This window comes from Kitasatospora sp. NPDC051164 (assembly GCF_044455625.1).
Taxonomy (GTDB): domain Bacteria; phylum Actinomycetota; class Actinomycetes; order Streptomycetales; family Streptomycetaceae; genus Kitasatospora.
The window spans coordinates 113,105-170,775 of record NZ_JBITFB010000023.1; the positions used below are offsets into that span (position 1 = coordinate 113,105).

At 70.9% G+C, this 57,671-nt stretch carries 43 protein-coding genes and 1 tRNA gene (2 of these 44 running past the window's edge); 15 read left to right on the top strand and 29 right to left on the bottom strand.

Annotation, left to right across the window (positions count from 1 at the left end; translation table 11 throughout):
- The 3 genes from ACIBEC_RS30885 to pglW all read right to left on the bottom strand — a co-directional run.
- Positions 1-350: the beginning of a DUF6079 family protein gene (locus ACIBEC_RS30885; protein WP_360500572.1), read on the bottom strand. Its footprint begins 3,553 nt before the window's first position; the window shows 350 of its 3,903 coding nt (coding positions 1-350); its start codon is at positions 348-350; the stop codon falls past the left edge of the window.
- 57 nt (positions 351-407) lie between these two features.
- On the bottom strand, positions 408-4,091 hold the full coding sequence (gene pglX, locus ACIBEC_RS30890; RefSeq protein WP_360500570.1) for a BREX-2 system adenine-specific DNA-methyltransferase PglX: 3,684 nt from the start codon (positions 4,089-4,091) through the stop codon (positions 408-410).
- A gap of 137 nt (positions 4,092-4,228) precedes the next feature.
- The gene (gene pglW / locus ACIBEC_RS30895) at positions 4,229-8,602 is read right to left on the bottom strand and encodes a BREX system serine/threonine kinase PglW (RefSeq protein WP_360500567.1); all 4,374 of its coding nucleotides are present in this window, start codon (positions 8,600-8,602) and stop codon (positions 4,229-4,231) included.
- A 301-nt stretch (positions 8,603-8,903) separates the two neighbouring features.
- On the opposite strand from pglW, the gene ACIBEC_RS30900 reads away from it, so the two are divergent.
- On the top strand, positions 8,904-10,211 hold the full coding sequence (locus ACIBEC_RS30900; RefSeq protein WP_360500564.1) for a PQQ-binding-like beta-propeller repeat protein: 1,308 nt from the start codon (positions 8,904-8,906) through the stop codon (positions 10,209-10,211).
- A gap of 114 nt (positions 10,212-10,325) precedes the next feature.
- On the opposite strand, the gene argS is transcribed toward ACIBEC_RS30900, so the two are convergent.
- Together argS and ACIBEC_RS30910 are read right to left on the bottom strand one after the other, a co-directional pair.
- Positions 10,326-12,086, bottom strand: coding sequence for an arginine--tRNA ligase (gene argS / locus ACIBEC_RS30905; RefSeq protein ID WP_360500563.1), 1,761 nt, complete (start codon positions 12,084-12,086; stop codon positions 10,326-10,328).
- 155 nt (positions 12,087-12,241) lie between these two features.
- Entirely contained in the window at positions 12,242-12,625 is a 384-nt protein-coding gene (locus ACIBEC_RS30910) for a DUF4440 domain-containing protein (RefSeq protein WP_360500560.1), read from the bottom strand.
- Between the two features lie 312 nt (positions 12,626-12,937).
- Between ACIBEC_RS30910 and ACIBEC_RS30915 the strand changes: the two genes are divergently transcribed.
- The 7 genes from ACIBEC_RS30915 (at position 12,938) to ACIBEC_RS30945 (ending at position 19,620) form a co-directional block, all read left to right on the top strand.
- Complete coding sequence (locus ACIBEC_RS30915; protein WP_360500558.1) at positions 12,938-13,399, top strand: cupin domain-containing protein; 462 nt, start codon at positions 12,938-12,940, stop codon at positions 13,397-13,399.
- Between the two features lie 12 nt (positions 13,400-13,411).
- Positions 13,412-14,101, top strand: a complete 690-nt coding sequence (locus tag ACIBEC_RS30920) for a hypothetical protein (protein ID WP_360500555.1) — start codon at positions 13,412-13,414, stop codon at positions 14,099-14,101.
- A gap of 62 nt (positions 14,102-14,163) precedes the next feature.
- Positions 14,164-15,537 carry a hypothetical protein gene (locus ACIBEC_RS30925; protein ID WP_360500552.1) on the top strand — a complete coding sequence of 458 codons (1,374 nt, stop codon included), beginning with the start codon at positions 14,164-14,166 and terminating at the stop codon, positions 15,535-15,537.
- Positions 15,538-15,715: 178 nt separating this feature from the next.
- Complete coding sequence (locus ACIBEC_RS30930) at positions 15,716-16,945, top strand: IS110 family transposase (protein WP_360500549.1); 1,230 nt, start codon at positions 15,716-15,718, stop codon at positions 16,943-16,945.
- Between the two features lie 17 nt (positions 16,946-16,962).
- Entirely contained in the window at positions 16,963-17,160 is a 198-nt protein-coding gene (locus ACIBEC_RS30935) for a hypothetical protein (protein WP_360500547.1), read from the top strand.
- A 4-nt stretch (positions 17,161-17,164) separates the two neighbouring features.
- The gene (locus ACIBEC_RS30940) at positions 17,165-18,208 is read left to right on the top strand and encodes an Ldh family oxidoreductase (RefSeq protein WP_396289387.1); all 1,044 of its coding nucleotides are present in this window, start codon (positions 17,165-17,167) and stop codon (positions 18,206-18,208) included.
- Entirely contained in the window at positions 18,205-19,620 is a 1,416-nt protein-coding gene (locus ACIBEC_RS30945) for an AMP-binding protein (protein ID WP_360500541.1), read from the top strand. Before ACIBEC_RS30940 ends, ACIBEC_RS30945 begins: the two co-directional genes overlap by 4 nt.
- Here the strand turns inward: ACIBEC_RS30945 and ACIBEC_RS30950 are convergent.
- The 3 genes from ACIBEC_RS30950 to ACIBEC_RS30960 all read right to left on the bottom strand — a co-directional run bounded on the left by ACIBEC_RS30950 (position 19,611) and on the right by ACIBEC_RS30960 (position 23,307).
- Complete coding sequence (locus tag ACIBEC_RS30950; RefSeq protein WP_360500538.1) at positions 19,611-20,477, bottom strand: aldolase/citrate lyase family protein; 867 nt, start codon at positions 20,475-20,477, stop codon at positions 19,611-19,613. The two genes, ACIBEC_RS30945 and ACIBEC_RS30950, sit on opposite strands and share 10 nt — an antisense overlap.
- Before the next feature lie 57 nt (positions 20,478-20,534).
- Positions 20,535-22,247 (bottom strand): proline--tRNA ligase, encoded by a 1,713-nt coding sequence (locus ACIBEC_RS30955; protein ID WP_360500536.1) that lies wholly within the window; start codon positions 22,245-22,247, stop codon positions 20,535-20,537.
- A 328-nt stretch (positions 22,248-22,575) separates the two neighbouring features.
- Positions 22,576-23,307, bottom strand: a complete 732-nt coding sequence (locus ACIBEC_RS30960) for a methyltransferase domain-containing protein (RefSeq protein ID WP_360500534.1) — start codon at positions 23,305-23,307, stop codon at positions 22,576-22,578.
- A 322-nt stretch (positions 23,308-23,629) separates the two neighbouring features.
- On the opposite strand from ACIBEC_RS30960, the gene ACIBEC_RS30965 reads away from it, so the two are divergent.
- Positions 23,630-24,397 (top strand): GDSL-type esterase/lipase family protein, encoded by a 768-nt coding sequence (locus ACIBEC_RS30965; RefSeq protein ID WP_360500531.1) that lies wholly within the window; start codon positions 23,630-23,632, stop codon positions 24,395-24,397.
- Positions 24,398-24,836: 439 nt separating this feature from the next.
- Here ACIBEC_RS30965 and ACIBEC_RS30970 read toward each other — a convergent pair whose 3' ends face one another.
- From ACIBEC_RS30970 to ACIBEC_RS31005, 8 genes are all read right to left on the bottom strand, one after another.
- A complete protein-coding gene (locus ACIBEC_RS30970; RefSeq protein WP_360500529.1) occupies positions 24,837-25,367 on the bottom strand; it encodes a hypothetical protein in 531 nt (176 codons plus the stop codon).
- 621 nt (positions 25,368-25,988) lie between these two features.
- A tRNA-Pro gene (locus ACIBEC_RS30975) sits at positions 25,989-26,062 on the bottom strand.
- 137 nt (positions 26,063-26,199) lie between these two features.
- On the bottom strand, positions 26,200-27,489 hold the full coding sequence (locus ACIBEC_RS30980) for an MFS transporter (RefSeq protein WP_360500526.1): 1,290 nt from the start codon (positions 27,487-27,489) through the stop codon (positions 26,200-26,202).
- Positions 27,490-27,749: 260 nt separating this feature from the next.
- Positions 27,750-28,538 (bottom strand): DUF1684 domain-containing protein, encoded by a 789-nt coding sequence (locus tag ACIBEC_RS30985; protein WP_360500524.1) that lies wholly within the window; start codon positions 28,536-28,538, stop codon positions 27,750-27,752.
- A 229-nt stretch (positions 28,539-28,767) separates the two neighbouring features.
- Positions 28,768-29,637 (bottom strand): acyl-CoA thioesterase II, encoded by an 870-nt coding sequence (gene tesB / locus ACIBEC_RS30990; protein WP_360500521.1) that lies wholly within the window; start codon positions 29,635-29,637, stop codon positions 28,768-28,770.
- A gap of 216 nt (positions 29,638-29,853) precedes the next feature.
- Positions 29,854-30,465, bottom strand: coding sequence for an alpha-ketoglutarate-dependent dioxygenase AlkB (locus ACIBEC_RS30995; RefSeq protein WP_360500732.1), 612 nt, complete (start codon positions 30,463-30,465; stop codon positions 29,854-29,856).
- A gap of 182 nt (positions 30,466-30,647) precedes the next feature.
- Positions 30,648-31,016 carry a transglycosylase family protein gene (locus tag ACIBEC_RS31000; RefSeq protein ID WP_360500729.1) on the bottom strand — a complete coding sequence of 123 codons (369 nt, stop codon included), beginning with the start codon at positions 31,014-31,016 and terminating at the stop codon, positions 30,648-30,650.
- A 325-nt stretch (positions 31,017-31,341) separates the two neighbouring features.
- Positions 31,342-32,133 (bottom strand): transglycosylase family protein, encoded by a 792-nt coding sequence (locus tag ACIBEC_RS31005; RefSeq protein WP_360500518.1) that lies wholly within the window; start codon positions 32,131-32,133, stop codon positions 31,342-31,344.
- Between the two features lie 591 nt (positions 32,134-32,724).
- Here ACIBEC_RS31005 and ACIBEC_RS31010 point away from each other — a divergent pair.
- Both ACIBEC_RS31010 and ACIBEC_RS31015 read left to right on the top strand, forming a co-directional pair.
- Positions 32,725-33,564, top strand: coding sequence for a hypothetical protein (locus tag ACIBEC_RS31010; protein WP_360500515.1), 840 nt, complete (start codon positions 32,725-32,727; stop codon positions 33,562-33,564).
- A 298-nt stretch (positions 33,565-33,862) separates the two neighbouring features.
- Entirely contained in the window at positions 33,863-34,735 is an 873-nt protein-coding gene (locus ACIBEC_RS31015; protein ID WP_396289393.1) for a hypothetical protein, read from the top strand.
- Between the two features lie 123 nt (positions 34,736-34,858).
- Here ACIBEC_RS31015 and der read toward each other — a convergent pair whose 3' ends face one another.
- The 3 genes from der to ACIBEC_RS31030 all read right to left on the bottom strand — a co-directional run bounded on the left by der (position 34,859) and on the right by ACIBEC_RS31030 (position 38,581).
- Positions 34,859-36,313: a ribosome biogenesis GTPase Der gene (der, locus tag ACIBEC_RS31020; protein WP_360500512.1), complete on the bottom strand. Its 1,455-nt coding sequence runs from the start codon at positions 36,311-36,313 to the stop codon at positions 34,859-34,861.
- Between the two features lie 245 nt (positions 36,314-36,558).
- Positions 36,559-37,272, bottom strand: a complete 714-nt coding sequence (gene cmk / locus ACIBEC_RS31025) for a (d)CMP kinase (RefSeq protein ID WP_360500509.1) — start codon at positions 37,270-37,272, stop codon at positions 36,559-36,561.
- Between the two features lie 223 nt (positions 37,273-37,495).
- The gene (locus ACIBEC_RS31030; protein WP_360500506.1) at positions 37,496-38,581 is read right to left on the bottom strand and encodes a prephenate dehydrogenase; all 1,086 of its coding nucleotides are present in this window, start codon (positions 38,579-38,581) and stop codon (positions 37,496-37,498) included.
- 397 nt (positions 38,582-38,978) lie between these two features.
- Between ACIBEC_RS31030 and ACIBEC_RS31035 the strand changes: the two genes are divergently transcribed.
- The 3 genes from ACIBEC_RS31035 to ACIBEC_RS31045 all read left to right on the top strand — a co-directional run bounded on the left by ACIBEC_RS31035 (position 38,979) and on the right by ACIBEC_RS31045 (position 43,408).
- Entirely contained in the window at positions 38,979-41,312 is a 2,334-nt protein-coding gene (locus ACIBEC_RS31035; RefSeq protein WP_360500504.1) for a DUF4139 domain-containing protein, read from the top strand.
- 2 nt (positions 41,313-41,314) lie between these two features.
- On the top strand, positions 41,315-42,958 hold the full coding sequence (locus tag ACIBEC_RS31040; protein WP_360500502.1) for a mucoidy inhibitor MuiA family protein: 1,644 nt from the start codon (positions 41,315-41,317) through the stop codon (positions 42,956-42,958).
- 87 nt (positions 42,959-43,045) lie between these two features.
- Positions 43,046-43,408: a DUF952 domain-containing protein gene (locus tag ACIBEC_RS31045; RefSeq protein WP_360500499.1), complete on the top strand. Its 363-nt coding sequence runs from the start codon at positions 43,046-43,048 to the stop codon at positions 43,406-43,408.
- A 50-nt stretch (positions 43,409-43,458) separates the two neighbouring features.
- On the opposite strand, the gene ACIBEC_RS31050 is transcribed toward ACIBEC_RS31045, so the two are convergent.
- From ACIBEC_RS31050 to ACIBEC_RS31095, 10 genes are all read right to left on the bottom strand, one after another.
- Complete coding sequence (locus ACIBEC_RS31050) at positions 43,459-44,466, bottom strand: helix-turn-helix domain-containing protein (RefSeq protein ID WP_360500496.1); 1,008 nt, start codon at positions 44,464-44,466, stop codon at positions 43,459-43,461.
- A 322-nt stretch (positions 44,467-44,788) separates the two neighbouring features.
- Positions 44,789-46,066, bottom strand: coding sequence for a pseudouridine synthase (locus ACIBEC_RS31055; RefSeq protein ID WP_360500494.1), 1,278 nt, complete (start codon positions 46,064-46,066; stop codon positions 44,789-44,791).
- Between the two features lie 62 nt (positions 46,067-46,128).
- Complete coding sequence (locus ACIBEC_RS31060) at positions 46,129-46,716, bottom strand: SMC-Scp complex subunit ScpB (protein WP_396289408.1); 588 nt, start codon at positions 46,714-46,716, stop codon at positions 46,129-46,131.
- A gap of 293 nt (positions 46,717-47,009) precedes the next feature.
- A complete protein-coding gene (locus ACIBEC_RS31065; protein WP_360500491.1) occupies positions 47,010-47,912 on the bottom strand; it encodes a segregation/condensation protein A in 903 nt (300 codons plus the stop codon).
- Between the two features lie 694 nt (positions 47,913-48,606).
- Positions 48,607-49,224, bottom strand: a complete 618-nt coding sequence (locus ACIBEC_RS31070) for a hypothetical protein (protein WP_360500489.1) — start codon at positions 49,222-49,224, stop codon at positions 48,607-48,609.
- Positions 49,225-49,265: 41 nt separating this feature from the next.
- Complete coding sequence (locus ACIBEC_RS31075; protein WP_030245868.1) at positions 49,266-50,333, bottom strand: ParA family protein; 1,068 nt, start codon at positions 50,331-50,333, stop codon at positions 49,266-49,268.
- Positions 50,334-50,758: 425 nt separating this feature from the next.
- Positions 50,759-51,874 (bottom strand): alanine dehydrogenase, encoded by a 1,116-nt coding sequence (gene ald / locus ACIBEC_RS31080; protein WP_360500484.1) that lies wholly within the window; start codon positions 51,872-51,874, stop codon positions 50,759-50,761.
- 260 nt (positions 51,875-52,134) lie between these two features.
- Positions 52,135-54,237, bottom strand: a complete 2,103-nt coding sequence (locus ACIBEC_RS31085; protein ID WP_360500482.1) for a tetratricopeptide repeat protein — start codon at positions 54,235-54,237, stop codon at positions 52,135-52,137.
- Between the two features lie 235 nt (positions 54,238-54,472).
- On the bottom strand, positions 54,473-55,120 hold the full coding sequence (locus ACIBEC_RS31090; protein ID WP_360500479.1) for an NUDIX hydrolase: 648 nt from the start codon (positions 55,118-55,120) through the stop codon (positions 54,473-54,475).
- 106 nt (positions 55,121-55,226) lie between these two features.
- Complete coding sequence (locus ACIBEC_RS31095) at positions 55,227-56,864, bottom strand: CTP synthase (protein WP_360500477.1); 1,638 nt, start codon at positions 56,862-56,864, stop codon at positions 55,227-55,229.
- A gap of 761 nt (positions 56,865-57,625) precedes the next feature.
- Here ACIBEC_RS31095 and ACIBEC_RS31100 point away from each other — a divergent pair.
- Positions 57,626-57,671, top strand: the beginning of a protein-coding gene (locus ACIBEC_RS31100; protein ID WP_360500474.1) for a glycoside hydrolase family 15 protein. The gene runs 1,982 nt beyond the window's last position; only the first 46 of its 2,028 coding nucleotides appear in the window; it begins with the start codon at positions 57,626-57,628; the stop codon falls past the right edge of the window.

Below are 57,671 nucleotides of genomic sequence, written 5' to 3' on the forward strand. Positions count from 1 at the left end.
CGATCGCGCAGCCAGTCGTCGTGCTCAGCGATCACTTCCAGCAAACGCGGCTTCGAGCGCGCCGCGGGCTCGTTGTTGAGCACTGCGTGCAGCACAGACATGAAGTGGCTCTTACCGGAGCCGAAGGACCCATGCAGGTAAGCCGCATTCGAGGACCCGTCCCGCGCCGAGCTGCGGACGAGGGTCAGCGCCTGGCCGAAAGCCTTCTTCAGCTGGTCGGTGACGACGTACTCGTCGACCAGACGCTGGGTCTCCTCAAAGCCGCCGGACAGTTCCACCTTGAACTTGCCGGCGTGCACCGCATCGGGGATGTCCAGGACGTCCCGGAGGTAGAGCTCAGAGCTGGACATCGCGGGTCGCGGTTCCCTTCGTCATGGTCTTCTGATCGTCTGTGCGATGACGGAATATCACTTGGTCGCACCCTTGACACGCTGGAGCGCCGCTGGGCGCCACTCCCGAAGGGTGGTCGCGGTGATGTGGTGCTCGCGCTGCTCGGCGTCCAGCCACTCCTGGCAGTCAGCGGCGGGGTTGCCATCCCACTCAGCATCAAACTCGCCATGCCACTGCCGCAGCCAGGGCAGCAGCTCCTGCATCCCAGCGAGGAGCGGGACGAGCTGCTCACCCTGCCAGTTGTCCCGCTCTACGCGGTCGGCGACCAGGTTGATGAGGGCCTGTGCGCGGTCCCGATGATCCCAGCCTGCCCAGCCGAGGACAAGCTTTGGGTCAGCCTCGGGACCGGCGTCCGGGTAGGAGATGAAACGCTCCTTCGGCACGTCGAGCTTCCCCCGATTCGTCCAGTACGACTGCTTGCGAAAGTCCGTACTCGCGTACTTCGGCGGCACCGCAATGTCGAGCCGCTCGCCGGTCTGATCCTCCCTGCGCTGCTGCTCCCACACCCGCTCCCACTGCTCGCGCTTGCGCAAACCAGAGTCCTTGTGCCGCAGAGCGGCCAGATACGGAACGTGCTCGTCCGCGAGGACCTCACGCAGCACGTCGACAAGGCGGAAGTCGGGCTTACCAAGGTGGTCGCCAGCGTAAAGCTCCGCAACGGCGTGGAAATCGGGGTCATCGCCAAGTAGGTCCGCGAGCCGGGCAGGTGTGAGAGTGCGCGGCTGGCGCATCCCGTCGCGCGTATGGAACCACAGGTCCTTACGCTCGCAGCGGTCGAGCAGCCACGTACGCAGAGCATCGGCTTCCGCCTTCTCCCATCCCTGGGACAACCATCGGCGCTTGCATTCGGGTCGTTCGATGAGTGCGAGATCGCTACGCTGCTCAATGGTGTCGATCCGGCGCTGCACGATCTTGCGGTAGCTCTCGGGCCAGTGTGCTGGGATCTCCGTAATGGGCATGGAGCCATGGCGGGTGAACCACACGATCTCTGGGTCGTCGACTGCGGTCTTGCGCGCTAGCACGATCTCGAACGCACGCTCGCCAAGGGCGACTTCTGGGAGGTCATCGTGGTTGGTGATCGTGAGGTCCTTGACCTCCGCGTCGGTGAGCAGCCCATACGAGCCATAGACCTGCCAGTCCAACTCTTCCTGCAGCGCGATCATGCGGCGGCGCGTAGAGGCGTGAGCAGTTCGAGCGGCTTCAAGCGCAGCACGGGTCGGACTGCTGGATGCGACGGCTGCGGGCGCATACGTTGCGAGCGTCTGCGCGCATTGATCGAGATCGCGACCAAGAGCGACAGGGATGGTGGACGGCAAAGGGAAGTTTTGAAGCTTGGTGCCGGTGAACTCGTAAAAGCGCTCCCATGCCTGCGACTTGAATCCTTCGCCGCCGATCCCTTGGGAACCTTTGTCGTGACACACCTGCTTCAACCAGAAACACGCCGTCGATGAGTTCAGCACTCCGAGAAGCCCCAGGTGCTCCTCCTCGGTTGCCCCTTCCGGCAACTTGATCACCGGCGCAGTGCGGTTGAACAAGCGACCCTGCCTGTCAAGAGCGAAATGATTGTGTGTAGACACAAATGCAAAGCTGATCCCGTTTGCCGTGGATAGCTTGCTGGTGTAATTCTCCAGGTGGCAGTACCAGGGGTACCCATTTTCAATTACCGACTTGCCAAAGATCACGCGATGCGCAAGCAGTTCGCGATACGGCCAGAGACTTCTTGTCGCGATACGGCTATCTTCGGGCGCAAATGACGAATTATTCGAGTCCACGTAGGGATTTCTGACATACACGCCGGCGCCGATCGCGAAGTCGCGAACGGCATCTCCGACAACCAATTCGCGAACATCATTAAAATCGCCCAAGCGAGCAGCCGTCTCACCATTCGGCAGGAAGAATGCGTCGTCGGCACCAGTTGCCGTCGTCCTGCCGATACTCCGAACGTGCTCGCCCAGTCGGCCAGTTCCCGTCTCAATGGCCGCAAGCACTTCTGCTGCTCCACCACCAGAAAGCGACCATGGAGAGGAGGCCAAGGCGCCCCGAGCGAGGTCGACACAAGCCACCCAGTTCGACACGCTGCCAGGGGAATTAGCCTGGTCCACGATCGCGCGCCAGACCAGCCCATCTGCTGCTTCAGCAGGATGGCCTGGCTCCCCTCGCACCCCGAGCACCGCACGGATCGGATCGCTCCACCCATGGGTGGTATTCCGCCCGATCAGGATGACTGTGGGGGTGCCGTGCCCAGGAATGAATGCCCCCGAGGTGTCAATCACATGCGTGAGCTTCACCTGCACCCGAAAGAATTCTTCAATGAGCTTCTTACCGAACTCTCGCTTCATGAAAGAGTTCGCTGTGATCTGACCTGTGAAGCCGCGCTGATCGCGCGTGGCAAGCTCAAAGATCCGTTGCGCGAATGGCACTGACAGCGCGTACGTCCCCGAGCAGGCGTCGTAGATCCCCCGGTAGTTTTCGTTCTCCTGCTTGTCTTTGACGGTGATGTACGGCGGGTTGGCCACTACCACGTGATACGAGTGCTTTCCCAGCAAGTCGCCGCGTCGAACGAACTCGTTCACGTCCTCAGTGGCATACGCGAACGGGTTCTCCTCGATGCCGTCTTCCTCGACGCCCAGCGCCGAGAACAGGTCGTCTTCACTCTTGCCCTTGAGCTTGCGCCTTCCGACGCCACGCCCGTGTAGCAGTGAGTCGCCGACCGCGATGTTAATCGGGAAGCTGGGCGCCTGGTCCAGCCGCTTCAGCTCTGCCGCCTTCAATGCCGCGACGAGCAATCGGAACCGTGCAACGCTCACTGCAAACGGATTCTTGTCGCATCCGTGCACCGCTTCCAGTGCAGCTCGCACGTTCGCCCAGTCGTCGACGCCCGGCCCCGCCGCCTCCCGGTGCTTGGCCAACAGCCGCTGGAACATACCCAAGAGAAAGTGGCCGCTGCCGCACGCTGGGTCAATGGTTCGCAGGCCGCGGTGCTCGATTACTCGGGTCTCGCCCTCTCGGATGGTCATTTCGGGCCAGAGTCCGAACTCCTCGACCGCAGGCTCCAGCGTCAGGTCGAGGATGAACTCCTCCACGAACTCCGGCGTCTGCAGCAGCGCGTATGTCTTCCGCGCGTGCTCGCTGAGGTTCTGGTAGAGGTCACCTAGGAAGCGGGTGTCCCAGTCGTCGCTTTCGAAGAGGTGTGCCGCTTCGCCGTCTTCACCGCGCCGCCGCCAGAACGCCAACAGCCCCCGCGCAGCATCAAAGCTCGGCGTCAGCCCCCACAGCGGATTGTGGTTCCGGTCGAAGAGGCCGCCCGCCGTCTCGTTTGCCGCCGCCAGGTGGTTGAAGGCGGCGACAAGCCAGTCGCGGTCATTCTGCTCGGGGTTCTCGCGGAAGTGTGCCTCGTGGCGCTCCTCGGCGACCGCCAGCCGCTCTCCCGGGCCGGCGATCCAGGGCCACTCGATCAGCCCGTTGTCCTCGCAGAAGCGGACGAAGACCGTGCCGAGGACCCAGGCCACTGCGGCCTGGGTGATTCGCTCCTCGCGCCAGCTCTCGTAAGTCGCCGCGGTGCGCTCGGCAGTGCGCGCACGCTGGTACTCGTCCGTAAGCGTGGCCGCGAACTCGGGTACGTCCTGGCTGCGCTCCCGCAGGTCGTCCTCCAGGGCTGCCACCTGCCTACGCAGGTCCTTCAGCAGCTCGTTCTGGTCCACTCCCCGACCCGCCACAGCGCCCATCCTTCTACCGTCGTTCGCATTCGCCAGCCCTACGGGCCGTGCGTCCTCATCTTGCCAGCTCACCGCACCCGAACGAGTGGCTGTTCACCATCCACCCTGCCCGTGAGCGGGACTCACGCCACGCTCAGCTGCCGCAGGCCTTCGAGGAAGTCCCCGCGCAGCACCGCGCGCTCCGACTCGCCCAGCACCTCGACGATCACGCCGTCCAGCTGCGGAGTCTCCTGTGGTGCCTCAGACGGGCAGAGCAGCCAGAGCCCGTGCGGTGCGTTCTTCTCCCGCCGGGCGGCGTTCTGCAGTGAGACGAGCAGCTCGCGGCCGCCAGCGTCGTGGTAGCGGGCCACCAGGCCAGCGTCGTGGAGCAGCAGTACGGTCTGCGGCCCGAGCACCTCCAGCCGCTCGTGCAGTCGCTGCGCTACTCGCGTCCAGGCGCCGTTGACGTAGGAGCGAAGGCCGCGCGAGAGGTCGCCGGAGGCGGTGAATTTCGCGTCGATGGTCAGCACTCGAGCCCACTCGGTGCCCTGCTCGGCGGCGAGGGCACGGAATTCGGACAGGAACAGTTCGCCCAGGGCGAGCGGCTCCACGCCGTACGCCGTGGCGATGTCCTCGGCCGCTCCGGGCAGGTACCTGCCGCGCAGGGTCAACGCGAGAAACCCTCCCCGGCGCTTGGCGTCCTCCAGCTTGGCGCTGAGCAGCGCCTGGGGATCGCGGCCAGCGGCCGCTGAGGCAGCAGCCACACCCAGTGCACCCGAGAAAAGGTTGGTAGACGTCGCCGAGGTGGTCACCCCACGGGCACTTTCCGGGACGGGCGGGCGGAACCGCTCGACATCCCGGTCATACTCGAGGACGAAGCCGGCCTCCTTGAGCGCTTCCGTCATTTCCACTTGGGTCGGCTGGCCCAGGTGGAGGTCGGGGAAACGGAGCCGGACCTTGGCGAGCAGTTCGTCGACGGTGGCGCCACGGTCGCGCCGGATCCCGGCTGCGGCCTGGGAGACGGCGATGGCCCGGGCCAGCGAGAGGCCGCTGGGGTAGAGCTCGAGACGGGGGGAGTACAGCGCGTCCTGAGCTGCGGCGGAGGCGAGTGCGACCAGACGGGCGTCGGCGAGCGCGGCCATTCCGGCGGGAAGTGGCACGGATCGCAGTTCACGGATGACGACGGCGCGGTCCGGCAGCGGGTCGGCCGAGGCAAGGCGGTCCGCCTGCTGGCCGAGGGCCCGGGCGTAGTCGGCGAGGTCCGGCGCGCTGGGGTGGTTGGTTCCCGGCAGGGATTCACTGGCGACGAACATCCTGCCGCCTCGTCGGAGGACGGCCAGGCGCGGCTGATCGTCGTCCTCCTTGTCGTGTGGCCATGCCTCGGCATCGAGGGCGGCGCGCACCACTGCGAAGGTGAGTGCCTCCGCCCGGTCCGGGTCCTGCTCGCTGACTCCCTTGCGGATGCGCATTTCGGTGGCCAGCTCGTGGACGGTGACCACCCGGCCGGACGCTTCGACGAAGGCGGTGATCTCCTCGCGCAGGCCGGCAATGACCGGGTCGAGGATCCAGCCTTGGATGGCGGCGACGTGGCTGCGCGAGACGCTGGGCTGCTTGATGTCGAGTTTCTTGGCGATCTCCGTCTGGGAGCACCAGACGGGCAGCGGCGACGGCTCCCCGGTAACGGTTGGCAGGCCGAGGGTCAGCCGGATGACATCGCTACGGGTGGAGCCTCGGCGTGGGGGCCCCGGGTCGAGGTGGGTGGCGAGGTCGTCAATGCTGGCTCGAGCCACGAACTGTGCAGGCAGCCCGGACAGGGCGAGGACCGGTCCCGTGGGCGCTGCGCCCGTACTGCCCGACCGCTTCGGCGCTGAGGTGGTCGGCCGGAGCCTGGCCGACCATTGCTTGTGCCGACGGTTCAACTCCTTACGAATGACTGCACCGGCGCCGCGCGCCCGCGCGATCTGGTGCAGCGGCACGTTGAGCAGCTCTCCGACCGTAGCGGCGCCGAAGGAGTGAGCCACTGAGACCGCGCGTGGTGAGAGGCCGGCTGCGTTCAGTAGCGTCTCAAGCGCCGCCTGTTCGGCGAACCGGTCCCGGGTGGCCTCCAAGCCCTCGTCGTTGTCGGCGTCCTTGTCGGTGTCCTCCGAGCCGGCTGGAACGGCCGCGTCGGCCTTGGTGAACACCGCCTGCCAGGCGTCGCGCATCTGCCTCAGGGTGTCGAAGCGCCGGTCGGCGTCGCGGTGCAGGGCGCGCCGGAAGAACGCGGTGAGGCCTTCCGACAGTGCCGGTTCGAAGACATCCTCGGCGACGACCGGATATTCGTCCTCGGTGGTCCGGGGGTCGGTCATCTCGTCGCCCCAGCGGGGGCGTTCCCCCGAGGCCATCTCGTGAAGGGTCACGGCGGCGGCGTAGTGCTCGGCGTGGTCGTCGAAGACCGGTCGGCGTGGGGTGTCCAGGAACGGGTCGAGGTAGCCGCGGGTGCCGGCCTTCACGTCCCGGTCTGAGGCGTCCGCGAGGGAGAAGTCGAAGAGCATCAGCTGCCAGGAGCGGTCGGCGCGCTGCAGCACACCGAAGTTGTCCGGCTTGAGGTCGCGGTGCCGGATGCCCTTGCCGGCAAGCTGGTCCAGTGCGGTGAAGAGGTCGCTGCTGAACCGCTCCAGCTCGTGGTAGGTGAGTCGGCCGTCCCCACGCAGGCGGGTGCCGAGCGAGCGCTCGCCGGCGTACTCCAGGTCCAAAACGGTCCGGTGGTGAACCTCGCGCGGACCGTCGAGCAACCGCACCACGAAGCCTCCGCCGACCGCGCGCAGTGCTGTCGCTTCGGCTCGGAGGCGTTCAGCGCGGGACTCGTCGAGAGCTACCTTCAGGACACGCTGATCGACCTTGACCTGGCCCTCGAAGTCTTCCATTTCTCGGCGCACCAGCAGTGCGCGAGCGGTAGCCCCGGTGCCGAGGACACGTTCGACCGTCCACTCCCCATCGACCATCTGGCCCGGCACCGCGGACAGCGGGTCCACGCCCACGGGCGTCGACGCCTCGGCGGTGACAGCCTGCTCGATCCGGTCGAGCTCGTCGAGGAAGCGATCGACCGAGTCCAGCCGATCGGCCACATCCGTCCTGGTGGCTTTGAAGACCAGACTGTCCAGCTCTTCCGAGACCGTGTCCGATACCGCGGACGGATGCAGACCGCCGTCCGCGGCCAGGCGTTCGATAAGGGCGCTGCGCCGTTCGGCCGGCGGTTCGCCGGTAAGGATCAGGTGGGCAAGCGCGCCCAGGCCGAAGAGGTCGAGGTCGACCGGGTCGGCGAACTCCATCTCGAACTCGGGCGCGAGATAGACCCGTGCCGCGCTCTCGATGTGGTCGCCGCCGCCGCTCGGGTCTCCGAGGGAGGTCTGGGACGTGGTGTCGAAGTCCCGTGCGGCGACCTGCCAGTCGATGATCCGCAGCACCGGCGATGAGCCGTCGGGCTTGCAGGAGACGTAGACGGAACGCGCGGCCAGTGCCCGATGGTACAGCGAGCGGTTGTGGGCGTACCGCAGCGCCTCGGCGAGCTGGCGGACCAGCTCCAGACGGGCCTCCGGGGTCAGCGTGGCACCGTGGGTGGCGAGGTATGCGCTGAGGCGCAGGTCCGATGCGCGGTGGTGGAACAGGATCGCCGGGCCGCCCTGGTGATCACGGATCTCCCGTGCCTGCGCGATGCCGCGGTGGTTGATGCCCTGTAGCACCTGGTACTCGCGCTTGGCCGCCCGCTCGACGGAGTTCCGGGTCTCCGGCGTGGCCTGCTGGCTCACCAGGTAGACCCGGACGCGGCCCTCCTCGCGGACGGGCTGTTCCCGGGAGGCGAGGCGGTCCTCCCAAGTGGGTCCGCCGTCCAGCGGGCGGCCGTCGAGCCGCCAGCCGTCGCCGTAGTTCAGGTGCGCGGTGGAGGCGCGGACACCGATCTTCTTCATCAGGTCCGGCAGTGCCTGGGCGAGCCGGAAGCGCTCGTGCCGGGCCGCGTCGGTGTCGCGGTTCGGGGGCAGGCCGAGGAAGTCCTGCCAGATTCGGGGCAGGCCGCTGGCACCGTCATCGCGCCCGAAGACGTCGATGGCCTGGACCGCGTCCAGCTCGGAGCGGAGGTCCGGGGCGGAGACGAACACGGCGGGTGAGATCCGGGGAATCTGCAGTCCGGGGTAGTGCTTCGACGCGGCCCAGGAGAGCTGGCTCCGGAGTTCCTTGGACTTCAGATCGGTGAGGTGGAGAGGGTTGTTGATGGTTCGGATCCGGTCCGGGCCGTGGAAGTTCCAGGTGCTGCCGCTGTTGGTCAGCCGCCCGGGCTGGCCCTTCAGCTCGACGAGGAACAGGCCGCGCGGTACCAGGATGAACAGATCGTTCTCGTTGACGCGCCCAGAAACCGCGGTGAAGGAGAACGTCGCCCAAGCCCGAAACGGCTCTGCCTGCGGCATCAGGGCCTTGACGTGATCCAGCGCCTCCTGCTCGTGCGGGAAAGGAGAGGGCCGCTCCTGGAACCAGCGCTGCACACGCGGCGGTGCAGGCTTCGGCCGACGCGCTCCCAAGTTGCCATCCTTGCCCGCTGCCGACACTCCTGTGCCCTCCCTGTTCCTTGCTGTCCGGCCGCGGACGAACCAGGGCCTTCCTACAAGGCCTTGACCCTATCGGTCACAGCCGACAGTTGGAGGTATGTAGTCCTTCTCGTGATCAATCGGTCCACGGGTCTCATTGCGCCGTGCCGTGGAATACCCCAGGCTGGGCGGCATTCCGGAGCCAGCCGATCACTGTCAGGTACAGTCTGCACTGCTTCGGTGATCAAGCAAAGGGGGAATGATGATCTTCGCGGCTCGCTATCGGCATCGGCGCTGGGCTGGTGCTGTCGCCCTGGTGGTGGCGATGGTTGGCCTGCTGTCGGGCTGTAGCAGTTCAACTCCCCTGTCTGCGGACGGGGTTCCCCCGGCGGCCCGGCATCTCCAGGCATTCGACCCGCCGACGTCATTCGACTTCGGCGACGGCGACGGCACGGGGGACGCACTCGACGAGGGGGTCCAGCCCTCGACATCAAGCCCCGCACGGCAACGGCCGGCGATCTCACTGAAGGACACAACCGCCTTCGTGACCACCGAGGAAGGCATGAAAGCGGTCGACGCCGTCACCAGAAACACGATCTGGAGTGCGGCCAGCACCATCCCCGCTTCGAAGAGCGGCTTCGGGTCCGAGAGGGCCGCGCCGCTGCCCGCCCATTTCCACGGCGTTGACGCCGTGCTCGTGGCGTTCTCCCGCTACGTCCCGGGCACGGGGACCGGCAGGGGCCGAAACGTGATCGAGGTACTGGCCGCCAACTCGACGACGGGCAAGACCGTCTGGAGCGCTCAGGTCGACCTCGTGGAAACGCCTCTGGACAAGGAGGCTGTGAGCCGCGACGAATCGCTGCTCGCAGACGGCATCCGGGCGGCGCAGGTGGTGGCCGTGGACGAGCAGAGCGTGGTCGTGTCCGACGACGAGACGACCTATGTGGTCGACACGGGATCCGGGCAGCTCCGATGGACCAGGGCGGATTTCCACGCGATGCAGCTTGTCGATGGCATCGTGGCCGGTGCCGAGGCCCCGACGTACGGCGAGCGTCAGCTCGCAGGCTACGGCGCATCAGACGGTAGTCCTCGGTGGTCGGCCGTCCACACGGAAAGCCACGCCGTCGCCTCCTCCGCCGGCCCCGGCCTGCTCGCGATGTCGGCCTCCGATGGGTTCGTCATCGTCGACGCCCGTTCCGGAGCGGTCCGCGCCCACCCGGGGCCGGGGGCGTATGTGCACCCCTGGCACTGTGACTTCGACGGAACGTCCGTCATCCTCTGCAACGACCAGCTGTTCGGTCAGACGCACTCGATCGCGGCTTTGGACGCGACGTCGATGAAATGGCTCTGGTCGATCACAGAGACGCCGGGAGGTCGGCTGGTGCCGGTGGTCACTGCCGTGTGGCACGGAGCGGTGTACGGCCGGACGACCAACGGCAATGTCATCCTCGACGCCCGCACCGGTGCCGACCGGGCAACCCCGAAGCTGGCTCCCTTCCTCGTCAACGCCTACGTCGGCATCGAGGACCGAGGCCGCAGCATGAGCCTGATGCGCTCCACGGGGTAGCGGTACACAGTCCCAGCAGGCCGCCGACTCCATGCAAGAGGACCGCGCCCGCTACTGCACGCAAAGCCTTCGAGTGAGCCGATCACGGCTGGCCCACTCGAAGGCTTTCGTCAGCTACAGCCTCTCGGGCGTCCCGATGCCGAGGAGGTCCATGCCCTGGCGCAGGGTCTGGCCGGTGAGCTGGCAGAGCAGCAGCCGGGTCTCCATGACCTCGCGCCTGGGTGCCTTCAGGACGGGGCAGTGCTCGTAGAACGTGGTGTACGCCGCTGCGAGGCTGTGCAGGTAGGCGCAGAGGCGGTGGGGTTCGAAGGTCTCGGCGACGAGGTCGATGGTGGCGCCGAACTCGTCGAGAAGGAGTCCGAGGGCGCGTTCGGCCGGCTCCAAGGCGAGGTCCTGGTGGGCGGTCGGGGTGACGCCTTCAGGGGTCTTGCGCAGGATGGACTGGATGCGGGCGTAGGCGTACTGGAGGTAGGTGCCGGTGTCGCCATTGAGGGAGACCATGCGGTCGGCGTCGAAGATGTAGTCGCGGGTGCGGGAGGTCGACAGGTCGGCGTACTTGACCGCGCCGATGCCGACCTGCTTGGCCCGGTCTTCGAGTTCCTCGGTGGCGAGCTGGGGGCTCTTCTCGGCAACGACAGTGCGGGCCCGGTCGACGGCTTCGTCGAGGAGGTCCATGAGGCGGACGGTCTCGCCGGAGCGGGTCTTGAAGGGCTTGCCGTCCTTGCCAAGGACGGTGCCGAAGCCGAGGTGCAGGGCGCGGACGTCGTCGGGCAGCCAGCCGGCGCGGCGGGCGGTCTCGAAGACCATCTGGAAGTGCAGGGCCTGGCGGCTGTCGACGACGTAGAGGAGCTGGTTGGCGCCGAGCATGCCGACGCGGTCGCGGATGGCGGCGAGGTCGGTGGTGGCGTAGCCGTAGCCGCCGTCGCTCTTCTGGACGATGAGCGGGGTCGGTTCGCCGTTGGGGCCCTTGATGTCGTCGAAGAAGACGCACAGGGCGCCGTCGGAGCGGACGGCGACGCCGGAGGCTTCGAGGTCGGCGCACACGTCGGCGAGCCTCGGGTTGTAGTAGCTCTCGCCGATGGCGTCGGCGTCTTCGAGGAGGACGCCGAGGCGGGCGTAGACGGCTTCGAAGTAGACCTTCGACTCGTCGACCATGCCCTGCCAGGACGCGACGGTCTCGACGTGGCCGGCCTGCAGTTCGACGACGCGCCGACGGGCCCGGTCGGCGAAGTCGGCGTCGCTGTCGAACTTGGCGCGCGATGCCTTGTACAGGCGGTTGAGGCAGGACATCGACGGCCCGGAGTCGTCCGGCTCAGTGCCTTCGTCGAGCTCGGTCGGGTGCTCGATGAGGTACTGGATGAGCATGCCGAACTGGGTGCCCCAGTCGCCGAGGTGGTTGCGCCGGATGACCTTCTCGCCGGTGAACTCGAGGGCGCGCACGAGCGCGTCCCCGATGATCGTGGAGCGCAGGTGACCGACGTGCATCTCCTTGGCGATGTTCGGCTGGCTGTAGTCGATCACCGTGACGCCGGCCTCGGCATTGCTGCCCACGCCGAGTCGGGCATCGGCGGCGCGGGCGGCCAGCCGTTCGAGGATGGCGGCGTCGGTGACGGTGACGTTGATGAAGCCGGGTCCGGAGACCTCCAGGTTCGCGATCACCTGGTCAGAGCCGAGGTTCCCGAGTACGCGCGCCGCCACCTTGCGGGGGTTGACCCGCAGCGGCTTGGCCAGGCTCATGATGCCGTTGGCCTGGAAGTCGGCGCGGTCGCTTCGTCGCAGCTGGGGGTCGCTGTCCGCGGCGTCGGGGAACGCAGTGGAGATCGCCTGTACGAAGTGCTCGCGCAGCGCGTCGGCGATGGAGAGGACCGTAGCCATAGATCGAAGGACCGCTTCCTGAGACGTGTTGGGGCCGCGTGTCGGTCGCCGAGTTGCATCGCGCCTGCGCGGCGACCGGGCTGCAGTCGAGCATCCCATGTTCGTACGCGGCTGAGCTCCTGAATATTGCTCACCTGTGGGAGCTGTCGGCGATGTCAGCCTTGTTCGGATGGCGGCACGGGAGTTGCCTGGTGGTAGTACAGCTTCCATTGGCGCCCGTCTGCACTGCGACGCCAGAGGGAGCTGCGGCGCGCGCGGCGCCCCGATCCGGTTGTCTGGTAGGTCAGGTGCACAAGCCCCGGCGCAAGCAGCACACCGGACATCTCCGTGGCCAGGTAGGGCTCGTCGTCAGCGCCCGGTAGATCGGGTAGGGCCGCGAGCATGTCAGTGCGGCTCCAACGCCGCCCGGACGAGCCGACTTCCACGAAGTCCGGGTCCAGCAGCTCTGCCGCCTGCTCACTCGACAGGCGTACCTGTGGATCGATCAGGCGCAGCTCTGAGCGGATTGCCTCGTTCACATCATCCGCGGCGTTGTCCATGCGGGCATGGTCGCATGGGTGACGCCCGCTGGGCAGTGCCGGTCTTGGAGCGTCGGCGTCAGCGGGCTGCTCGCGATCGATGCCCGTCGGGCAGGGAGGCTGGACTCCGTCCTGCCGGCACCAGTGGCGGGCGGCCGACTGGTCGGTCCGCTGTGGGTCGGGCAATTCGCTAATTGCCTCGAACGCAGGGTCACCGACCGGCTACGGTGGCATACCTTGCTGCCTTGCCCGCCCAGGCCCGGCAGCGGTCTGCCTCACGGCACCACCAGTGAGGCCACTACGTGCGCTACGACAGAGCGAAGGAGTGGCATCATGGTCAACTTCGACCCCACGCGGCACATTCGGAACGTGCTCACCGAGGCCAGTACCGTACTGACCCAGTCGGACGGCACTGTCCTGGAGGGCATCAGCGGTCGGCCCGGTGCCGGCGAGGAAGCCCTCGCCGGGATGCGCATAGGAGTCGACCGGATCGTCCTGGAGCCCGGTAGCGAGTTCGAGCTCCACACCCATGAGGGTGACCACATCCTGTATGTCCTCGCCTCGGAGGGCTTCATCCATGTGGATGGGACGGACTTTCGTATGCGCGCGGGCGACACCGTGTATGTGCCGGCGAAGTACCCGCACGGCGTCAAGACGGACCCTGCGATGGAACAGCCCCTGGAAATCCTCGCGTTCGGCGTTCCGCACGCGCCCCTGGACTCTCCCCATCGGATGACGCTGGTCGGCAACAACGAGATCCGCGAGTCGGCGGGTCGCCCGGACGCGCAGCGATAGGAGCCGGGCGACATGACCGAACACGTGCGCATCGCGGTGTGCGGGATCGACGGAGGCGGCAAGTCCACGTTGTGCCAGGCGCTGCAGACGGAACTCGAGGCGCGGGGCGTGCCTACGCGGATCGTCGGGAATCTTCCGCGTGCTTACCGGCAGAAGAACAACGGCACCGTCGACCCCGGCGATCCGTTCCTGTCGTCCTTCTTCTTCAACTACGCGGCCGAGCATCACGGCGACCCCGGAAGTGCCCGATTCGCCTTCGACGCCCGGCACGTCGACTACGTGATGGCGCTGGAAGAGGTGCGGCTCGACCGTGCGGCCGTCGAAGCATGTGAACCCGGCGCGGTGCTGATCCATGACCGGCACGTCCTCGACCGGCGGGTCAACGCCTACCGGGCCGGTTGCCCCCGCGCTGATATCGACGTGATCTTGAGCCATGCGCCGTCACCGGACCTCACCGTGCTCCTTGACCTGCCGGCCGAGGTGGCGGTCGAGCGGGTTGCGCAGCGTGGCAGGCCGGGGCGGGACGAGAACGTTGCAGACCTGGCCGAGTACCGCGAGCTGTACCTGTCCTGCGGGTCGGCGGAGCAGGGAGTGGTGGTGGTCGACGCCGCCCGGCGTAGGGAGGAAGTGTTCGGCGTGGTCATCTCCGAGGTCGAGGCCGTCTTAGCCAGGGCGGGCGTGATGTTGGGGGAGTCGAAGTGATCGGGCCGCAGGTCGGCGAGGACGATGTCGCGACACGATGGACAGGTGTGTGGGGACCGAGCGTGTCACCTCTTCCGCAGAGTCGCCTGGAGTGGCGGGAGCCGCCCAGTAGCCACCGACAGGGGCTGCCGCACGGGCCGTTCACCGTCGGCGACTTCACCAGGGTGTTGCGCGAGGCGCAGATCCTGGACAACCGCGCGGTGGAGGCGACTGGTGCGGCGGTGGTCCTGCCATACGGGGTCGCGCTGTTGGAGCGGTTCCGGCAGTTGGTGCGGGCCGCGTACGAGGGCGCGGGCCTCGCCGAGCATGAGTACCCCCACACGGTGCCCTTATCCGTCGCGGAGCCCACTCGCGAGGTCGTGGACTTGCACGACCGGCTGCTTCTCGTCGGCACGGACACCGACCTGGCGCAGGGCAAGCCCCGGCTGGCGCTCACGCCGACCGGGGAGATGGTGATCTACTCGCACTGGGCCCGGGCAATTTCCGGGCGCGGTGATCTTCCGATCCGGATGTACCAGCGGGCCCGGTACTTCCGCCCGGTCCGCGGCGGGCGGCACGGTGGCCGCGGAGTGTTCCACACCACCGAGCACGACGACGTCTTCGAGTTCCACTGCGCTCATGCTGACCGCGTTTCGCAGCAGCAGGACCTGCGACGGCTAAGGGACATGGTGGCGAACCTGATCGAGCGCTTCCACGTCCCGGTGGTGTGGAGCACACGGCCGCCGTGGACCAACCGGGCCGAAGTAGCGGACCTGGCGGTCGCGGCCGACGCGCCGCTTCCGCTGCAGGCGACAGGACAGATTGCCTGCCTCTACGACCAGGGCACGCGGTTCTCCCGCCCCTACCGGATCGGCTTTCGGGAACAGGGCGACTTCCACCTCAGCCAGCAGCTGGCCGGGTATACCTCGCGGCGGATCCTGATGGCCCACTTGATGCTGGGTCTGCACGGGCGGCGGCAGTTGTTCATTCATCCCGACCTGGCGCCGGTTCAGGTGCTGGTGCTGCTGCGCGGCCAGGCTTCGTCGCCGCAGGCAACGAGTGCGCTGGGCCGCGCTCTGGCAAAGGGCGGTGTGCTTGTGCGGGAGGTCGGCTGTGAGAGCGCGGGAGCGTTGACAAAGGCCCGGCGGGAGTGGCAGTCGCGCGGGGTGCCCGTGACGGTCCAGCTGTTCGAGCCGCGAACCGCGGGCGAGCAGTGGAAGGCTGTGCTCGTGCGCGGCGACACCGGGGAGGAGTGCACGGTGTACTGCGCCGATCCGGCGGTGCTGGCCCCGGAGTTGCGTGCTCTGCTCGCCGACCTCGGTGCCGCCTTCGCAAACGGCGCATGGGAGTTCGCCCGCAGCCGCCTGGTGCCAGCCACCGCCTCTAATGGGCCTTGTCGGGCCGTGAGGAAGACTACGGTCCGTAGCCGCCAGCAGGTGAGCACTCCGTGCCTCTGAGCCATTGCGAGTTCTGAGGTCAGACCGTGCCCCTGCTGGTCGGCCGGGAGGCCTGACTGCTGATGGGATGGCGTGCCCGCCGGGCAGTTGGGCGTGAGCACTTGATCCATTAGAGAGCGAGCCGTGCCTTCCGCAGGCTGCGCATCATGATCGGACGAGAGCGAAGGGGCGGGTGCCGGTGCTGTTCATCGGCGACGACTGGGCCGAAGACCACCACGACGTCGAGGTCCAGGACGAGACGGGCCGCAGGCTGGGCACCGCGCGGCTGCCGGAGGGTGTGGAGGGCATCGCGAAGCTGCACGCCCTCATCGCGCGCCACGGCGGCGAGGGTCTGGAGGCCGGGCAGGTGGCGGTCGGGATCGAGACCGACCGCGGACCGTGGGTGCAGGCGCTGATCGCTGCCGGCTACCGCGTCTACGCGGTCAACCCCCGCCAGGCGGCGCGGTTCAAGGAGCGGTACGGCACCTCGGGGGCCAAGAGCGACAAGGGCGACGCACACGCGCTGGCCGACATGGTCCGCATCGACGGCGACCAGCTGCGGCCGGTCGCCGGGGACAGCGACCAGGCCCAGGCGATCAAGGTCGTCGCCCGTGCCCACCAGACCCTGATCTGGGAACGCACCCGCGCCTTCCAGCGTCTGCGGAACACGCTGCGCGAGTACTTCCCCGGCGCGCTGCACGCCTACGCAGGTCTGGAGCTGACCAGCACCGACGCGCTGGAACTACTGGTCAAGGCCCCGACGCCCGAGCAGGCGACGAAGCTGACGAAGCCGCAGATCATTGCGGTGCTGGCCCGGCACCGCCGGCGCAACCGGGACCAGCGGGCCGCCGCGATCCAGGCCGGCCTGCGCGAGCCGCAGCTCGGCGTCGCCGCCCCGGTCGCTGCCGCCTACGCCGCGGCGGCGACCGCGCACGCCAATCTGCTGATCGCGCTGAACGAGCAGATAGCCGCGTTGGAAGAGCAGGTGAGCGCGCATTTTCTCGCGCACCCGGACGCTGAGATCTACCTGTCGATGCCCGGCATCGGCGAGATCACCGGCGCTCGGGTGCTGGCCGAGTTCGGGGACGACCCCACCCGCTACACCTCCGCCAAGGCCCGCAAGAACTACGCCGGCACCAGCCCGATCACCCGCGCCTCCGGCAGGACCCACGCCGTCCATGCCCGCCACGCGCGCAACGACCGCCTCGCCGACGCCCTCCATAAGCAGGCGTTCTCCGCCATCAACACCTCGCCCGGCGCCCGTCGCTACTACGACAAGCAGCGCGCACGCGACGCCGGCTACAACCCCGCTCTGCGCCAGCTCGGCAACCGTCTCGTCGGCATCCTCCACGGATGCCTCAAGACCCGCACCCTCTACGACGAGGCCACCGCATGGTCACACCACGCAACCCTCGCCGCAGCCGCTTGACATCCCTACGCCATGGGATGTCTGACCTGCCCGAGGTCCTGGCGCAGCGCCTGGTGGCGGTCAGTGCGCTGTCGGTCAGCGAGGATGCGGTGCGGAACGTTGCGGCGCTGCGCCGTGGTGAGGTGCTCGGGTTCTGCCGCACCGACCGGTCTCTGCCGTGCGTGGTCACCGGCAAGCCGGTGACCACGGTCGCTTTCGTCTCTCCTCGGATGTGAGCGCGTGAGCGAGGAGTCCGGCGAGCGGCCGGAGATGATCGAGTTGCCGCCGAGCGAGGTTCTGGACGTCGGGCGGCGTGCATTCCTGCGGATCGGAACACCGGCCGACATCGCGGACCGGGTGGTGGGCGATCTCGTCGCCAACGAGGTCGTCGGCGTGCGCTCGCACGGCATCCTTCGGTTGACCGACTACCTGCAGGACGCCGCGGCTGGCCTGCTCGACGTCGCTGCCCGCCCCGCCGTCACCGCACCTGGGGGCGCGGTGCGGGTCGTCGACGGGCAGGGTGGGTTCGGCGTGCTGGCTGCGGACGCGGTGACGGCGAACCTGTGTGAGCTGCTGACCGTTCACCCGGTGTGCGCGGTCGCGTTGACCAATGCCGGGCACCTTGGTCGCCTGTCCGCGATCGGGACGGCGGTGGCCAGGCATGGCGGCGCGGTACTGGGGTTCGTGAACTACCTCGGGGCCGGGCAGCGCGTCGTGCCGTGGCAGGGTGAGGACGGACGCCTGTGCACCAACCCGCTGTTGATCTCCGTACCCGCCGAGCCGGACCCGTTCGTCCTCGACATGTCGACGAGCACTGTCTCGGAGGGAAGGATCAGGCAGCACTGGCTCGACGGCACCACTGTGCCCGGTGGATGGCTCGTGGACGCGGCCGGGGCCGAGGTTACCGATCCCGACCGGCTGTACAGCGATCCTCCGACCGCGTTCATGACCCCGCTCGGCGGCGACCACGGCTACAAGGGCTTCGCGCTCGGGGTCGCCGTCGAGCTCCTCGCCGGGGTGATCTCCGGCGCTGGCTACGTTCGGGCCGATACCGACAGGCGAGGCAACGGCGGCCTGTTCATAGGTATCTCACCCGCTCTGGCCGTCCGGGCCGGCGATGAGGTACTGCGCGAGGTGGGGGCCGTCCGCTCCCACCTGGAAGCCTCCTCCCCTGCCGTCCACTGGCCCGGCTCCGGACGCACCAGCGGGACCGACACGATCCGCCTGAGCCAGCGCCGCTGGCGCACTCTGCTCGCCCACGCCGACGGAAAGGACCCTTTGTGACCACCGTTGCGCCCGGCGCGGCCCGCCTCCTGTATTGGACCAGGCAGGCCGCCGGGGGAGACTCAGCGGTACGACGACGCCTCGCGTTCCTTGACGACAGCCAGCACTGGGAGCCGGAGCGGCTCCGCGAGTTCCAATTCCGCAAGCTCCAGGCGCTGGTGGCGCACAGCTACCAGACTGTCCCCTACTACCGGACCCTGCTGGACCGGCACGGTCTGCGTCCGGACCGGATCTGCGGCGCCGAGGACTTCCGGCGCGTGCCCGTCCTGTCGCGGGCAGCCCTGCGCTCCGCGGGCAGCATCCTCATCTCAAGCACTGCGGCCAGCAGTTCGCTGCAGCGCCGGCAGAGCAGCGGCTCGACCGGCGAGCGGGTGGAGTTCTGGCAGGACCGCGACTTCGACCGGTGGTGCCGGGCTCACCAGCTGCGCACCTACGGGTGGTGCGGGAACTGGCGTCTCGGCGAGCCGTTCGCCCTCGTGTGGGGGGCCGCCACCTATTTCGAGACCCGAGGCCGCCGGGACCGCTTCGACAACGCCCTGACCAACCGGATCGAACTCAACGCCTTCCAGCTCGACGACGAGTCCCTGCACCGACTTCTCGACCGCCTGGTCCGCCATCGACCGGCCCTGATTAGCGGCTACACCACCGCCCTCTACCTGCTGGCGCGCCTCGCCCGCACGCAGGGCGTGCGCCTTCGAGGCCTGCGGGCCGTGCAGCCGAACGCCGAACCTCTCAACGCAGTGATGCGGGCCGAGATGGAGAAGGCCTTCGGCTGTGAGGTCTTCGACAAGTACGGCAGCCGCGAGACCAACATCATCGCCCACGAGGGACGAGACCACGCCGGTCTGCGAATCCAGGCCGAACACAGCTACGTCGAGATCCTGGACGACGACGGGCAGCCCTGCCCGCCCGGCACGGCAGGGAGGGTCGTGGTGACCACGCTCAACAACCGCGCCATGCCGCTGCTGCGCTACGAGACCGGAGATCTCGCCACGCCCCTGGACGCCCAAGGCATCGCCGACTGCGGGCTGCCCGCCATGTCGCAGGTCATCGGGCGCAGCCAGGACCTGCTGTGCACGCCAGAGGGCGGCCTGGTCCATCCTCAGCTGTTCTCGAACGTGCTGCGCCAGTTCCCGGCCGTCGACTGGTTCCAGGTCGTCCAGCACCGCGAGGACGCTCTACTGATCCGTATCGTCGCCCGCAAGGCTGTGGACGAGGCCGTCACGCAGCAGATTGCCGGCCTGGTTCGGGACCTGGCCGGGTTCGCCTTCCAGGTCACGTTCGAACGGCTCACGCAGATGCCGCCCTCGGCGACGGGCAAGTTCCGTCTGTGCATCTGCGACCTGCCCTCCACCGGACAGGACCGCGGCTTCGGCGCGCTGAACGCCCTGCGGCAAAGCGATCACGGTTGAGCGGTGCCGGCGCTGCCCGAGGTTTGGGGCAGCGCCGGTCCGCCAGGTGCGCGTACCTGCGCGAGGGTTTGTTCGATGCCTTCGCGCAGGAGCTTGATGTCGTTGCCGACGGCGATCATGTCGAATCCCTCGGCCCGGTACTCGCGGGCGGTGGCGAGCCCGTATGCGAATGCCCCGGCGAGCTTGGCGTGTTTGCGGGCGCCCTCCAGGACCTGGGTTCGGGCCTCGTCCATCGCCGACCCGGTCGTCACCCCTGGCTGGCCAAGGGCCATGGCCAGGTCCCCCATGCCGAGAAACAGGCCGTCGACGCCCGGTACGGCGGCGATCGCCTCGGCGTTCCCAACGCCGTGGGCCGTCTCGATCTGCACGACGCACAGCACCCGGTCGTTGGCCTGCTCGAAGTAGCCGGGCAGGTCGCCGAAGTAGCCGGATGCCCGCACCGGGTTGACCCCCCGACGGCCGGCCGGCGGGAAGCGCGTCGCTGCCGCCACCGCCTCGGCTTCCGCGCGGGTGCTGACCTTGGGGACCATCACGCCGTCCGCTCCGATGTCGAGGGCGTGCTCGATGGCGTGCTGATCGTGCGAGGGCACTCGCACCAGGACGGATACCGCTCGGCCGGCGAGGGCCTGCGTCATCCGCAGCACCTCGGGCCTTCCGAGTGCCCCGGCCTCCATGTCGATCACGACGAAGTCAAGCGGGAGCAGGCCGCACAGCTCGGCGATGCCGGGCTCGCTCCAGAGCAGGAACAGACCGAGCAGGCTTGGATCCAGCCCGTCCCCCAGCCCCGGCTGGCGAAGGAGCTGCAGCCTGCTTGAGAGGCCGTTCGATGTGCTTCTATGTGCAGACAGACCGGTCACCCGCCGGACGCTACCAGCGAGTGACCGATCGTCAGTCTCGTTTTCCGAAAGGCACTTTTACTTGGCCGAGTCGACGCCCTTGCGTACGCACGCCGCGATCTCGTCCAGCGGGATCCGCTGCGTCTCGCCCGAGGCCCGGTCGGTGAGCTCCACGATCCCGTCGGCAAGTCCGCGCTTGCCGACGGTCACCCGTAGGGGGATGCCGACGAGCTCGGCGTCCTTGAACTTCACGCCCACGCGCTCGGCGCGGTCGTCGATGACCGTCTCCACGCCCGCGGCGAGGAGTTGCTGGTAAACCTGCTCGCCGGCCGAAGCGGTCGCCTCGTCGTCGGGCTGGGCCACAGTGACCACGGCCTCGAACGGGGCAATGGACATGGGCCAGACGATGCCCTTGTCGTCGTGGTGGCACTCGATGGCGGAGGCGATGTTCCGCTCGACGCCGATGCCGTAGCAACCCATGATGATCTTCTTGGGGGTGCCGTCTGTGTCCAGGACCGTCACGTCGAAGGCGTCGGTGTACTTCGTGCCGAGCTTGAAGATGTGCCCGACCTCGATCGCCTTCTGCACCTGCAGCGGCTCCCCGCACTGTACGCACGGCTCGCCGGAGGCGACCTCGCGCAGGTCCGCCCAGGTGGAGACGACGATGTCCCGCTCCACGTTGACGCCCCGCAGGTGGACGCCGTCCACGTTCGCGCCGGTGAACATGTCCGTGCGCCCGCGCAGTGCCTCGTCCGCGAGGACGGTGAGCGACGTGACCCCGACAGCGCCGAGGCTTCCCGGAAGCGCGCCAAGGGCCTCCTGGATCTCCTCCGGGCGAGCGGGCCGCAGCGCATTCGCGCCGGTGGCGTCGGCGAGCTTCTGCTCCGCCAGGGTGTGGTCGCCGCGCAGCAGGACCAGGGTCAACTGCTGGTCCAGGACGTAGACCAGTGTCTTTACCTGCCGGTCGGCCGGCGCGCCGAAGCGCGAGGCCAGGTCGTCGATGGTCCGCACGTCAGGGGTGTCGAACCGCTCGGGCGCGCCGGGGCCGGCGGCGTCCGCGGCCGGGGCCGGGGCCAGCCGGGACGTGGCCTTCTCGATGTTGGCCGCGTAGCCGCAGGAGGGGCAGTGGACGACGAAGTCCTCGCCGACCTCGGCCGGGCACATGAACTCCGTCGACGCCGACCCGCCCATGCTGCCGCTCGACGCCTCCACAGGAATGGCAGGGATGCCCAGCCGCGCGAAGATCCGCACATACGCCTCTCGGTGCAGGTCGAACGAGCGGTCCAGTCCCTCCTGGGTGAGGTCGAAGCTGTAGGAGTCCTTCATCGTGAACTCGCGGGTCCGCATCAAGCCGCCCTTAGCACGGGGCTCGTCGCGGAACTTCGTTTGGAACTGGTACCACATCTGCGGGAGCTCACGGTAGGACTTCAGCTCCGTGGCCAGCGACGTGAAGATCTCCTCGTGGGTCATGCCCAGGGCCAGGTCGGCGCCCTTGCGGTCCTTGAGGCGGAACATCTCGTCGCCCATGACCTCCCACCGGCCGCTGCGTCGCCAGATCTCGGCGGGGTGCATCGCCGGCAGGCTGAACTCCTGCGCTCCGATGGCCGTCATCTCCTCGCGGATGATGTTGATGACCTTCGAGCGCACCCGGATGGCGAGCGGCAGCAACGAGTAGTGGCCCGCCATGAGCTGGCGGATGAAGCCCGCGCGCAGCAGCAGCTGGTGGCTTGGCGCGTCGGCTTCCGCCGGGTTCTCACGCAGGGTGGGGATGTGCATCTGAGACCAGCGCATGACCAGCAACTTTCGTTCGAGCGGCCGATGGATTGGGGCGACCGTCGCCTAGGGCTCTTGGCAGGACACGGATTGTAGTGCGTTGCGCCTGGGCGCGAAGGCCCATTAGCGGCTGCCGGTCAGCCCCGGCCGGCGCCCACTGCGTGACGACTCCGCGAGCCCGACCCACCGGATCAGCTGAGGATCTCCACAGCAACGACCGGGACGCACCGGGAGAACTCACGCCGATTCTAACTGCCCATCAGCTAGTCGCCGTAACGATGCAACGGTTCGACGGCCCACCGGCACGCCGGATTTCTGGCAGCCCAGAGTCTGACCAACATCGCGATCAGCGCCGCTCCGCCACTGCGATGAACGTCAGTTCGGAGAAGAAGAACCCATGCTGGCCAGCAACCCTGACAACCGCCCCGTACCACTCCTTGATCTCATCCGGGCCCACTACGCCGCGGCCATGGTCAGCCGCCGACAGCAGGACATCTCGGATCAGTTCGATGCGCCTCCGCGCGTGCCCGGTGAACTCGCTCGACCACACTAGGAACGGCTCGACGCGGACAACTTCCAGAGGGCTTCGGGCCAGCAGTAGACCGAGCTTTCGGCCAATCCGGCCGTCGGCGTGGTCCATCCAGCTCTGAACGTCGTCCGCGAAGGCGTGGCAGATCCTTCGGTCCAGCTCGCTGTCCGCCCCTGCGATAACGAGCGAGTCGAAGTCGACGTGCGCAATGACTGCCCGCCCGCCAGGGCGCAGTACCCGTGCGACTTCCGCCAGCAACGTCTCTGGGGTCGGCACGCATTCCAGCGTGTTGTACGACAGGATGACGTCTGCCCATCGATCAGCGATCGGCAGCGGATCCCGCAGGTCTGCGGCAATCGCGGCGACGGGTCCCCGGTGGTCTTCGAGGGCGGCGGCCACTTGCCGCAGAGCCTCGTCCGACCGGTCGATGCCGAGGAGGACCGCATCGGGTGAAACGCGGCTCACAGCCCGAAGCGTGGGGCCCGATCCGCAACCGAGATCGACGGCTCGGCAACGACCAAAGGGCGCAACGAGGTCGGCGAGCCGCATGTGGATCGGTTCATCACTCCCTGACATCTCACTCCTTCGCGCTTCCGGGTGGCATCGGCACCTGCCCCGTAGGACATGGTGACCCCGCCGCGAGATTGTGCAGGTAGGCACAGAGGCGGTGGGGCTCGAAGGTCTCAGCGATGAGGTCGATCTTCCGGGTGCGAGCGTAGGGCCCGGCCCGCTGGACATGCTCGCGATCGGCCCGTTCCTCGTCAGCAGGACCGCCAACTGACTGTCCGACACCACTCGCTAACAACAAGTACGTTGTGCCTCGGCGCCGACCCCGGCCAGCATCCGGACCCAGCGAAAGGGACTTACCGAGATGACCAGCATCAGCGAGGACACCAGCGCCGCCCAGCTGCGCGCCCTGACCGTCGGCTTCTTCGGCACGAGCATCATGGAGCACTTGGAGGGCTACAACGCCCTGCTGACCGACCAGGCGAACCTCCCCAAAGTCGGCTCGAAGGTGACCGTCGAGGGCTGGCACCAGCGCGGCTGGGTTCACCGGCTCTCCCTCGGGCTCCGGGCCGGCTTCCCCCACGTGACCTTCAACATCCGCAACCACGGCGAAGGCGGAGCCACCAGCCGGGATATCGCCAAGATCGTCGCCGACGACCGCACCACGAATAGCGTCGACTACGACCTGGTGTTCCTGGGATGCGGCATCAATGACGTCTGGCGCCGCTTTCAGGGCCGCGCGGCCGAGGCGGTCAGGATCGAGGAATACGCCAGCCACATCAACGCGATGCTGGCGCAGCTCGGTGGGTACTCCCGCCAGGTCGTCGTGATCTCCGAGACGCCGTTCGGTGCGATCGAGGAACCGGAGACCGTCGGGAAGATGAACGCCGAGCTGGCCCGCTACAACGAAGCCGCAGCAAAAGCCGCCGCTGACCACGGCGCGCTGTTCCTCGACGTGTGGGCGCCGTTTATCGCGGTCGCCCGGCAGTTGGCCTCAGCGCCCGCCAACCACGAGATTGCCGGACTGTGGAGCGATGGCGTCCACCTGAGTGAGCTCGGTGACACGGTGCTCCTGCGGCAGGCTGAGTACTTCCTTACCGCGCACCGGACGGTGGAGAAGCTCCTGGACTGACCACTTGCCAGCCAAGACACCCGCCACGAGTAGACCGCCTGAGAAACGAGCGGTTCCGGGGGCAGGAAGCTGGGCCGCGCTGAAATCCCGTTGCCCTGGCCGCTCTCTCCGGCGCTTCCATGACCTGGCGATGACAACTCCCCGTGTTGTCAGTGCATTTCGCCCTGACGGCTACTGCGTCATGCCCGGCATCCTCACCACAAAGCAGATCCGGCGATGGCACGCGCTGCTCACTCATCACGTCACGCCGCCCAGCTCCGACCACACCGGCCCGTACTTCCTGTGACCAGCCCTCACCGACGATTCCGATCTGCGTGCGCTCTACGAGGAGAGGTGCTGCGGCCCGAGATCTCAGTGGTGGCGGGCCGCAGCACGTTCACGGGCAGGATCCCGCACGAGACGAGCGGTACGGTCAGATCGACGGGTCTACCGGTGCCGATCAGGCGATGAGGTCGAACACCGTCTCTGTCTTCGTCGTGGTGGTGCTGGCACGCAGATAGGCGTTCAGGTTGGCGTCGTACTTCAGGTCAGAGGGAATCACGACCTCAACGGAGAACGCCCCGGTGGCGTCCGTCATGGTGTCGCGCAGGTCCCGCGTCTTGTAGTCCTCGCCGAGGTCGCCCTTGATGATGAAGGACACGCGGACGACGGTGTTGGGCGGGAAGCCCCGGCCGGTGAGGACCGACTTCGCTCCGCCCTGCCCGCCGTCCGGGGAGGCGCTGAGGACCCGCACCGCGGTCGGCGTCGGGCTGCCGACCATCCCGCTGGGCAGCGGGTTCACGGCTGGTGCCGCACCGGGGCTGCCCGCCGGGGGTGCGGTGATCGCGGGGCCCGCCACCGTGACGGTCGGGCCGGGCACGGTGACCGTGACGGCCGGCTGCGGCCGGGAGTCGCTGGTCACCTGGGCCTGGGTGTAGAACCCGCCCGCGAAGCCGGCGCCGAGGGTGACGACCGCGACGGCGGCGGTCACCACGGCGCTCCACCCCTGGAGGTCGATCCCACTGCGGCGTGACGGAGCAGCCGTTGGCGCCGGCGAAGCGGTCGGCTGCGGAGGTGTCCCCGGCACGGGCGGCGGCCCGGAAGGACGGCTTGGCGTGGACGGCCCGGTCACATGGTCCCCCTCGTTCTACGGCCCACTCGGGGCCATGATCGACGGACTCCTAGGTACCACAGGACACCGGAGCCTGTCGCGGACGAAGGACCTGCCTCGCATCCGCCCGGCGCCCTCCGCGCGAGCGGATGACGGAACGTCACCGGTCGGCGAGGCGCGCAAGGGCGAAGGTGTCGATTCCGACACAGACCCGCCACCTGTGCAGCCGTCACACCTGGCCAACTCTCGCCACGCGCGGCCGAATTCCGTCGAAAAAGTGGCCGAAATTCGATTATTACGATCAGATCTCGATCACTCAGGGTGAGCATGGATTCGGGCGAATCGGACGCCCAGAATGCCCTTGCACTCGCCACTGGATGCCCTTGGTCCCAAAGTGGTCCCAAACGGTATGCGAACCAATTCCCTTGGTCCCTGACGGGCCGTCATGCAAAAGGCCGCTGACCTGGGCGTTAACCCGGCCAACGGCCTTTCCGACTCACGTCGGGACGACAGGATTTGAACCTGCGACCCCTTGACCCCCAGTCAAGTGCGCTACCAAGCTGCGCCACGTCCCGTGGTCTCGGTGCCTGCAGCGGGGCCTGGGGGGCTTTGCTGTGGGCTTCTCGACCTTGTCTCCGGTTGTCCCGGCGACGTGGAAAACAATACAGCACGTCGGGGGGTGCTCGCTGCCAGGTTTGAGGGGTGGGGTGGGTCAGGGGGTCGGGTGGCGGGCGTCGTAGGCGAGGAAGGCGGGGCGGCGGGCGGCGAGGAGGAGCACGGCGGCGACACAGGCGAGGCCGCCGCTGATCACGGAGGTGGCGGGGTTGGTGAGGGCGGCGACGGTGCCGGATTCGAAGTCACCGAGGCGGGGGCCGCCGGCCACGACGACGATGAAGATCCCTTGGAGGCGGCCGCGCATCTCGTCCGGGGCGGCGACCTGCATCATCGTGTTGCGGAAGATCATGCTGATGGTGTCGGCGCAGCCCGCGACGGCGAGCAGTAGGAGGCCGAGCCAGAGGTTGTGGAGGACGCCGAAGGCGGCGATGGCGAGGCCCCACGCGACGACGGCGGCGAGGACGGCGACGCCTTGGCGGTTTACGCGGCTGACCCAGCCGGAGAAGAGCGCGCCGATCAGGGCGCCGACGGCCGGGGCGGAGACCAGCAGGCCGACGGTGCCGGCGTCGCCGCCGTAGAAGGTGACCGCGATGGCGGGGAAGAGGGCGCGTGGCATGCCGAAGACCATGGCGGCCAGGTCGGCGAGGAAGCTGGTGCGCAGGTTGGGTTGCTCGCGCAGGAAGCGGAGGCCGTCGAGGACGGAGGCGCGGCCCTTGCGGTCGCCGAGCGGGCGCATGGCGGGTAGGCGCCACATCGCGTAGAGGGTGCCGGTGAAGGCGACGGTGTCGAGCAGGTAGGCGGCCTGGGCCCCGTACGCTCCGATGAGGACGCCACCGAGCATCGGGCCGATGGTGAGGCCGAGGTTCATGCTGACGGTGTTCAGGGCGTTCGCGGCCGGGAGCTGGTGGGTGGGCACCAGCCGGGGGATCATCGCGGAGCGGGCGGGTGAGCTGAGGGCGAAGAACCCGGCCTGGACGGCGACGGCCGCGTAGAGGACGGCGACCAGGCCGAGGCCGGCCAGGGCCTGCGCAGCGAGGATCGCGGAGACGACCGCCAGGCCGCCCGAGCCGATCAGACCCAGCCTGCGCCGGTCGACGGTGTCGGCGATGGCGCCGCCGTAGAGGCCGAAGGCGACCAGCGGGACGAGGGAGAAGATGCCGACCAGGCCGGTCGCGAAGGCGGAGCCGGTCAGCTCGTAGACCTGGACGGAGACGGCGACGGCCGTCATCTGCTGGCCTATGGAGGAGACGGCCTGGCCGAGCCAGACCCGGCGGTAGTCGACGTGGTCGCGCAGCGGGCTGAGGTCGGCGAACGCCCGCCGGTACCACGGCGCGGCGGTGGCCACCGGGTCCGCCGGCAGGTCGCCGACGGCCACGGCGTCGGACATCGCGGCACCTGCGGCTGCGGCGCCAGCGGCCGCAGCGCCGGGTGTCGGTGCGCCGCCCGCCGAGTCAGGCGCGGGCTCGACGGCGGGCGGAGCGTCCGCCGACGCGGCGGAGATGGAATGTTGATCGTTCGACATAGTCCTCCATGCTCCGCCCCGCCCCCGGCTACCCCCGCACTGGGGCCCGCCCTCGACACCACTGGGCCGATCGGCCCCCGTTGCCGCGCACCCGTCGCCACGAGCCCACGGCCGCACCCGCCGGTCTACCGGCTCAGCACCTGCTTCTCCCCCGCCTCCACCGCGAAGTCCAGCCGGTTGCCCGGCGGCGGGAACGGGCAGATGAAGTGGTCCGAGAAGGCGCACGGCGGCAGGTAGGCCCGGTTGAGGTCGAGGACCGTACGGCCGTCGGCGTCCGGCGCCGGCAGCGTGATGAAGCGGAAGCGGTAGCTGTCGATGCCGCTGCCCGCGTCCGCGATCACACCGCTGAGGCGGTTGCCCGACCGGCTGACGGTCAGCGTGCGGTGCTCGCCGGCCACGGTGAAGGCGATCTGCCCGGTGACGGCCAGTGGACGCTCCTTGCCGTCCGCGTTCGGGACCACGACCGACCGGGCCTCGTCGTCGAACGGGGTGAAGATCGCGGGCACGGCCCACTCGGGCGCGTACGCGTAGGCGGAGATGCCGGCGAAGGCGGCCCGGCGCGGCGCGGCCGGGTCGAAGACCCGCAGGGCCAGTTCACCTTCACGCTCGATCGGGACGAGCAGCAGGTCGCCCAGGGTCGCGGTGTCGGCAGCCGGGTCGCTGTCCGGGCGCAGCAGCAGCTCGCCGTGCACCGGCCCGTCCGTGCCCGTGACGGTGATGCCGTCGCCCGCCTTCGCCCGGACCCGGACGCCTTCGGTGTCGGCCCACCAGTGCCCGGGCAGGCCAGGGATCTCGGCGGGCTCGGGCTCCAGCCAGTGCGTGCCGGTGAGTGCGAGCTGGCCGTGCGGCGAGCTCACGGACGCCGCCCGCCCGTCGCTCCAGTGCTTCCAGTCCTCCGCGGCCGTCGCCGTCATCGGTCCACCCTCCCGGTCGGTCCGCGGACGGCCCGCCGTTCGGGCCGCCCGTCTCCTCATCCACAACACCGCCCGCTCGGACGGATCATTCCCACCGGTCCGAAGCCGCCGAAACGCAACACGGCGGCGACGCACCGACACACCGCACAACTCGGAACACACACCACGGATCACGATGACGGATCACGGGTCGCGAAGCACGGATCACGGATCACGGATCACACGACGCCTACCCGTCCCGGCGCTGCAGCGGCCGGAACAGCCCCTCCTGCATCACGGACACCACCAGCTGCCCGTTCCGGTCGAAGATCTGCCCGCGCGCCAGGCCGCGCGCGCCGTGTGCGATCGGGGATTCCTGCTGGTACAGCAGCCAGTCGTCCGCCCGGAACGGCTGGTGGAACCACATCGCGTGGTCCAGTGAGGCCATGTCGAAGTGCCGCTCGCCCCACAGCGGTTCGACGGGGGCGCGGACGGCGTCCAGCAGCGTCATGTCGCTGGCGTAGGTGAGGGCGCAGACGTGGATCAGCGGGTCGTCCGGCAGCGGGCCGTTGGTGCGCAGCCAGACGCCGCTGCGTGCCTCGACGCCGACCAGTTCCTCCTTGGTCCAGCGCAGCCGGTCGACGTAGCGGACGTCGAAGGGTTGGCGGCGACTGATGAACGGGGGCAGTTCGCCGAGCCGGGAACCGACCTCCTGCAGGGCGCTGGGCAGGTCCTCGGGGGCGGCGACCTCCGGCATCGGGTACTGGTGCTCGATGCCGCCCTCCTCGGGTCTGTGGAAGTCGGCGGTGAGCGCGAAGATCGACCGGCCGCCCTGGATGGCGAGCACCCGGCGGGTGGTGAAGGAGCGGCCGTCCCGGATCCGGTCGACCTGGTAGACGATCGGCACACCGGGCACCCCGGGGCGCAGGAAGTAGGCGTGCAGCGAGTGGACGGGGCGTTCGTCATCCACCGTGCGGCCCGCCGCCACCAGCGCCTGCCCGGCGACCTGGCCGCCGAACGTCCGCTGCAGTGCCTCCTCGGGGCTGCGCCCGCGGAAGATGTTCAGTTCGATCTGCTCGAGGTCGAGCAGATCGACAAGGTCGTCGACGGGGGTACCCATGAGCACGCTTCCTCTCCGGACTCCGATCCTTCCGGATGCGGACTCCGATCGAATTCTCCAGCTCACTCGAATTCTCCGGCGACCCGGGTCATTCCCGCTCACCGTGTCCGAGTCGCCATTTCACTCGAACGAGTAAACGAGTCGACGAACAGGTGACGGAAACCGCCCGGTCCCTCCCGGGGACGCGCCCCTACGCCCCAGCCCCGCCACGCGCCCCTACGCCCCCAGCCCCGACTCCCGCACCGTGATGTTGAGCCGCCCCACCAACCCCAGCTCCGGCTCCGCCGTCCCCGGCAGCGTGCGCACCACTCCGTGGTACGCGAACCGGGCCGGGCCGCCGAACACCAGCAGGTCCCCGCTGAGCAGCTCCAGGTCGGTCCACGGCCGGGTCCTGGTCTCGGTGTTCCCGAGCCGGAAGACGCAGCGGTCGCCGAGCGAGAGCGAGACCACGGGCGCGTCCGTCCGCTCGTCGCGGTCCTGGTGGAGGCCCATCTTGGCGCCGTGCGGGTAGTGGTTGACGATCGCGACGTCCGGCTCGTACGACGCGGCGCCCGCGATCTCCGGCAGCACGTCTCCGTACGCCCGGGCGACGGCCCGGCGGGCGAGGCTGCCCAGCTCGGGCGGGAACGGCTTGACGGGCGCGCCGTCCTCGGCGACCCGCCGGTACCCGTACGGGTACCAGTGCCACCCGAGGCTCACCATCCGTACGGACATCATCCCGCCGGTGGGCATCCGCACCGTGTGCAGACCGGCCGGCGGGCGGGCCCACTCCCGGCAGGCGGCGATCAGGCGCAGCTGCGCGTCGAGGTCCAGCCAGCCGGGGAGCAGGACGGCGCCGGGAGCGGGCTCGAGGCGCGCACGCGCGCCGGTCCCGGAAGTCCCCGCATCCGCCGGGTCCCCCGAACCCCCGGAATTCCCCGAAGCGCTCGAGGTTCCTGATGTCCCGGCCGCCCCGGGCAGGTCACCGAACAGCTCGCCCTGGATCACCCCACCATCCTCCCGCACCACCCCTACCCGGGCCCAGTCCCGGCCCCACCCCCGGGCCCGGCACCGCCGCCCCGGGCTGCCCCGCCCCCGAGCATCCCCAGTTCCCGCGCACAGGAAGGCCAGGCCTCCCACCCCTGCCGCCGTACGATCTCCTCGCCCACGGTCGTCTGCTCCCGCCGACTCGCGTGGTCCGGTCGGTCGGCGAAGCGCAGGCCGTCGGACTCCTCCCAGGTGGAGGGCCGGATCTGCAGCCCGCCGTAGTAGCCGTTGCCGGTGTCCGCCCGCCAGTCGCCGCCGCTCTCGCAGTCGGCGAGCTCGTCCCACACCAGGTCCGCGACCCGGACGGCAGCGTCGGCCCGCACGGCACCCATGGCAACCGCCAGCACCAGCATCACGGCAGCACCACCCCGGACCACAGCCCGACAGCGACCTATCGCTTCATCACGCGAATGCGGCATGGCAGCCGAGCCTAGGCACGCCAGGCGCCACCCGCCACGAAACGCCGACGGCCGCTCCCCCACTCGGCGGAGTACCCGCGCGAGGGAGAAGCGGCCGTGGGAGCCGGAGCCGCTGGCACATCCGAGCAGCCGGTGTCAGCCGCTCACGAGGCCTCAGGACTTTTGAGCCTCAGGACCGTGGAGTCTCAGGACCTCCGAGCCTCAGCAGCTCGGATACACAGCAGCCCGGTTACACAGCTCGGATACGCAGCTCAGATGCTCAGATGCTGAGGGTCTGACCGGGGAAGATCAGGTCCGGGTTGCCACCGACGACCTTGGCGTTGTTCTTGTACAGGTCGTGCCAGTCCAGGCCCTGCGCGGCGGCGATGGAGCTCAGGGTGTCACCGGACTTGACGGTGTAGTTGCCCTTGGCCGGCTTGGCGTCGTTCGAGCCGGTCCAGGCGTCGGCGCCCTTGTCGGCCTTCGGGGCAGCAGCCTTCGGGGCAGCAGCCTTCGGCGCGACGTCAGCCTTGGGCGCGGCAGCGGCCTTCGGGGCCTGCGCCGGCTTGGCCGCCGGGGCGGCGGGCTTGGCAGCCGGGGCGGCCGGAGCGGCCGGCTTGGCGGCGGTCGAGCCGGAGGTGGCGCCCGCCGAGGTGTCGACGGCGGCCGGGGCGCCGCCCTTGGTCAGACCGGCCTTGACGGAGCAGACGGGCCAGGCGCCCGGGCCCTGCGAGGCGAGGACCTTCTCGCCGATGGCGATCTGCTGCGCCTTGGTGGCCAGGTTGGCCTGCGAGGCGTAGGCGGTGCCACCGAAGGCGGCCCAGGTGCTGGAGGTGAACTGCAGACCGCCGTAGAAACCGTTGCCGGTGTTGATGGCCCAGTTGCCACCGCTCTCGCACTGGGCGACAGCATCCCAGGTGGAGACCGAGGCGGCGGAGGCCGAGGTGGCCGTGACGAGGCCGGCCACCGGCAGGGCCGCGACAGCGGCGCCCGCCACGACAGCCATCCGAACGCGGTTGCGCTTGGTGGCGGTGGAGGTGGTGGCAGCGGCGTTCTCGTTACGGAAAGTCATGAGGTTCCTCTCGACAGCCCCGGGCGGACATGCGGAACCAGACCCTGCGAGGGGCCGCGTTCGCTTGCCGCGTCCGTCGGGCGGCCGTGCACGTGTCGGACGTGCCGCTGCCGCCCCGGCCACCCAGCCACTCGCCGACGACCTGTTCGAGCGATCGCGTCGGCGGGCACCGGCCGCACCCGGCGGACCGGGGGGCTGTGCGTCGGGGGTGAACCCGGGTGGCGCTCGTTGCGCCGACCAAGAAGCTACGAGCCGGTCGGCGGGGATTCCAAAACTCGAACGGTCTGCCCAGCTCAGCCAAGGGTTACCGGAGGTAAGACCCACACAATCATGTCCGAAATGTCGGATTTAGCCATTGATTCCTAGATCAAACACCCCCGCCGCGTGACTCACCTCACCGCTTCATTCCGGCAGTCCCGTCACCGACATCGACAGATTGCGACCACGAGAACACGCATCGCGGTCGGATAGGGGGCAATTCCCGTCAGCCTCGACGGGCACCCGTGACGCCTGACACAAGGGCCCGTTGGTCATGTCGACCTCCCCCTGTCCGCCCCCGAAGCCCCATCCGCATCCATCCGAGGAGACCCTGTGCCGCGCATGCTCGACGTCAGCGACGAGGTCCGGTCCGAGATCGGCGACGACGAAGCCGACCGCCTACTGGGCGGCGACCGCGCCCCCGACAGCTACGAGTGCACCTCCTGCCGGACCCCCGGTGACACCCACGTGGAGCCCACCAGCACCGTGCTGTTCGTCGGCGACGAGACCGCCGTGCTCGCGTTCGCGCACGCCCGCTGCATCCCCTCCCAGGTGGTTCCGGTCTCCGAGGCGCAGCTGGTCGGCGCCGTCCGCAGCATCAGCCAGGCCCAGACCGGCGCCCCGGACCTCGCCATCCCCACCGCCCCGGCACCGGGCCCGGCCACCCCCGCCGAGTCCGCGGCCCAGTCGCCCGCCCCCGGCCAGGCCGCCATCCTCGGCATCACCTGCGGGCTCGTCCTGCACGGCAAGGTCGGGCACGCCTCGCTGGTGGTCGAGCCCACCGGCCCGGTCGGCCGCCCCGGCAGCACCTCGGGCGAGGACGAGTTCCTCGACCTCCTCCAGGACGCCGGCTTCCAGCCCGTCGCCAACCTGGACGAGACCCCGGAGCAACTGGCCGGCTGGTCGGTCCTGGTCGCGATGGGCAAGCTGCACGCGATCCTGCAGCCCGCTGCCGCCGGTGGCAGCACCGGCTGGTGGCAGGCGCACCAGCCGCTCCAGGTCACCGACGCCTGGCGGATGGCCGCGAGCCAGCTCTCCGAGGTGACCATGTACGCCGTCCCGGCCGGCATGGTCGGCCGCCAGCCCCGCGAGGACCTGCTGCGCCAGGCGCTGGAGCGGGCGGTGGCGCTGGGCCAGGTGGTCGCCGCCTCCCTCCCGCTCGCCGGCACCTGATCCGCCTCCTCCCCTCTCTACGCGCCGGACGGCGGCCGCCTCCACCTCGGGCCGCCTCCGGCGCGGGCTCGCGCCCCGTAGCCCGGCCGGGCCGTGCACATCCGCGCCCCGCGCCGCGCGCTTCCCCCGCATGAGCCCCTCGCATGGAACGCAACACATGAGCGCCACTCATGAGGAGCTCCGCACCGCACATGAGCATCACTCATGGGCATCGGCATATGAGCATGACGCATGGGCGCCCCAGCATGAGCGTTGCGCATGGGCGCCCCAGCATGAGCGTTGCGCATGGGCGCCGCCCATGAGCAGCACGCATGGGCGCCCCCGCATGAGCGCCCCGCATCCCCCGCCCCTCTCGCTCGTTGGCCCCTACGTGTACAGCTACGACGTCTCCGCGTCTCCCGGCCGCTCCGCCAGCGCCCCCCGCTCGATCCCGGGCATGCGCCCGTCGTACGACGCCGAGCACCCGCACTCCATCACGCCGATCTACGACGAGCTGTACTCCGAGTACCGGCGCCTCTTCCGTGCGCTGCCCGGCGACCGCTCGGGCGAGGAGGACCTGGCGTTCACCGGCTTCGCGGTCCGCGACGGCTACCCCCTGGTCGGTGAGCAGCGTCCGCACCCGCCCCAGCACCAGGCCTTCCACACCCTCGCAGGCCAGATGCCGGGCCTCCCGCAGTCCCTGTCGTCCCAGCCGCACGGCACGGGCTTTGCCTCCGGTCACAACGGCGGCCACCACAGCGGGCACACGGGCAGCCACCACCACGCCGGGCATCACACCGGAACCCACACCGGGCACCACCCCGGAGCCCATGCGGCCCACGCGACCCACCCCAACCCCGCCGCCACCACCAGCAACGGCCTCGGCCACACCGCCCCACCCCCCACTCCCGCCCCCACCTCCAACCCCAACCCCAACCCCAACCCCGCCCCAAACTCGTCCCAACTCGCCGGCACACCACCCCAGTTCACCAACGGCCAAGGCTGGATCGCGGCCGGCTACCTCGGCCCGATCCCGCACCCGGTGTCCGTACCCGCGCCCGCACCGCCCGCGCCACCCGCACCATCCCCGGTGATGGGTACCGCCACCGGGCTCGCCACCACCCCGTCCACCGGCGGCCGCCACCGCCAGATGCTCTCCCTCCCCCCGGGCCGCAACGGCGATCACCACTGACACACCGCCCCACCGGCGCACAGAAACGCCGAAAGGCCCCGCCACCACCGTGACGAGGCCCTCCAGCCGTAGGTCCGTCGCCCGACTACGACGACGTACTACCGGACGTACTTACTGCTGCTACTACTTCCTCTTGCGCTTCTCCCGGACCCGCACCGAGATCGAGATCGGCGTCCCGACGAAGCCGAACTCCTCACGCAGCCGGCGCTCGATGAAGCGCCGGTAGCCGGCCTCCAGGAAGCCCGAGGCGAAGAGCACGAAGCGCGGCGGACGGATGCCCGCCTGGGTGCCGAACAGGATGCGCGGCTGCTTGCCACCCCGGATCGGGTGCGGGTGGGCGGCCACCAGCTCGCCGAGGAAGGCGTTCAGGCGCGCGGTCGGGATGCGGGTCTCCCAGCCCTCCAGCGCGGTCTCGATCGCCGGGACGAGCTTCTCCATGTGCCGGCCGGTCTTCGCCGAGACGTTGACCCGCGGGGCCCACTGCACCTGGACGAGGTCGCGCTCGATCTCGCGCTCCAGGTAGAAGCGGCGCTCCTCGTCCATCTGGTCCCACTTGTTGTAGGCGACGACGACGGCACGCCCGGCCTCGACGGCCATCGAGATGATCCGGGTGTCCTGCTCGGCGAGGGTCTCGCTGGCGTCGATCAGGACGACCGCGACCTCGGCCTTCTCCAGCGCGGAGGAGGTGCGCAGCGAGGCGTAGAAGTCGGCGCCGGCGGTCAGGTGGACCCGGCGGCGGATACCGGCGGTGTCCACGAACTTCCAGGTCTTGCCGCCGAGTTCGATCATCTCGTCGACCGGGTCGCGGGTGGTGCCGGCCACCTCGTTGACGACGACGCGCTCCTCGCCGGCGACCTTGTTCAGCAGGCTGGACTTGCCGACGTTCGGTCGGCCGATCAGCGCGATGCGGCGGGGGCCGCCGGGGGCGGCGTCGCCGAAGGTCTGCGGCGGGGCCTCGGGCAGCGCGGCCATGACGGCGTCGAGCAGGTCGCCGGAGCCGCGGCCGTGCAGGGCGGAGACCGGGTACGGCTCGCCCAGGCCGAGCGACCACAGGTAGGCGGCTTCGGCCTCGGTGGACGGGCCGTCGACCTTGTTGGCGCACAGGACGGTCGGCTTGCCCGCCCGGCGGATGATCTTGATCAGGGCCTCGTCGGTGTCGGTGGCGCCGACCTTGGCGTCCACGACGAACAGCACCGCGTCGGCCTGCTCGATGCCCAGCTCGGCCTGGGCAGCCACCATGGCATCGATGCCGAGGACGTCGATCTCCCAGCCGCCGGTGTCGACCACCTTGAAGCGGCGGCCGTTCCAGGTGGCCTCGTAGGTCACCCGGTCACGGGTGACGCCCGGCTTGTCCTCGACGACGGCCTCGCGGCGGCCGATGATGCGGTTCACCAGGGTCGACTTGCCGACGTTCGGGCGGCCGACCACGGCCAGCACCGGCAGTGGGGCGTACTCGGCGCCGTCGAAACCGTCGACGCCGTCCATGTCGAAGCCCTCTTCGGCGGCAAGGGCCATGAACTCGGCGTAGTCGGCGGCGTCCAGCCCATCGTGATCGGCGGCGGCGTGCTCTGCGGTCATGTTCGTCTGTTCCGTTTCCCGGCCCGGCCCTTCCCAGGGGCGTGCCGTGCGTACCTGCCCCGTTCGGGGCAGCGCGATGGTTGTCTCCGCGGCGCCTTGGCGGCCCGCGGTTCACTCAGTGGCCGGACCGACGGCAGTCGGACCGGCAGTACTTCACGTCGGCAGTGCTTGACGCCGACAACGGTTCACACCGACTGCTTCCCGCCGACAGCGGTTCAAGCCGACAGCGGTCGGACCGGCAAGGGTCAGACCGAAGACAGCCCGGCCCGCTCCTCCACCAGCGCGGCGATCCGGTCGATCACCTGCTCCAGGGTGAGATCGCTGGTGTCCACCAGAACCGCGTCCGTGGCCTGGGCCAGCGGGGCCGTCTCCCGGGAGGAGTCGGCGGCGTCCCGGCGGGCGAGATCGGCGGCCATCGCGGTGATGGTCGCCTCGTCCACGCCCTTGGCGCGCAGCTCGGCCGCACGACGCGCGGCCCGGGCCCCCTCGGACGCGGTCAGGAAGACCTTGACGGTGGCGTCCGGGAAGACCACGGTCCCCATGTCCCGGCCCTCGGCGACGATGCCCCGCTCGGCGACCTCGGCGCAGCCGCGCTGCAGCTCCACCAGCCGGGCCCGCACCGCCGGCACCGCAGCCACAGCGCTGACCTGCGCCGTCACCTCGGGGCCGCGGATCGGGCCGGAGACGTCCTGGCCGTCCACCGTGATGGTGGGGCCGTCGGCGTCCGTGCCCGACACGATCACCGGCTTGCCGCAGGCGACGGCGACCGTCTCCGGGTCGTTGACGTCGACCTCGTTGGCCAGCATCCACCAGGTCATCGCCCGGTACATGGCGCCGGTGTCCAGGAAGCTCAGGCCCAGCCGGGCGGCGACCGCCCGCGAGACGGTCGACTTGCCGGAGCCGGAGGGTCCGTCGATGGCGACGACGACCGGGGCGTGCGCTCGGTCGGCAGTGTCCACGGGGGCGAACCTCTCTCTGAGCATGGGCGCCGAAGCCTGCACAGGCGGACGGCCGGGGATTGTCTCCCTCAAGGTTAATGGACCGCCGCCGTGACGAACTCCGCCGCCCGCCCCACCCCTGCCCGCAGAGCCCCTCAGAGCCCCTCAGAGCCCCGGAAAACCCCCGAAGCCCCGAGCCCCCCGAGCCCGGGAACACCCCGGAGCCCCCGAAGCCCCCGGAACCTCAGTCCCGCACGCTCCACCCGCTCGCCCGCAGGGCCTTCACCAGCCGCTTGACCGCCGTCGGCGCCACCGACAGCTGGACGAAGCCGACCTGCTGCCCGGTCGAGTGCTCGATGTCGACGTCCTCGATGTTGACCCCGGCGTCGCCGACCTCCCCGAACAGTCGGCCCAGCTCGCCCGGCTGGTCGCCGAGGACGACCGCGACGGTCTCGTACCGGGTGGGCGGCGCGCCGTGCTTGCCGGGGATCCGGGCCTGGCCGGTGTTGCCGCGGCGCATGACCGCCTGGATCCCGGCCGCGCCCGCCCGGCGCTCGCCCTCCTCGGCGGCTTCCATGGCGCGCAGCGCGGTGACGGTCTCGCCGAGGTCGAGGGCGACCGCGTCCAGGATGTCGGCGACCGCGCCCGCGTTGGCGGAGAGGATGTCGACCCACATGCCGGGGTTGGAGGCGGCGATCCTGGTGACGTCGCGCACGCCCTGGCCGGAGAGCCTTATGGCGGTCTCGTCGGCGTTCTCCAGCTGGGCCGCGACCAGCGAGGACACCAGCTGCGGGGCGTGGGAGACCAGGGCGACGGCGCGGTCGTGCTCGGCGGCGTCCATCACGATGGGCATCGCACCGCAGAGCGCGACCAGCTCCAGCGCGGCGTTGAGCGTCTCGGTGTCGGTGTCGGCGGTCGGGGTGAGCACCCAGGGGCGGCCCTCGAAGATGTCGGCACGGGCGGCCAGCGGGCCGGAGCGTTCGCGGCCGGCCATCGGGTGGCTGCCGATGTAGTGGACGGTGTCGCACCCGAGCGCGGCGACCTCGCTGCCGGGGCCGGCCTTCACGCTGGCGACGTCGGTGTACCAGTGCGCCAGGTTGCGGCGCTGGCAGTCGGCGAGGACCTTGCCGACCAGTGCGGGCGGGACTGCGATGATCGCCAGGTCCACCGGGCCGTCGACCGGTTCGGTGGTGCCCGCGCCGAGCGACTCGGCGGTGCGGGCGGCGTCCGGGTCGGCGTCCTCCAGATGGACGGTCAGGCCTCGAGCGGTCAGGGCGAGCGCGGCGGAGGTGCCGATCAGTCCGGTGCCGACGACGACGGCAGTGCGCATGGCGGGTCGCTCTCCTCATCACGATTCTCGACAGGTGCCGGGACCGTCCGGGAGCACCCGCGCCCCATCCTCCCTCATCGGCCGCGCCGAAGTCCTCACCTGCCACCCGGCAACCACGCGGGCAGTTCCCGGCAGCTCCCGGCACCGGCAACCGCGACGATCCCGCTCCCGTCCCATCCAGTGCACGCGCCGCGCCCGGAAATCCGGCGACGCCCGTACCGAAGCCGGGCAGACTGGCCGCCCGGGGAAGGCCCGGACGAGCAGCCGGGCGGATGAACGAGCGAGCGCACGTACGGGCAAGCGGGCAAGCGGGCAAGCGGGCAAGCGGGCAAGCGCGGAACCCGCGTGACACGACGAGCGGCACGCGGCAGGCAACACGCGAACGAAGGGGTTGCGCATGGACGATCAACACAGCAGTCGGACCGGGCAGACCAAACCGCCGGCCGTACCGGCCCATCCGTCGGTCCTGGACTCCGTGGTGGTGTACGCGGAGGGCGCGGTGTGCCGCCGCCGGGCGACCGTCCCGGTTCCGCGCGGCGGGCGGCTGCGCCTGACCGGCCTGCCGACGTCCCTGGACGGCCGTTCGCTGCGTGCCCGGGTGCTCGCCGGACCGGCCGGCACGGCGGTCACCGAGGCCCGGCTGGAGCGGCAGGCCGAACTCCGCAAGCCGGGCGAACTCTCCGAACTGCAAAGGGAGTTGGACGAGGCCACCGAGCACCGCAGCGTGCTCACCGAGCGCCGCCGGCTGGTCCTCGCCACCATCGCCGACACCGCCGCCCTGCGCGCCGTACCGCCGCAGCACCGGCCCGAGGAGCCGCTGCGCCGGACGCCCGCCGACGCCTGGCTGGAGCTCGCCGACTTCGTCGACGAGCGGCTGGCCGCCCTCCAGGAGCGCGCCGAGGAGCTCAACCGGGAGATCGAACTCGCCGACCACAAGCTCGACTTGGCAGCCGACCGGCTGGAGCGGGCGTCCACCGCCGCCCGGGCCGAGCCGGTCGCGACCGCCGCCACCGTCCTGCTCACCCTGACCACGAGCAGCACCACGAGCAGCACCACGGACAGCACCACCGCCGAGGGCAACACCGGCAGCACCACCACCGAGGACGCCACGGACAGCACCACCGCGACCCTCGACCTCGAGCTGGAGTACGGCGTCCCCGCCGCCCGTTGGGTGCCCACCTACCGCCTGTCCCACCGGAGCGGATCCGACGCCGGCCGCCTCGTGCTGCGCGCCGGCGTCGCCCAGCGCACCGGCGAGGACTGGACGGGGGTGCGCCTCGCCCTCTCCACCGCCGACCTCGACCGCCGCACCGACCTGCCCCGGCTCGCCTCGCTGCGGATCGGCCGCAGCCAGCCCGCCCCGCCGCCCTCCGGCTGGCGCGAGCCCCCGGCCGGCCTGTCCGACCTGTTCACCGGCTACGACGCGGCCGGCGCCGACGCCCAGGCCCCGCGCGGACAGGCCCACCGCGAGGACCGCCGCAAGGCCGCGGTGCCGCCTCCGGTCCCGCCCGGGGCCGCCCGCCTCGCCGGCCCCGGCTCGTTCGCCCCCCGGCTGGGCGGCGCCCGCCCGTCCGGCCCCCGTCCGGAGGCCCTCGCCGGGGCGGAGGGCGCCCTACCCGGGCCCTCCGGCCCGTACGGCGGCGGCAGCGGTGGCGGCGGCACCCTGAGCGCCGACGAGCCGACCCCCGCGCTCCCGCCCGCCCCGCCCGCCCCGGGCGGCTTCGCCGGCTACGGCGGCCCGCCGCCGCCCGTCCCCGCCGCCTTCGCTCCCGCCGCCTCGGTCCCCGCCGCCGCCCCGCTCCCGCAGGCCCCGGGCGGGCGCCCGCCGGAGGCGGCCCGCCGCTCCCGCCGGAGCCGCCTCGCCGTCCCGCCCCCGGCCACCGGCTTCGCCCCGGACACCACCCTGCTCGACTATCCCGACCTCGTCCTGGCCGGCCCCGACGAGGCCACCGCCCGGCGCGGCGCCCTGCACCCCCGCCCCGAGCGGGTCGAGCGCGAGGAGCTGGACCGGACGCTGCCCGGCGGCAACCCGGGCGAGCAGATCCGCCGCCTCGCCCTCCCCCGCCACGCCGTCCCGCCCCGCAAGTCGGCCGGCTCCTTCGATCACCGCTTCGACGCCGCCGCCCCGGCCGACATCCCGTCCGACGGCACCTGGCACACCGTCACCGTGGACGAGATCCCGCTCACCGTCCGCCCCGAGTACGTCACCGTCCCCGCCGTCGAGGAGAAGGTGTACGCGACCCTGGTACTCGCCAACCGCACCGACCGCGCCGTCCTGGCCGGCCCGGTCGAGGTCACCGTGGACGACGAGTACCTGCTCACGGCCGCCCTGCCCACCCTGGCGCCCGGCGGCATGCGTCGCCTGGGCATCGGTGTCAGCGAGAGCATCGAGGTGGCGCGCCGCACCGAGCTGCGCGAGTCCACCACGGGCATGCTGAAGGGCAACAGCACGGTCCTCGACCACCGGGTGCACATCCGGCTGGCGAACCGGCTCGGCCGCACCGTCACGGTGGAGGTCCGTGAGCGCGTGCCGGTCACCTCCGATGCCGAGATCCGGATCGAGGAGCGGGCCGACTGGCAGGCTCCGACCGTCTCCACGCCGGAGTGCCCGCCCAGCACCAGGCTCTGGCGGGTCGATCTGCCGCCGGGTGGCAGCACCGAGCTGGACGGCGGCTACCTGATCAAGATCCCGGCCGGAAAGGCCATCGTCGGCGGAAACCGGAGGAACTGATCATGACCGGAGAAACGACCGGGGAAACGACCGGAGCCATGCCCGGACACACGACCGGAGAAGCAACCGGGCAAGCGACCGGACAAGCGACCGGAGCCACGCCCGGAGCGACGAAGCCCCTCCCCGTCACCGCCGTCACCTGCCTGGAGGACCGCAGCCAGGTCGAGCGGTCGACGACGGTCGCCCTCGCCGCGGGCGTCCAGCGGCTGCGTCTCGGCCCGCTCACCGCCCTCGCCGTCGACCGCACCCTGCGCGCCGAGTCCACCACGCCCGGCGTCCGCGTCCTGGACGCCCGGCTGGTCCGCACCTGGTCCCCGCGCGCCCCGCTGCCGCCCGGCCCGGACGACTCCGACCTGCGCCACCGGCTGCACCGGCTGGACACCGAGAGCCGCCTGGCCGACCAGACCCGGGCCCGGCTGGAGGCCCGGCTGGCCCTGCTCGCCCAGCTCTCCGCCGACCTGCTGCGCGAGATCGGCGAGGGCGCCGGTGTCGGCGAGCTCGAACGCACCCGCTGGTCCCGCGAGCTGGACCGGGTGGACGCCGAGCGCGAGCGCTACGGCGAGGAGCTGCGCGCCGTCCACTCCCGGCTGCGCCGCCTGGAGCAGGAGCGTTCGCAGGCCCTGACCGCCCTGGACGAGGCCGAGGAGGACCCGGCCGAGCTGGTCGCCCACCTGGACCTGACGGTCGAGGCGGCGCAGCCGGGCCCGGCCGGGCTGACCGTCTCCCACCTGGTGCCCTGCGCACTCTGGCGCCCGTCGTACCGCGCGACCCTGGACGGGGGCGGGCTGCGCCTGGAGTCGGAGGCGGTGGTCTGGCAGCGCACCGGCGAGGACTGGACGAACGCCCGGCTCACCTTCTCCACCGCCCGATCCGCCCTCGCCACCGACCCGCCGGCCGTCGCCGAGGACGTCCTGATGCTGCGCGAGCGGACCGACGAGGAGCGCCGCACGGTCGAGGTCGAGCTGCGCGAGGAGGCGATCAGCGAGCTCGGGCCGACCTCCGAGGTCCCGGGTGTGGACGACGGCGGCGAGGTCCGGGTGCTGCCGGCGCCGGCCCCCGCGACCGTGCCCTCCGACGGCCGGGCGCACCGGGTGCCGCTCGGCGCCTTCACCGGCCCGGCGAGCAGCGAGTACGCCTGCGCCCCGGAGCTGTCCCCGCTGGTCACCCAGGTGGTCCGGTTCCGCAACGCGGGCGGGCATCCGCTGCTGGCCGGCCCGGTCGAGCTGGTCCGCGGCAGCGGCTTCACCGGCCGGGGCGAGTTGCGCTTCACCGCCACCGGCGCCGACGCCGAGCTCTCCTTCGGCAGTTCGGACGGCTACCGGGTGGTCCGCGAGACCGAGGAGCGCCAGGCAACCGCCGGCCTCACCGGCCGCCAGACCACCACCCGCACGGTGCGGCTGCGCCTGTCCCGCTTCTCCGGCCCGGAGGAGCGCGACGAGCGGATCGTCACGGTGCGCGAGCGGGTGCCGGTCTCCGAGGTGTCGGCGGTCGAGGTCCGGCTGCGCAAGGAGGAGTGCGCCCCGGCTCCGGACGCGTTCGACGCCGAGGGCATCGTCCGCTGGGACGTCCCACTCGGCCCGGGCGCCCGCCGCACCCTCACCCTGGTGTACGAGATCACCGCCTCCGCCAAGGTGGCCGGACTCTGACCGCCGACCGGCGGGTACTCCGACCACCGCCCGGCGGGTGACGGCCGCTCAGGAACAAACCCGGAGACAACGGGTAGAAAAGGAAACATGATCCTCCACCTCGCACCCCTGGACGACTGGCTGGCCGACCCCGGCCGCCCGTACGCCACCGCTTCGCTGCTCACCGACGGGTTCATCCACTGCTCGGCGGACGAGCAGACGGCGCTCGCGGTGGCCAACGCCTTCTTCGCCGACACCCCCGACCCGCTGATGGTGCTGCTGATCGACGAATCGCTGGTGGAACCGATGGTCAAGTGGGAGGCCCCGCACGGCGCCCCACCTCCCGGGGCCACCCCCGACGTGCTCTTCCCGCACATCTACGGGCGGCTGAACCGCACCGCCGTGGTCGGTCTGGAGAAGATCGAACGGGGCCCGGACGGCCGCTGGGCCTCCCTCACCCCCTGGAGCTGAACCCGAGCTGAACCCCGGGCTGAATCCGAAGCCGAACCCCGGAGCCGAGCTCACAGCCACCCCCGCTCCCGGGCCGCCATGCCGGCCTGGAAACGGGTGGTGGCGCCCAGTGAGCGCATCAGGCTCTGCAGCCGGCGCTGGGTGGTCCGGGCGCTCCAGCCGAGCGAGCGGGCGATCGACTCGTCGGTGAGTCCGGCGGCCAGCAGGCCCAGCAGCTTGCGGTGGTCGGCCTCCGGCTCCAGCGACGCGTCCGTGGTGCCGATCGCGGCCTGCAGTCGGACGGCCCGCTCCCACTCCGCCTCGAACAACGTGTCCAGGGCCTGGAGCAGGGCCGAGGGGTGGATCACGTAGGCGGCGTCCAGCACGCTGTCGCCGACGCTGATCGGGATGATCGCCATCCGGTCGTCCGAGATGATCATCTTCATCGGCAGCGTCGGCCGGACCCGAGCCTCCTCGCCGTCCGCGACACCGATCAGGATGTTCTTCTCCAGCCGACCGGGCCAGGCCACCGCCTCCCGGTCGTAGATCGTCCGGAACTTCACGCCCTCGCGCAGCCGTCGCCGCTGCAGCGGCATCGGCGCCACCGGGTCCTGGATGTACGGCGGGCGGTCGAAGCCGCGCACCTGGTACTGGCTGGTATCGGTGATGTGCTCCAGCCGCTGGGCGATCGCCTCGCCGCCGGTCAGCACCTCCACCGAGTGCGCCGGGTCGGTGTAGCGCGAAGCCTCCCGGAAGGCGTCCATCAGCCGGTGCATCTCGGCCCTGGCCTGCCGCAGTTCGGACTCGCGGTGGCCGATCAGGGTGCCGATCGCGACGTCCGGCGCGACCGCCAGGTAGCGCTGCCGGTCCACCGGCGCCCGGGTGGCCATGCCCTGCTGCGCCAGCCGGTCCAGGGCGCGCACGCCCTGCTGGAGCGTCAGGCCGCAGCCCTCCGCCAGTTCCTCCGCGGTGGACTGCGGATTGGCCACCAGCGCCGCGTACACCTGCCCGTCCGGCTCGGGCAGTCCCAGTGTGCCGAGGGCCCGTCCGCTGACCCGCCCCAGTGGTGCATCGGACACGACGCCGTCTCCCCCTGTTCGCCCTGATCCGCCCCACCGGTGCCCGTGCCGGCGCAAATCTGCCACGCGACGCGGTGGTGGCCCGGCGGCCATCCTCGGCTACGGATCATGACGCTGACAAGGCCGTGACCAGCGGTTGCGTCCCGGCTCACACGACCCGCACACGCCCCACACCCCACAGGGCCCGCACACGCCGCACCGCCCGCCACCCCCGTACAGCCCGCGCCACCCCGCCTTGGCGGCCCGCACCGCCCGAACGGCAAAGGGCCCCCGGCCGCAGCACGGCGACCGGGGGCCCTCAGGGGCGGGCGAACGCGACGGCCTACAGGCCGACCTCGCGCATCAGCTGGCCGACCTCCGGGTTGGTCAGGCGGCGCAGCCAGCCCGACTTCTGGTCACCCAGGGCGATCGGGCCGAAGTGCGTGCGCACCAACTTCTCGACCGGGAAGCCGGCCTCGGCCAGCATCCGGCGGACGATGTGCTTGCGACCCTCGTGCAGGGTCACCTCGACCAGGTAGTTCTTGCCGACGTTGGAGATCACCTTGAAGCTGTCGGCGCGCGCGTAGCCGTCCTCCAGCTCCACGCCCTTGGCCAGCTGCTTGCCCAGGTCGCGCGGGATCGGGCCCTGGATGGCGGCCAGGTAGGTCTTGGTCACGCCGTACCGCGGGTGGGTGAGACGGTGGGCCAGCTCGCCGTGGTTGGTGAGCAGGATGATGCCCTCGGTCTCGGTGTCCAGGCGGCCGACGTGGAACAGCCGGGTCTCCCGGTTGGTCACGTAGTCGCCCAGGCACTGGCGCCCGTCCGGGTCCTCCATGGTGGAGACCACGCCGGCCGGCTTGTTCAGCGCGAAGAACAGGTAGGACTGGGTGGCGACGGTCAGGCCGTCCACCTTGATCTCGTCGTTCTGCGGGTCGACCCGCTTGCCCTGCTCGGTGACGCGCTTGCCGTTGACCTCGACCCGGCCCTGCTCGATCAGCTCCTCGCAGGCGCGCCGGCTGCCGATGCCGGCCCGGGCCAGCACCTTCTGCAGGCGCTCGCCCTCGGGCTCGCCGAAGGTCTTGGGCAGCTTGACGGCCGGCTTGTCGTGCCGGGCGAGGACGGCGTCCTCGATCTTGGCCTGCAGCTCGCGCGAGCGCTGCGGCTGACGGCGCGGGTCACCCGGGGCGCCCTGGCCCTCACGGCGCGGACGCGGGGCCGGGCCGGGGCGCCGGCCGGCGAAGCCGCCGCGGGCAGGGGTGGCGTTGGGGCCGCCGCCGAACTCGGGGCGGTCGTACTTGCGCTCCTCGGGCCGCAGCGGACGGTCCGGGAAGCGGCGGTCGTCACGCCGGTCGTCGCGTCGGTCGTCCCGACGGCTGTCCCGCCCGTACGAGCCGGAGCCGCCGCGCGAGCCCGAAGCCGAACCCGAACCCGAGCCGCCACGGCCGCCGCCGCCCCCGTAGGAGCCACCGCCGTACGAACCCCCGCGCGCGCCGCCCGAGCCGCCGCGGCCACCACCGCTGCCGCCGCCGTAGGAGGAGGAGCCCCCGCCCCGGCCCCCGCCCTGTCCGCCGCGACCGCTCCCGCCGCCGCTGCTGTTCCTGCCGTTGCCACTGCTACGCATCAAAGTGTCCGTACGTCGTTCCGTCTGGGATGTGCGGTCGTTTCGGCCGACCTCACCGCCCCCTACCGATCGGGCCCGGCCCGACCGGCCTCGCCACTGCCGTCCGCGGACTGCGCGGCGGCGACCGCCTCCGCGATCATCGTGCCCTCCAGGGACTCCGCTTCCACGTCGTCGACCTCGGGCAGGAAGGGAGCAAGCTCCGGCAGCTCATCCACGCCGCGGAGCCCCATCCGTTCCAGGAAGTAGTTCGTCGTCCGATACAGGATCGCACCTGTTTCGGGCTCGGATCCGGCCTCTTCCACCAGTCCTCGCTGTACCAGGGTACGCATCACGCCGTCACAGTTCACACCGCGGACGGCGGAAACCCGCGATCTGGACACCGGCTGCCGGTAGGCGACCACCGCCAGAGTCTCCAGCGCCGCCTGGGTGAGCCGGGCCTGCTGGCCGTCCAGGAGGAAGCGATCGACGGCCGCGGAGCAGGTCTCCCGCGTGTAGAACCGCCAGCCACCGGCCACCAGCCGCAGGTCGAAACCGCGGCCCTGGGCGGTGTAGGAGGCGGACAGCTCGCGCAGCGCCGCCGCCACCTCGGCCCGGGGCCGCTCCAGCACCCCGGCCAGCCGCTCCTCCGCCACCGGCTCGTCGACGACCATCAGGACCGCCTCCAGCTCGGCCCGCAGCCCGGGGCCGGCGGGCTCCCCCGGGTCGGCCGGCAGCCCGGGGCCGACCGGCTCCTCGACACCGGAAGTCGACGGAGCCGACTTCCGGTGTACCACCCGGGCGTCCGGATCCACCGGATCCACGACGCCCACCGGATCCATGAGGCCCACCGGATCCACGGGGTCCGGCAGCAGCTCGAAGGCCGGCTCCAGCCGCTCCTCGACCCGCGGCTGCCCCGGCAGCCCCAGCGGGCGCCGCACCGGCCGCCCGCCCTCGTTCCCGCCGCTCATCGCCGCTCGTCCTCCTCCGCCTCGGCCGAGGCCTCTCCTCCGGCCTCGCCCGCAGCCTCGCCCGCCGGCCGGTCGAACTCGTCCGTCACCTCGACCACGCCCCGGCCCTCCTCGGCCACCCAGCGCACCCGCAGTTCGCCGAGCGCCTCCGGCTGCTCGAAGGCGAGCACCCGCTCCCGGTACAGCTCCAACAACGCCAGGAAGCGGGCGACCACGACCAGGGTGTCCGGCGCGTCCTCCACCAGCCGCTGGAACGACGCCTCGCCCAGCGCTGTGAGCAGCCCGACCACCAGCCCGGCCTGCTCCCGCACGCTGACCGGCGGGGTGTGGATGTGGTCCACGTACACGACCGGCTTCGGCCTGGGCTCCATCGCCTTGGCCGCCAGCTCGGCGAGCCGCTGCGGACCGATGGTGATCACCACCTCGGGCAGCAGCTCCGCGTGCCGGGGCTCCAGCCCGACGGTCCGCGGGCGCCGCCGCAGCTCGGCGGCCCAACGCTCGCCGAACAGCGCCGCCGCCCGCTTGTACGCCCGGTACTGCAGCAGCCGTGCGAACAGCAGGTCACGGGCCTCCAGCAGAGCCAGGTCCTCCTCGTTCTCGACCTCCGCCGCGGGCAGCAGCCGGGCGGCCTTGAGGTCGAGAAGAGTGGCGGCCACCACCAGGAACTCGGTCGCCGCGTCCAGGTCCCAGTCCGGCCCCATCGCCCGGATGTGCGCCATGAACTCGTCCGTGACGGTGGCCAGCGCCACCTCGGTGACGTCCATCTTGTGCTTGGCGATCAGGCTGAGTAGCAGGTCGAAGGGGCCCTCGAAGTTGTCCAGCCGCACCCGGAACCCGCCCCGCGACCCGTCCTCGGTCGCGCTCACGGGGGTTTCAGCTGGTTCGGCGGTGCTCGGCATGGCGGTCCATCTTCACCCGTCCTCGGCCCCCGTCCCGCCCCGGGCCCCCCGACACGCCGCCCGACGGCCCCGCCCGCGACTCTCAGCACCGCACACAGGCCCTCGCAGCCCACCGGACCCGCAGGGGGCCCGCGCCCCCGGAAAAGGCCCTCCAGCGCCCGTCCCAGACCCCGCCGGCCGCCGAGACCAACCATTGGCCCCATACCGGCGGACATCGCCCCCGAGGCAAGCGGCCTCATGAGCCCGGCTCATGCCCCTCGGCCCCCGAACCACGGCCGCACCCCATGAGCCCGGCTCATGACCCGTGAACGCCCGACCAGGAACCCCACGCCCGAGGCAACAACCCCATGAGCCCGACTCATGGCTCTCAGTCCGAGACAAGCGATCTCATGAGCGCGACTCATGCCCCTCGGCGCCGGACCACGGCCCGCGACCCCGGGCAACGACCCATGAGCCCGACTCCTGACCCTCGGCGCCGGGCCAAGAACGGCCACGCTCGAGGCAGCAGCCCCATGAGCCCGCTTCACAGCCCTCGGCGCCCAACCGCCCACCGGCGGGCCTCCGGCACCGCGCCGGGCCGATGGCCCCTCGTCGCCCTGCGGCGGCCCTGCCGGGCCCACCGCGCCGCCCTGCCGGACCCACCATGCCGCCCTGCCGGGCTTGCCTCGGGCCTGCGGGCCCGCCCTGCCGCGCCCTACCGTCCGCGCAGGCGACGGACCAGGATGGAGGCCTCGCCGCGCTGCTCCAGGTCCGCCAGGACGACCGCGATGGCCTCCCGGACGATCCGTCCGCGGTCCACGGCCAGGCCGTGCTCGCCGCGCAGCACCAGCCGGGCGTGCTCCAGGTCCATGAGCTCCTCGGCGGACACGTACACGGTGATCTTCTCGTCGTGCCGTTCACGCCCGCTGGGCCGACGCGGCGCGCGGCCGCGCGGCCGGGCGCGCCCGGCGGCGCCGGCCTGCTCCTCGGCGGCACCCGCGTGCGTCCAGGCCGCCGGGGCGGCGGCGCCTCGGCCGCCGGGCACGGTCTTCCCGGCCACCGGGGCACCCGACACGGCCTGGGACCCGCCCGGCCGCTGGACGGGCGGCTGCGCAGGCGCCGGCACGGCGGCGGACGACTGCTGCTCCGGCGTCAGCCGCCGGTCACCCTGGGAGCCCTGAGACCCCTGGGGGCCCTGCGTCCCCGCGGAGCCATGGGCGTTCTGGGCGGACTCGGCGCCCTCGGCGCCGTCCGGGCCGTTGACGGTCCGCGCGGTCTCCGGTCTGGATGCCTCGGCGGCCGAACGCGACGCGAGGGAGGGCGACAGCGCCATCCCTCCCGTGGTCCGGAACAGCTCGTCGGCACCCGGGAGACTCACTCGGCGGGGCGGCACCGGTCGAGCACCTCCCTGGCGAGCTGGCGGTAGGCGGCGGCCCCGACCGAGTTGGTGGCGTACGTGGTGATGGGCTCGCCGGCGACGGTGGTCTCCGGGAAGCGCACGGTCCGCCCGATGACGGTGTGGAAGACGTGCTCGCCGAACGCTTCGACGACCCGCGCCAGCACCTCACGGCTGTGCACGGTGCGCGAGTCGTACATGGTCGCGAGGATGCCGTCGAGGCGCAGCTCGGGGTTGAGCCGCTCGCACACCTTCTCGATGGTCTCGGTCAGCAGCGCGACACCGCGCAGCGCGAAGAACTCGCACTCCAGCGGGACGATCACGCTGTGAGCGGCCGTCAGCGCATTGACCGTCAGCAGGCCCAGCGAGGGCTGGCAGTCGATGATGACGTAGTCGTAGTCGGGCAGCAGCGGCTTCAGGGCGCGGGCCAGCGCGGACTCCCGGGCCACCTCGCTGACCAGCTGCACCTCGGCGGCGGAGAGGTCGATGTTGGACGGCAGCAGGTCCATGCCCGGGACCGCGGTCTTCAGCAGCACCTCATCGGCCGTCAGGCCCCGCTCCATGAGCAGGTTGTAGACGGTGACGTCCAGTTCCATCGGGTTGACGCCGAGGCCGACCGAGAGCGCGCCCTGCGGGTCGAAGTCGACGAGCAGCACCCGGCGGCCGTATTCGGCCAGCGCCGCGCCCAGGTTGATGGTCGACGTGGTCTTGCCGACGCCGCCCTTCTGGTTGCACATGGCGATGATCTGGGCGGGGCCGTGCTCGGCGACCGGCGCGGGGATCGGGAAGTACGGCAGCGGCCGGCCGGTGGGGCCGACCCGCTCGCGGCGCTGGCGCGCGGCGTCGGGGGCCAGCGTGGCGGCGTACTCCGGGTCCGGCTCGTACTCGGCGTCCGGATCGTCGTAGGCGCCGTAGGCGAACTCGCCGTAGGCCAGGCCGTAGGCCGCCAAGTCGGCGTCGTGATCGGTCACCGTGGTCACCTGCGCTGTGTTCTGGCGTGCTTCGAAGGTGCGGAGTGCGACCGAGCCGACCTCGGCCGAACCCACGGAGGGCTGCCGGGCCCCGGGCTCCACACTCGGCTGGCCGGCGGTGTGCTCCGCCAGTCCTGGCTGACCACCCCCGGGAGCAATTGTCGACTCATTCACAAGTCGTCTTACCTCCTTGGGCATCCCGGACTCTATGTCGATTCGTCAGCGTGGCAGCATGCCGACGGTTTGCGACTCTAGGCCGTTCAAGGCGTTCGCAGCAACACAATCCACGGTAGTGGGCAGGATGTGTCGACTATCAGGCGGGCTGCTGTCAAGGGATGAGTGGGTCAATGACCCCGACGTTTCTGCGGGCGGGTGACGTGACCGACGGAAATTGACGACAGAGCGACCTACCTGCTCCACCCGCCGTTCACGGGCACGGCGAAGCCCCCGACCCGAAGTGATCGGGTCGGGGGCGAACGACCGCCGTGCGGTCAGGCGGTTCAGGCGAGCACGCTCTCCAGGGTGACCGACTCCAGGCCGAAGGCCTCGGCCACGGCCGGGAAGGTGATCTGGCCCTCGTGCACGTTCAGGCCCTTGGCGAGCGCCGGGTCGCGGCGCAGCGCCTCCTTCCAACCGCGGTTCGCCAGCTCGATGACGTACGGCAGCGTGGCGTTGGTCAGCGCGTAGGTGGAGGTGTTCGGGACGGCGCCCGGCATGTTGGCCACGCAGTAGAAGACCGAGTTGTGGACCTGGAAGGTCGGGTCGTCGTGCGTGGTCGCGTGCGAGTCCTCGAAGCAGCCGCCCTGGTCGATGGCGATGTCGACGAGCACGGAGCCCGGCTTCATGCGGGAGACCAGCTCGTTGGTGACGAGCTTGGGGGCCTTGGCGCCCGGGATCAGCACGGCGCCGATGACCAGGTCGGCCTCGAGGACGGCCTTCTCCAGCTCGAACGAGTTGGACATGATGGCCTTGATCTTCGTGCCGAAGATGCGGTCGGCCTCGCGCAGCTTGTTGATGTCACGGTCCAGCAGGGTCACGTCGTAGCCCATGCCGATGGCGATGGTGGCCGCGTGCCAGCCGGAGACGCCACCGCCGACGACGACGGCCTTCGCCGGGTGGGTGCCGGGCACGCCGCCGGGGAGCACGCCGCGGCCGCCGGCCGGACGCATCAGGTGGTACGAGCCGACCTGCGGAGCCAGGCGGCCCGCGACCTCGGACATCGGGGCGAGCAGCGGCAGCGCGCCGTTGCCCAGCTGCACGGTCTCGTACGCGATGGCGGTGGTGCCCGAGGCGATCAGCGCGTCGGTGCCGGCCCGGTCGGCCGCCAGGTGCAGGTACGTGAAGACGGTCTGGCCCTTGCGCAGCCGGTGGTACTCGGAGGCGATGGGCTCCTTGACCTTCAGCAGCAGGTCGGCGGTGGCCCACACCTCGTCGGCGGTGGGGAGGATGGTGGCGCCGGCGGCCACGTACTCCTCGTTGGGGATCGAGGAGCCGAGACCGGCGTTGTCCTCGATGTAGACCTCGTGTCCGTTGCGGACCAGCTCATGCACGCCGGCGGGCGTGATGGCCACGCGGTACTCGTGGTTCTTGACCTCGCGGGGGATGCCGACCTTCACGGCTAAACACGTCCTCTTGCCATGGGGGTCCCGACCGGAGAAGTCCGGTGGGCTGCGCGCACGGGGGGAAGCCTCCGGGCAGCCCGGGGCGGGGATCGCTGCGCGACTAGGTCCGAGTGTAATGAAGCCCAGTCGGCGTGTCAGCCTTCCAAAGTGAATAAATTTCCCGCACACATTGGCAGGTTCGTAGGCTTCCCCTGCGACTTACCTACCAAAGACGTCGCAACCGGGCATCTTCGACAATACCTCTGAAACGCCCGTCACCACCCGGCGTCGACGCGTTCCCGCAGGTCCGCGAGGGCCGCCCCGACGGCTTCCCGGGCGCTGTCGTCGCCGATCCTGCGGAGCACCGCAAGGGCGGCCCGGTACTCGCGGTCCGCCTCGTCGAAGCGGCGCTGGGCGGTGTGTGCCTCGGCCACCCGGGCCAGCAGCCGGGCCTCGGCCGCGTGGTCCCCGAGCGCCTGCCGCAGGCCGAGCGCCCGCCCGTACCAGTCGGCGGCGCGCACCGAGTCGCCGAGCGCCCGGTGGCAGCCGGCCCCGCCCTCCAGGGCACGCGCGCAGAGCGGTTCGTCGTCGGCCGTCCGGGCGTGCTCCAGGGCGGCCCGGTAGTGCGCGGCGGCCTGCTCCCAGCGGCCCGCCGAGACCTGCAGGTCTCCCAGGTTGAGCAGCGCGGCCGCGGCCCGGCGGGGCCGGCCGTTGCGCTCGGCGACGGTCAGCACCAGCTCGTGCAGCCGGTAGAGGTCCACGGGGGCGGCGGCGCCGGTCAGCGGCAGCGACCGCAGCAGCGCGGTGACCAGCCGCCCGGCCGAGCCGTCCAGGTCGCCCTGGCCGATCGCGTCGGCCACCGCGCCGAGCAGCAGCTCCCGCTCGCCGAGCAGCCACACGCGGGCGTGCTCGGCCGAGCGCAGCCGCAGCGCGGACGGCAGCGGCTCGGGGGCGGGGGCGCCCGCCGGGTCGAGCAGCGCGCGGGCCGACTCGGTGAGCCGGACCAGCCGCTCCAGCAGCCGGGCCCGGGCGAGTTCGGTCTCGGCGGGCCGGTCCTCCTGCTCGCGCAGCCGGACCAGCCGGGGGTAGAGCCGCCCGGGCACCCGGTAGCGCGGGGTGCCGTCGGCGGCCGGCGCCTCCTCGCCGAGCAGTTCCCGCTCGGCCAGCGCGGCCAGTGTCGTGGCCGCGTCCGGCACCGGACAGCCGACCAGGGCGGAGGCGGTGCGCGGGTCGGCGGTCTGCGCCGGGGCCAGGGTGAGGGTGCGCAGCATCCGTGCCTGGGCGGCCGGCAGCCCGCGGTACAGCAGGGTGAACGCGCCGAGCAGCGGGTCGTTGTCGGGGACGGGCACCGGCTCGGCCGGCCCCGGGCCGGGCTTCACCCACGCCGCCGGATCGCCCGCCGACTCCGCACCGGGGGCAGCCCCGTCCTCCTCCCCCTTCTTCTTGGACGCGTTCCTCGACGCGTTCCTCGGCGTGTTCTTGGACGCGTCCTTGGACGTGCTCTTCGACACGTTCTTCGGCGCGCCCGTCGACGGCGTCGCCTTCTCCGCCCCCGCCCTCGGGGCGCCCTTCGCGCCGCCCTCGGACCCCGGCGCCGTCTCCTCCCCCACCACCCGGTTGAGCTCACGCGCCGCGTCGGTGACCGCGGTCTTCGCGCTCCCCCGCAGCCACCCGGCCATCAGCCGCAGTGTGGCCGGCCGGGCGGCGCAGGCCTCGGCCAGGTCGGCGGCGCCGACCGGGTCGCAGGAGACCCGGGTGCCGCCGACCAGGTCGGCGAGCAGTTCACCGGAGGCCGTCCGGTCCAGTCCGCCGAGGATCACCGGGTCGATGTCCTCGATGCCGGTGAGCGGCCCGGCGGTGGTGGCGAGCACCAGGCAGCCGGGTTCGTCGGCGAGCAGCGGCCACACCTGCCCGGCGTCCCGCACGTCGTCCAGGACGAGCAGCACCCGCAGCCCCGCCAGCGCCTCGCGCAGCGCGACGCAGCCCGGCTCGTCCCGCCCGTCCTCGACCGCCCCGGGCAGCGGTACGGCGGACTCCGGGGCGAGCTGTTCCAGCAGCAGCCGGGCGGCCCGCGCGGGCGGCACCCGCCCGCCGTCCGGGGCGGACAGCCGGGCGAACAGCACGCCGTCCGGGTAGTCGGCCGCGACGGTACGGGCGAAGCGCGCGGCCAGCGCGGTCCGCCCGGAGCCCGGGCGCCCGGCCAGGACCAGGACCGGGCAACGGCCGCTGGCCGGACGGGCGGCGGCCGCCCGCAGCGCGGCGAGTTCGGCGCGCCGCCCGACGAACAGCGCGGGCCCGGCCGGGAGCCGGTCCAGTCCCGGGGCGGCCGCGGCGGGCGCGTCGGGGCCGGGGTCCATCGTCGCCGTCTTCCTCGCCACGCGTGCCACTCCCGATGTCGTTCCGCGCTCGGCACCCGGCGCCGGCATCCGGAGTTCGGCATCCGGCGCTGGCATCCGGTGCTGGGCATCCGGACGCGGCGCCCGGTGCTCAGCGGAGGCGGCCCGGAACGGGCGCCCTGTCTGCGAAGCGTAGTTCGACCGTCCGGCTCAGCCGAGGTGACATCCGGTCGTACGAACCGGCAAATCACCCGGGCGAATCAACCGGGAGGTTCGTTCACGCCTCGAAGGGCCGGGCCGGCCAAGGCGAGTCCGCCGGGCGCAGCGCGTTGAGCCCGTCCGGGCCGGTGAGCGCGGCGTGCACGGCGAGGGTGCCGGTGACCAGGGTCGGGTTGTGCAACTGCCCGGCCTGGATCAGTCCGATCAGTTCCGGCACCGGCACCCAGGCGACCTCGATCTCCTGTTCCTCGCCCTCGGCCGCGTAGCGCTCGCCCTCGGCCGCCGACAGGTCGGTGGCCAGGAACATCCGCAGGGCCTCGTCGGTGCCGCCCGGGGAGGTGTAGTAGTCGACGAGGATCCGCCAGGTGCCGGCCTTGCAGTGCGCCTCCTCGTACAGCTCGCGCTGGGCGGCGTGCCACGGGTTCTCGCCGGGGACGTCGAGGAGGCCGGCGGGCAGCTCCCACAGGCGCTGGCGCACGGGGTGGCGGTACTGGCGCAGGACCAGCACCCGCTGCTCGTCGTCGAGCGCGAGCACCGAGACCGAGCCGGGGTGGGTCTGGTAGTCGCGGCGGGCCCAGCTGCCGTCGGGCATCCGGACCTCCTCGCTGCGCACGCCGGTGACCTTGCCCTGGAAGGGCGTCCCGCTCGCCCGGACCTCCCACTCCTCGGCCACGTCGGCGATCACCAGGTGGCTCTGCTCGTCCATCGCTCTCCCCTTTTCGTCAGTACGACACAATCTAACGCCGAACGGCGGCCCCGCGGGAATCGCGGGGCCGCCGTCCGGTGAACGACCGAGGCCGAGGAGGGGAAGACTACGCGGAGGCCGCGGTCTTGATCTCGATGGCGGCCTTGACCAGGCCCGCGAACAGCGGGTGCGGGCGGGTCGGGCGGGACTTCAGCTCCGGGTGGGCCTGGGTGGCCACCAGGTAGGGGTGCACCTCGCGCGGGTACTCGACGTACTCGACCAGGTCGCCCTTGGGCGAGAGGCCGGAGAACATCAGGCCGGTCTTCTCCAGATCCGCGCGGTAGGCGTTGTTGACCTCGTAGCGGTGGCGGTGGCGCTCCTCGACGTACTGCTCGCCGCCGTAGACCTCACGGACGATCGAGCCCTCGGCGAGCTTGGCCGGGTAGAGGCCCAGGCGCATGGTGCCGCCCAGGTCGCCCTTGCCGTCGACGATGGCCAGCTGCTCGGCCATGGTGGAGACGACCGGGTGCTTGGCGGCGGCGTCGAACTCGGTGGAGTTGGCCTCCGGCAGGTCGGCCAGGTTGCGGGCCGCCTCGATGACCACGCACTGCAGGCCCAGGCACAGGCCCAGCAGCGGGACCTTGTTCTCGCGGGCGAAGGTGATGGCGCCGACCTTGCCGTTGACACCGCGGTCGCCGAAGCCGCCGGGGATGCAGATCGCGTCCACGTCGCCGAGCTGCTCGCGGGCGCCCTCGGGCGTCTCGCAGTCGTCCGAGGTGACCCACTTGATCTCGACGCGGGCGTTGTTGGCGAAGCCGCCGGCGCGCAGCGCCTCGGTCACCGACAGGTAGGCGTCGGGCAGGTCGATGTACTTGCCGACCAGGGCGACCTTGACGATGTGCTGCGGCTCGTGGACGCGGCGCAGCAGGTCGTCCCAGGTGGTCCAGTCCACGTCGCGGAACGGCAGGTCGAGGCGGCGCACCACGTAGGCGTCCAGGCCCTCGCCGTGCAGCACCTTGGGGATGTCGTAGATCGACTTGGCGTCGATGGCCGCGACCACGGCCTCCTCGTCCACGTCGCACATCAGCGAGATCTTGCGCTTGATGGCCTGCGGGACCTCGCGGTCGGCGCGCAGCACGATGGCGTCCGGCTGGATGCCGATGTTGCGCAGCGCGGCGACGGAGTGCTGGGTGGGCTTGGTCTTCAGCTCGCCCGAGGGGCCGATGTACGGCAGCAGGGAGACGTGCACGAAGAACACGTTGTCCCGGCCGACCTCGTGGCGGACCTGGCGGACGGCCTCCAGGAACGGCAGCGACTCGATGTCGCCGACGGTGCCGCCGACCTCGGTGATCACGACGTCGACGTCCTCGGTCGCCATCCGGCGGATCCGGGACTTGATCTCGTTGGTGATGTGCGGGATGACCTGGACGGTGTCGCCCAGGTACTCGCCGCGGCGCTCCTTGGCGATGACGGTCGAGTACACCTGGCCGGTGGTGACGTTCGCCGAGCCGTGCAGGTTGGTGTCCAGGAACCGCTCGTAGTGGCCGATGTCCAGGTCGGTCTCGGCGCCGTCGTCGGTGACGAACACCTCACCGTGCTGGAACGGGTTCATGGTGCCCGGGTCCACGTTCAGGTACGGGTCGAGCTTCTGCATCGTGACGCGCAGGCCGCGGGCCTTGAGCAGCGCTCCGAGGCTGGAGGCGGTGAGCCCCTTGCCGAGCGAAGAGGCGACACCCCCGGTGACGAAGAGGTGCTTGGTCGTCACGGCTCGGCCGTTCGCTGCCTTGCCGGAATGGGGCTGTGCCAAGAGGGGGCTCCCGTGGGTCGCGTGTCGAAGGTGACGTGGGCGGGAGGCTCGGGGTTCGCCGGGCGACGGAGCCGGGTGCGGTGCACCGCGCTCGAAGGGTCGCCGGTTCGGCTGGTCCGGGGCGTTTTGATCCCGCCGGTCCACGGGATACCAGGGTAACAGTGACCCGACCGGGACGCCGTCCGGCCCGCGCGCGCCACTCCGGAGGCGCACGCCGGGCGCACCACCAGCGCATCATCCGCCGCATGCGTCACACCGGTCGCACAACCTACCGGACCGGGCCAGGCCGCGGCTTCCGTCCGGGTCATGGCGGCTCCTCCGTAAAGGCCACCCGGAGGTGATCCTTCCGGACCATCCTGCGCCACGCCCCCGCGATGCACGGCATTTCCGCCGAATTGCGGCGCCACATCGGGCTGCGCCCGCGTGCTTCGCCCCTTTCGTCCGTCGTAAGCTGCTCGGACGCATCGCCGACAGCACGAGCACGCGGAGGGCGTGGGAGCGTCAGGACACTCCCGGTCCCCGATGCGCGACCGGACCTCCCCGTAATTTCAGCTCATCCCCACCCACCCAGGGGCTCGAAGAGCCCCGCGCGGACACTCCAGCAAGGCCTGCCACCACCCCCGGCAGGCCGGACGTCCCGGGGTGGACCCCCGGCCCCGCAGACCGCTCGCTCTCTCCGCTCGCCGATGCCCTGACCACATTGCGAACTGGAGATCCACGTGGCCGGCCGTATCGAGGACTACGCACTCATCGGGGACATGCAGA

Bases quoted from the DNA above. Each gene is read 5' to 3' on its own strand.
- ACIBEC_RS30900 (WP_360500564.1), top strand. From the start codon at position 8,904: ATGATGATCTTCGCGGCTCGCTATCGGCATCGGCGCTGGGCTGGTGCT.
- argS (WP_360500563.1), bottom strand. From the start codon at position 12,086: ATGGCTACGGTCCTCTCCATCGCCGACGCGCTGCGCGAGCACTTCGTA.
- ACIBEC_RS30910 (WP_360500560.1), bottom strand. From the start codon at position 12,625: ATGGACAACGCCGCGGATGATGTGAACGAGGCAATCCGCTCAGAGCTG.
- ACIBEC_RS30915 (WP_360500558.1), top strand. From the start codon at position 12,938: ATGGTCAACTTCGACCCCACGCGGCACATTCGGAACGTGCTCACCGAG.
- ACIBEC_RS30920 (WP_360500555.1), top strand. From the start codon at position 13,412: ATGACCGAACACGTGCGCATCGCGGTGTGCGGGATCGACGGAGGCGGC.
- ACIBEC_RS30935 (WP_360500547.1), top strand. From the start codon at position 16,963: ATGTCTGACCTGCCCGAGGTCCTGGCGCAGCGCCTGGTGGCGGTCAGT.
- ACIBEC_RS30955 (WP_360500536.1), bottom strand. From the start codon at position 22,247: ATGCGCTGGTCTCAGATGCACATCCCCACCCTGCGTGAGAACCCGGCG.
- ACIBEC_RS30960 (WP_360500534.1), bottom strand. From the start codon at position 23,307: ATGCGGCTCGCCGACCTCGTTGCGCCCTTTGGTCGTTGCCGAGCCGTC.
- ACIBEC_RS30965 (WP_360500531.1), top strand. From the start codon at position 23,630: ATGACCAGCATCAGCGAGGACACCAGCGCCGCCCAGCTGCGCGCCCTG.
- ACIBEC_RS30980 (WP_360500526.1), bottom strand. From the start codon at position 27,489: ATGTCCGACGCCGTGGCCGTCGGCGACCTGCCGGCGGACCCGGTGGCC.
- ACIBEC_RS30985 (WP_360500524.1), bottom strand. From the start codon at position 28,538: ATGACGGCGACGGCCGCGGAGGACTGGAAGCACTGGAGCGACGGGCGG.
- tesB (WP_360500521.1), bottom strand. From the start codon at position 29,637: ATGGGTACCCCCGTCGACGACCTTGTCGATCTGCTCGACCTCGAGCAG.
- ACIBEC_RS31000 (WP_360500729.1), bottom strand. From the start codon at position 31,016: ATGCTGGTGCTGGCGGTTGCCATGGGTGCCGTGCGGGCCGACGCTGCC.
- ACIBEC_RS31005 (WP_360500518.1), bottom strand. From the start codon at position 32,133: ATGACTTTCCGTAACGAGAACGCCGCTGCCACCACCTCCACCGCCACC.
- ACIBEC_RS31015 (WP_396289393.1), top strand. From the start codon at position 33,863: ATGAGCAGCACGCATGGGCGCCCCCGCATGAGCGCCCCGCATCCCCCG.
- der (WP_360500512.1), bottom strand. From the start codon at position 36,313: ATGACCGCAGAGCACGCCGCCGCCGATCACGATGGGCTGGACGCCGCC.
- ACIBEC_RS31030 (WP_360500506.1), bottom strand. From the start codon at position 38,581: ATGCGCACTGCCGTCGTCGTCGGCACCGGACTGATCGGCACCTCCGCC.
- ACIBEC_RS31035 (WP_360500504.1), top strand. From the start codon at position 38,979: ATGGACGATCAACACAGCAGTCGGACCGGGCAGACCAAACCGCCGGCC.
- ACIBEC_RS31040 (WP_360500502.1), top strand. From the start codon at position 41,315: ATGACCGGAGAAACGACCGGGGAAACGACCGGAGCCATGCCCGGACAC.
- ACIBEC_RS31045 (WP_360500499.1), top strand. From the start codon at position 43,046: ATGATCCTCCACCTCGCACCCCTGGACGACTGGCTGGCCGACCCCGGC.
- ACIBEC_RS31055 (WP_360500494.1), bottom strand. From the start codon at position 46,066: ATGCGTAGCAGTGGCAACGGCAGGAACAGCAGCGGCGGCGGGAGCGGT.
- ACIBEC_RS31060 (WP_396289408.1), bottom strand. From the start codon at position 46,716: ATGGTCGTCGACGAGCCGGTGGCGGAGGAGCGGCTGGCCGGGGTGCTG.
- ACIBEC_RS31065 (WP_360500491.1), bottom strand. From the start codon at position 47,912: ATGCCGAGCACCGCCGAACCAGCTGAAACCCCCGTGAGCGCGACCGAG.
- ACIBEC_RS31070 (WP_360500489.1), bottom strand. From the start codon at position 49,224: ATGGCGCTGTCGCCCTCCCTCGCGTCGCGTTCGGCCGCCGAGGCATCC.
- ACIBEC_RS31090 (WP_360500479.1), bottom strand. From the start codon at position 55,120: ATGGACGAGCAGAGCCACCTGGTGATCGCCGACGTGGCCGAGGAGTGG.